Here is a 57,671-nt window from a genome sequence, read left to right as displayed (position 1 = left end):
GGCCTGCACCACCGGCGCCTGGACCCCTCCTCGGTCGTGGTCGGGGACGACGGCAGCGTCCTGGTCGTCGGCCTCGAGGTCGCCGCGGCGGCGGTGGGCCTGCCCGAGACCACCCCCGCGCGGGCGCTGCGCGAGGACGCCGTCGGGCTGGTCTCGGTGCTGTATGCGGCGCTGACGGGCCTGTGGCCGCACGGGTCCTTCTCGTTCGTGCGCAGCGGCACCGTCGACGGCGCCCCCGCGCAGGACGGCGCGCCGGTGCCGCCGGGCGACCTCGTCCCCGACGTCCCCAACGACCTCGACACCCTCGCCGTCGTCACGTTCGGCCCCTACGACGACGGCCCGCTCACGCCCGGAGAGCTCGCCGACCAGCTCGCGCCGTGGGGCTCCGCGGCCCCCGCGCCGCCGGCGGCGCCGTCCGCGCGGTCCCGGCCCCGGTTCGTGCCCCCGGTGGGGGCCCGCTGGCGCGACGAGCGCGCGACGGCGCCCGCGCCTGACCACCGCACCGACCACCGCACCGACCACCGCAGCGAGCACCGCAGCGAGCACCGCAGCGAGCACCGCACCGGCGACCTGGCGGCGCTCGTGGGCGGCGCGGCCACGGCGGCGGACCCGGAGGAGGACCTCGAGCCAGCGCGCCCGGCGGTGGGCCGCTGGGTCCTGGCGGGGGCCGCGGTGGCCCTGCTCTGCGCCCTCGGGCTCGCCGCGGCCAACCTGCCGGAGGTCGGGGGCCTGCTCGGCGTCGCGCCGTCCGCGCGCAGCACGCCCGCGGTGCCGTCCGCGACGGCGCCCTCGCAGGCCCCGGCGGCCCCCGAGCCGGAGCCGGCTCCCGAGCCCGCGCAGCCCGCGCAGCCCGTGGCGGTCGCGGGCGCCGCGGCGCTGGACCCGCTGGGGGACGGGGAGGAGAACGACGAGGACGTGCCGCTGGCCCTGGACGGCGACCCCGCGACCGCGTGGACGACGGACACGTACGAGAGCGCGACGCTCGGCAACCTCAAGCCCGGCACCGGCCTGGCGCTCGACCTGGGCCAGGAGGCCACCGTCAGCGCCGTCGAGCTCCTCGTGACCGGCACGGGCGGGACGGTGGAGGTGCGCTCGTCCCCGGACGGCACGTACGAGAGCAGCAGCGTCGTCGCCACGGCCTCGGTGGGCAGCGGGTCGGCCGAGCCGGTCGTCGTCCAGCTGCCCTCCCCGGTGCGGACGCCCTCGCTGGTGCTGTGGTTCACCGCGCTGCCGCAGGTGGCGGACGGGTTCCGCGCCGAGGTCGCCTCCGTCGCGGTGCGCTGAGCCGCAGCGCGCCGGGGCGGAATCCCCCCGCCCTAGGATCTGTTGACGCCCGTGCTCCCCCAGGTCGCCGTGCGCCCCGGGGAGCGGCAGCGGGACCGGGACGAACGAGGGAGACGACGTGGCGGAGCGAACGACGCAGCAGGTGCTCGAGGAGGCCGCGCAGCCCGTCCGCGACGTGGTCGTCGTCGGGTCCGGCCCCGCCGGCTACACCGCCGCGATCTACGCCGCCCGCGCCAACCTGCGCCCCGTGGTCGTCGCCGGCTCCGTCACCTCCGGCGGCGCGCTCATGAACACCACGGAGGTCGAGAACTTCCCCGGCTTCCCCGAGGGCCTGCAGGGCCCCGAGCTCATGGAGCGCATGCAGGCGCAGGCCGAGCGCTTCGGCGCCGAGGTGGTCTGGGACGACGCCGTCGAGGTCGACCTGGCCGGCGAGGTCAAGGTCGTGCGCACCGGGCTCGGCGACACGCACCGCGCCCGCGCCGTCATCCTCGCCACCGGGTCCGCGTACCGCGAGATCGGGCTCTACAACGAGAAGCGCCTCTCCGGCCACGGCGTCTCGTGGTGCGCCACCTGCGACGGGTTCTTCTTCCGCGACAAGGACGTCGCCGTCGTGGGCGGCGGCGACTCCGCCATGGAGGAGGCGACCTTCCTCACCCGCTTCGCGCGCTCCGTGACGGTCGTGCACCGCCGCGGCATCCTGCGCGCCTCGAAGATCATGCAGCACCGCGCGCAGGCGGACCCGAAGATCCGTTTCGCGTGGAACACCGAGGTCGTCGACGTGCTCGGGGACGACAAGCTCACCGGCCTGCGCCTGCGCGACACCACCACGGGCGAGGAGCGCGAGCAGCCCTTCGACGGGCTGTTCGTCGCCATCGGCCACGACCCGCGCGTCGACCTCTTCCGCGACCAGGTCCGCCTGGACGACAAGGGCTACGTCGCCGTCGACGGCCGCTCCTCGCGCACGGACGTGCCCGGCGTCTTCGCCTGCGGCGACGTCGTCGACCACGAGTACCGCCAGGCCATCACGGCGGCCGCCTCCGGCACCGTCGCGGCCCTGGACGCCGAGCGCTACCTCGCGGCCCTGGAGGACACCGGCCTGCCCCGCGTGGCCGCCGTCGAGGCCGCCGAGGTCGCCGAGGCCACGGCCGTCAGCTGACGCACCACCGCCACCGCCCCGCCCGACCCACCACCGATCCCGAGGAGGCCCCCGTGGGCGCCACCCGTCCCGTGACCGACGACACCTTCGAGGCCGAGGTCCTGCAGTCCGACAAGCCCGTCCTGGTGGACTTCTGGGCGCCGTGGTGCGGCCCGTGCCGCCAGGTCGCCCCGATCCTGGAGGAGCTGGCCGGCGAGCACGACGCCATCGAGGTCGTGAAGGTCAACACCGACGAGAACCCGCGCACCGCCGCGGCGTACGGGATCACCTCGATCCCCACCCTGAACGTGTACTCCGGCGGGCAGCTCGTGAAGTCGATCATCGGCGCCCGGCCCAAGCCCGCCCTCGTCAGGGAGCTCGGCGAGTACCTCGGATGACGTCGCGCGCGGGCGGGCGGGGCACGATGCTGGCCCCGTGAGGACCACCGGACGGCCGCGATGAGGGGCACCGCGCTGCGCAGGGGCGACCGCGGGCCCCGCGTCGCGGCCGTCCGCACGCAGCTGCACGCCGCGGGGGTCTCCGCCCCGGCCGCCGAGGGCGGCGAGGGCGTCTTCGACGAGGTCCTCGAGCGGGCGGTGCGCGAGTTCCAGCAGCGCCGCGGCCTGCGCGCGGACGGCGTGATCGGCCCGGAGACCGGCCGGGCCCTGGACGCCGCCCGCTGGCGCCTCGGCGACCGGATCCTGCGCTACGTGCCCGGCCACCTCGTCGTCGGGGACGACGTGATCGGGCTGCAGGAACGCCTGCTGGAGCTCGGCGTCTTCGTCGGCCGGGTGGACGGCGTGCTGGGCCCCGAGACCGAGCACGCCCTGCGGGAGCTGCAGCGCGCCTCCGGCATCGCCGTCGACGGCACCTGCGGCCCCGCGACCCTGCGCGTGCTCTCCCAGCTCTCCCGCACCGTGGGCGGGGGCGACGCAGCCGCCCTGCGCGCCGCGGAGGCCGTGCGCCGCGCGGGCAGCAGCCTCGCCGGTCGCGTGGTCGTCGTGGACCCCGGCCACGGCGGCCCCGACCCGGGGGCCGTCGCGGGTGGCCTGGTCGAGGCGGACGTCGTCCTCGACCTCGCCCAGCGCCTGGAGGGCCGCCTGGCCGCCTCCGGGGTGACCGCGGTCCTGACCCGCGGCGCCGAGCAGGGCCCCGACGCGCTGGCGCGCGTGCGCCTGGCCGAGGAGGTCGGCGCGGAGCTGTTCCTGTCCCTGCACTGCGACACCGCCGCGCCGCTGGCGGACGCCGCGAGCCCGGGAGGAGGCGGCCACGGCGTCGCGACGTCCTACTGGGGGCAGGAGGGCACCGGCGTGCGCTCCCCCGTGGGCGCGCGCCTGGCCGACCTGCTCCAGCGGGAGCTCGTGGCCCGCACCGGCATGACGGACCTGCGCACCCACCCGCGCGGGTTCGACGTGCTGCGCCTCACGCGCGTGCCGGCCGTGCGCGTGGACATCGGCTACCTCAGCGACCCCCTGGACGCCGCCCGGCTGGCCGACCCGGCGTTCCGGGACACGTGCGCGGAGGGCATGCTCGCCGCCGTCCAGCGGCTGTACCTGCCCTCCGAGGACGACCCGCCCACGGGCACGCTGCGCCTCGGCGACATCGTCGCCCGCTCCCAGCGCTGAGCGGGCGCCCGGCGTCGGCGGGAGCGCCCGGGGTCAGCGGGAGCGGGAGGTCGCGCCCGTGCCGCTGAGGGCGGGCACGCGCACGGTGGCCAGGATCCGCTCCAGGGCGGCCTCGACGTCCTCGCGCCACGACAGCGCCGTGCGCAGCTCCAGGCGCAGCCGCGGGTAGCGCGCGTGGTCGCGCACCACGGTGAACCCGACGGCCTCGAGGAAGGCCGAAGGCACCACGCAGCGGGGCCGCTCGCCGGCGCGCAGCGCCGCCTCGGTCACCCCGAACGCCTCCAGGGCCCGCACGCCGCGCTGGGTGAGGTCCTTGGCGACGCCCTGCACGAGCATGCGCGCCAGCCCGCCCCCGCGGTGGGCGGGCACCACCTGCCCGCCCATGAGGAGCACGGCGTCCGCGCTGACGGGGGAGGTCGGGAACGCCAGCGAGCGCGGCACGTGCACGGGCGGCGCGTAGGCGAGGAAGCCGGCGAGCTCGTCGTCGACGTACGCCAGCCGCCCGGCGGTGCCCCAGCCGAGCAGCACGCCCGACAGCCACGCCTCCTTCTCGAAGGCCGCACCGCCGTCCTCCTCCACGCGGCGGGCCGCCACGGGGTCCAGCTCCCACACCACGCAGCGCCGGCACGGCGCGGGCAGCTCGGGGAGGGCCTCCAGCGTCAGGGGCACCATCCGCCGGCTCATGCACACCTCCTGTCCACAGACTCGCTCACACCTGTGGACGCTCGCTCAGGACCTGTGGACGGCGGGGCGGCGCAGCCGCCGCACGCCCTCACCCGGGATCGGCGGACCCCCGCAGGGACCCCTCGGAGCGCCACGAGGCCTGCTCGGACCACGCGGCGGACGGCGGTGCGGGGACCCAGCCGTGCGGCGGCTCCCCCGCGGGCGCCCGCCGGGGAGCCCCGGCGGGCCCCGGGGCAGCGGCGGCCCGCGGCGGCAGGTGCGCGGGGTCCACGGCGTCCTCGTCGGGCGCCAGGGCCGCGAGGATGCGGTTGAGGTCCTCCACGCCGGCGAACTCGACCACGACCCTGCCCCGGCGCTGCCCCATGGCGATGCTCACCCGGGTCTCGAAGCGGTCGGAGAGGCGGGCGGCGAGGTCCTCCAGGCCCTGCGGCGAGCCCCCGCGGCGCCCGGCGCGGGCGCGCAGCGGCGCCGCGCCGTCCCCGCCGAGGGCGACGACCTCCTCGGTGGCCCGCACCGACAGGCCCTCCGCGACGATGCGCTGCGCGAGGCGCTCCATGGCGGCGGCGTCGCCGAGGCCGAGCAGGGCGCGCGCGTGCCCGGCCGAGAGCACGCCGGCGGCGACGCGCCGCTGCACCAGCGGCGGCAGGCGCAGCAGGCGGATCGTGTTGGAGATCTGCGGTCGCGAGCGGCCGATGCGCTGCGCCAGGTGGTCGTGCGTGCAGCCGAAGTCGTCGAGGAGCTGCTGGTAGGCCGCGGCCTCCTCGAGCGGGTTCAGCTGGCTGCGGTGCAGGTTCTCCAGCAGGGCGTCGCGCAGCAGGTCGTCGTCGCTGGTCTCGCGCACGATCGCGGGGATCGTCTCCAGGCCCGCGGCCTGGCTGGCGCGCCAGCGCCGCTCGCCCATGACGAGCTCGTAGCGCTGCCCGTGCTCGTCGGCGCCCACGGGCCGCACGACGACGGGCTGCAGGACGCCGATCTCGCGCACGCTGTGCACCAGCTCGGCCTGGGCGTCCTCGTCGAAGACCTGCCGGGGCTGGCGCGGGTTCGGCGCCACCTGGTCCACGGGGACCTCGGCGAAGTGCGCGCCCGGCACCGGCAGCAGCGCGAGCCGGTGCGCGGGCCGGTGCGCGGGCTGGTGCACGGGCTGGTGCGCGGGCTGGTCCCGCAGGTCGACCGTGCGCTCCCCGAGCCGCTCCACGGGCCGCTCGATGCCCGGTGCCGGTGCAGGTGCCGGTGCCGGTGCGGCGGCCGGTGCGAAGGCCTGGAGCGGCGGGTACAGCCCCGCGGGCACCGGCGGGGCGGCGCTGTGCGCCCGCGGCTGCTCCTGCATCACCGGCGCGGCGGCGTCGACGGGCGCGCCGACCGGGCCGGCGGGAGGAACCGGCTCAGGAGGGACCGGCCCGGGAGCTGCCGGCTCAGGAGGGACCGGCGCCGAGGGGATCAGGGCCCCCAGGCCCCGGCCGAGACCGCGGCGCCGATCCGTCATCGCTGCTCCCCCGTCGCCGTGGCGTGCTGGTGGGACTGCCCGGTCAGGTCGACCAGCGCCGCGGCGGCGTGCTGACCGGTCGCGGCCCCTTGCGGGGCGTGCGCCGCGGCCGCGGCGCGGCGGGCCTCCGCCTCCCGCTCGGCGATCTCGCGGGCGGCGGCCAGGTACGACAGGGCGCCGCTGGAGCCGGGGTCGTACGACATCACCGTCAGGCCGTGGCTGGGGGCCTCCGAGATCCGCACCGAGCGCGGGATCGTCGTCTTCAGCACCGTGTGCGGGAAGTGCGTGCGCACCTCCTCGGCGACCTGCGCGGCCAGGCGGGTGCGGGCGTCGTACATCGTCAGCAGGATCGTCGAGACCCGCAGGGCGGGGTTCAGGTGCTCCTGCACGAGCCCGATGTTGCGCAGCAGCTGGCTCAGGCCCTCCAGCGCGTAGTACTCGCACTGGATCGGGATGAGCACCTCCTCCGCCGCCGAGAACGCGTTCACGGTGATCAGGCCGAGGCTGGGCGGGCAGTCGATGAGGACGTAGTCCAGCCGCGGCATCCCGCGGGAGCGGCGGTCCGCGAGGTGCTGCGCGATCGCGCGGCGCAGCAGCGACTCGCGGTGCTCCATCGTCACCAGCTCGATCTCGGCGCCCGCCAGGTCGATGGTCGCCGGGCAGCACCACAGGCCCTCGACGTCCCGGCACGGCTGCACGGTGTCCACCAGCGCCGCGCCCTCGACGAGCACCTCGTAGGTGCCGGGGATGTCGCTGTGGTGGTCGATCCCGAGCGCCGTGGAGGCGTTGCCCTGCGGGTCCACGTCGAGGACGAGCACCTCGAGGCCGGACTGCGCCAGCGCGGCGGCCAGGTTCACCGCGGTCGTCGTCTTCCCGACGCCGCCCTTCTGGTTCGCCACCGTCATCACGCGCGTGCGCTCCGGGTGCGGCAGGCGCCGCCCGTGCAGCGTGATGCGCATGCGCGCGTCCACCGCCGCCTGGCGCGCGAGGGGCGTGTCGTCGTCCGCCTCGGGGATGGCCGAGGCCACCTGGGTGCGCCGGCGCAGGTCGTCCGCGTCGTCGGCGCCGCTGCGCCGCGCCCTGCGCCGGCCCGACGTCCACTCCTGCTCGCTCACGACTCCTCCTGCGTCGTCGCCGTGAGCGCCGCCCCGTGCCCGACGGCTCGCTCGCTCCGCTCGCTCACGACTCCTCCTGCGTCGTCGCCGTGAGCGCCGCCCTGTGCCCGACGGCTCGCTCACCCACGGCCGGCCCGTCCCGACCCCGTCCGCCGGCCCCGGGAACCGGCCGGCCCTCGACCGGGGCCCACAGTAGCCCGGACGATGGTGGTCGGTCCGGGCACGACACCAGCCCCCGCCGTCACGACCTCCTCCGAGACGGCGCCCAGGCGGCGCAGCACCGGGCGGGCGGCGGCCAGCTCCTCGGCGGCCGTGCGGCCCTTGAGCGCCAGCAGCGCGCCGCCGGGGCGCAGCAGCGGCAGGCACCAGCGGGCGAGCCGCTCCAGCGGCGCCACGGCGCGGGCGGTGACGACGTCCGCGGGCGGCACGCGGCCGGTGCCCGCCACCTCCTCGGCGCGCCCGCGCACCACCGCGACGGGGAGCGCGAGGTCGTCGACGACCTCGCGCAGCCAGGTCATGCGGCGCTCCAGCGGCTCGACGAGCACCACCGCCGCGTCCGGGCGCGCCAGCGCCAGGCACAGCCCCGGCAGGCCCGCGCCGCTGCCGACGTCCACGACCGCGGCGCCCTGCGGCAGCAGCTCGCCCACGACGGCGCAGTTGAGCACGTGCCGCTCCCAGATCCGCCCCACCTCGCGCGGCCCGACCAGGCCGCGCTCGACGGCGGACGTCGCCAGGTGCTCCGCGTACCGGCGCGCGAGGTCCGCGCGTTCCCCGAAGACCCGCTCCACCGCGCCGGCGAGCTCCGGCGGCACCGGGGCCGCTCCAGGACCGCCCGAAGGCGTTCCACGGGAAACCCCGGCCGGCTCCCCCGGTGCCCCGTGCGGGCCCGCGACCGACCCGGCGGTCACGCCGACGGCTGGACGACGACCCGCCGCTGCGGCTCCACGCCCTCGGAGTCGCTGACGAGGCCGGCGGCCGCCACGACGTCGTGGACGACCTTGCGCTCGAAGGGGTTCATGGGCTCCATCCGCACGGGCGCGCCGTCGCGGCGCACGCGCTCGACGACCTCCTCGGTGGCGCGCACGAGCTCCTCGCGGCGCTGCGCCCGGTAGCCGGCGACGTCGAGCATGAGGCGGCTGCGCTCGCCGATGCGGGCCTGCACCGCCAGGCGGGTCAGCTCCTGCAGGGCCTCGAGCACCTCGCCGCGCGGCCCGGTCAGGCGGCGCAGGGCGCGGGAGGAGACGGGGTCGGCCACGATCGAGACCGCGGCCCGCCCGTCCTCGACGTCGATGTCGATGTCCCCGTCGAGGTCGGTGATGTCGAGGAGCTCCTCGAGGTAGTCGGCGGCCACCTCGCCCTCCTCCTCCAGGCGCGCCAGCCGGGACGGGCGCCCGCCCTCCTCGCCGGTGCGCTCGGCGCCGGCGTCCTCCGCGCCGGGCGCCGGGGTCGGGTCGGTCGGGACGGCGGGGTCGCCGCCGCCGGTCGCGGTGGTGCTGGTCTCGCTCACGGGAGCCTCCTCGGCGTGCGGGTCGGTGCGCGGGCCGCGGGCCGCGGGTGGTCCGGCGGCCGGTCGGCGGCCGCGGCGTCAGTCGGTGGCGCGGGCCCGGCCGGGCGCCTCGACGCCGCCCGCCGTCCCGGACGCGGGAGTGGCACCGGACGCGGGAGCGGCGCCGGAGCCGGAGCGGCCGGGCCCGGACGGCGAGGGCCGCGAGGGGCGGGCGCGGTCCTTGCGCTTGGGCTGCACGCGCTGGCCCTTGACGACCGGCTGGGCCTGGACGACGGCCTCGGCGGCGGGCGCGCCCCTGCCCTTGCGCGCGCGGCGCTCCTGCAGCGCGCGCTCGGCCTGCGAGCCGGGCGCCGGCATGCGGCGGATGACGTAGAACTGCTGGCCGCCGGTCCACAGGTTCGTCGTGAGCCAGTAGATGAGCACGCCGATCGGGAAGTTCACGCCGGTGACCGCGAAGATGATCGGGAACGCGTAGAGCAGGATCTTCTGCTGCTGCGCGAAGGGGTTGTCCAGCGCGGACGCCGGCATGTTCTTCATCATCAGCTGGCGCTGGGTGATGAACATGGTGGCCGACATCAGGACGATCAGGACGATCGTGAGGATCCGGACGTTCAGGTCGTCGCTGCCGAGGAACGTGTCGACCAGGCGCGCCCCGAACAGGGTCGAGCCCGCCGCCTGCTGGGCCAGCTCGCCGGTGAGCGCGCCGATGCCGTCCGCGTCGCGGATGTGCGTGTTGAGCACCCGGAAGAGGGCGAAGAAGATCGGCGCCTGCAGGAGGATCGGCAGGCACGAGGCGAACGGGTTCGTGCCGTGGTGCCGGTACAGCTCCATCATCTCCCGCGACATCGCCTCGCGGGACGCCGGGTCGGTCTTGCCCTTGTACTTCTGCTGCAGCTTGCGCATCTCCGGCTGCACGAGCGCCATGCCGCGCGAGGCCTTGATCTGCTTGACGAAGAGCGGGATCAGCAGGATCCGGATGACGACCACGAGCCCGACGATCGACAGCGCCCACGTCCAGCCGCTCTCGGGCGCCATGCCCATCGCCGTGAGCAGGTCGTGGAAGCGGACCATGATCCAGGCCACGGCCAGCTCGATCGGGTAGAAGAGCGCGAGGAAGAAGTCTCCGATCGCGCGGAACAGGCTGGCGATGGCATCCATCACGAGGTCCTCGAGGGCTCAGGGGGCGCGGACGCGGCGTCCGCTGACGCCGGGGACGGAGGGGCCGCGGGCGGGACGGGGTCCCAGCCGCCGGCGGCCCACGGGTGGCACCGCAGGACGCGGCGCGCCGCCAGCCAGGAGCCGCGCAGGGCGCCGTGCCGCTGCAGCGCCTGGACGGCGTAGGAGGAGCAGGACGGCGCGTACCGGCACACCGGCCCCAGCAGCGGGGAGACGAGCAGCTGGTAGGCGCGCACGATCCCGACGAGCACCAGCGCCGGCACGCGCGCCAGCGCCCTCACGGCGCGGGGCGCAGCAGGCTGCGCAGGGCCGAGTCGAGGTCGGCGCCCAGCTCGGCGGACACGGCCTGCGCCGCGGCCGGGGTGGCGCGGACGACGACGCGGCTGTCCGGGGGCAGCAGGTGCAGGCGCTGCGCCACCTGGGCGCGCAGGCGCCGCTCCACGCGGTTGCGCACCACGGCACCCCCCACGGCCCTGGACACCACGAAGCCGACGAGCGCCGGCGGGGTCGGGCTCGGGACCGCGCCCGGGGCGGGGTCCCGCGCGCCCGACCCGCTCGGCCCGGGCAGCAGGTGCACGACGAGCCGTCGGCGCCCGGTGCGACGACCCCGCCGGACCGCCGTGGCGAAGTCCGGGGAGCGGCGCATGCGGTGCACCGACGGCAGCACCCGGCGTCCGGGCCTCAGGCGGACAGCGCGTCGCGACCCTTGCGGCGGCGCGCGGCGAGGATCGCGCGGCCGGCGCGGGTGCGCATGCGCAGCCGGAAGCCGTGCACCTTGGCACGACGCCGGTTGTTCGGCTGGAAGGTCCGCTTGCTCACGACATCCACTCCATCTGGTCTTCCACCGCACGGCAGGAGCGCCGCGGGGAGGCCAGCACCGCCGGCCGCAACCGCTCCACGGTACGGGCGCGCCCGCGGGAGGGTCAACCTGCCCTCCCGCGGGCGCGTCGCGGCCCGGACCCGCCCGAGCGCCTTGCCCCGACCCCCGCGGCGTTGCTAGCGTCGCCGCTGCCCGAGCGTCCACACCCGTCGTGCACAGGTGTGGACAGACTTGTGGACGGAGCAGGCCGCCGGAGTGGGACAGTGTCGTCCGTGGCGAACTCCGAGGACCTCTCGACCCTGTGGCGCACCGTCGTCAGCGCGCTCGCGGAGGACGCGCGGGTCTCGCGGCAGCACCTCGGGTTCGTCCGCCTGACCCGCCCGCTGGGCATGCTCGAGGGGACGGCCCTGCTGGCCGTGCCGAACGACCTCACCAAGGAGGTCCTCGAGCAGCGGGTGCGCGGTCCCGTCACCGAGGCGCTCACCGCGAGCCTGGGGCGGTCGGTGCGCCTGGCCGTCACCGTCGACCCCACGCTGGACGACGAGCCGCCCGCTGAGCTCGCTCCCGCGGCGGTCGGCGCCGGCGCGGCCGGTGGGCTCGGTGCGGCCGGTGGGCTCGGTGCCGGTGGGTTCGCGGACGTCGCCGGCCGGGACGCGAGGGGCGCCGCGCCCGCGGGCGCCGTCGCGGCGAGCGCCGCGGACCTCGACGACCCGGCTCAGTCCGCCGACCCGGCGGACCCGGCCGACCCGGCCGACGTGACGGACCCGGCCGACGTGACGGACCCGGCGGACCCGGATCGGGGTGGGGCGGGCCCGCACGACGAGGACGGCACCGACCTGCTGCCGGCGGACGACGGCGCCCTCTTCGCGGTGTCCGCGCCGGACGGCCGGGCGCCGACGCGGCGGGCCCGCGAGCCGCGCCGCGAGAGCGAGCCGACCCGGCTGAACCCGAAGTACACCTTCGACACGTTCGTCATCGGGTCGAGCAACCGGTTCGCGCACGCGGCGGCGGTCGCGGTGGCCGAGGCGCCGGCGAAGGCCTACAACCCGCTGTTCATCTACGGCGAGTCCGGGCTGGGCAAGACGCACCTGCTGCACGCCATCGGGCACTACGCGCAGCACCTGTACACGGGCATGCGGGTGCGCTACGTGAACTCCGAGGAGTTCACGAACGACTTCATCAACAGCATCCGCGACGACAAGGCGAGCGCCTTCCAGCGCCGGCACCGCGACGTCGACATCCTCATGATCGACGACATCCAGTTCCTGTCGAACAAGGTGCAGACGCAGGAGGAGTTCTTCCACACCTTCAACACCCTGCACAACGCGAACAAGCAGGTCGTCATCACCTCCGACCAGCCGCCCAAGCAGCTGTCGGGCTTCGAGGAGCGCATGAAGTCGCGCTTCGAGTGGGGGCTGCTCACCGACGTGCAGCCCCCGGACCTCGAGACGCGCATCGCGATCCTGCGCAAGAAGGCGATCAGCGAGCGCCTGCAGGCCCCCGACGACGTGCTCGAGTTCATCGGCTCGCGGATCTCGACGAACATCCGCGAGCTCGAGGGCGCCCTGATCCGGGTGACGGCGTTCGCCAACCTCAACCGCTCGGCGGTCGACCTCTCCCTCGCCGAGGTGGTCCTCAAGGACCTCGTGACCGGCGAGGCGGGCGAGGTCACCGTGGCGACGATCCTGGCGCAGACGGCGGACTACTTCGGCCTGTCCGTCGACGACCTGTGCGGCACCTCGCGCTCGCGCCTGCTCGTCAACGCCCGGCAGATCGCGATGTACCTGTGCCGGGAGCTGACCGAGATGTCGCTGCCCAAGATCGGGCAGGCCTTCGGCGGCCGGGACCACACGACGGTCATGCACGCGAACCGCAAGGTCCGCGAGCTGCTCGCCGAGCGCCGTTCCACGTACAACCAGGTGACGGAGCTGACGAACCGGATCAAACAGGCGAACCGGACACCCTGACGACCCGTCGTCCACAGCGTTTCCCACAGGACGCCCCGTCCGTCCACAGGTCGCCGGTTCCACGTGCACCCGCGGCGTCGTCCACACTCCGTCCACAGCTCGTCCCCAGGTTGTGCACACCCTCGCGGACCTGTCGTCCCCAGGTGTCCACAGCTGGGGACGACCACGTCCGCGCAGGTCAGAGCACTTGCGCCACGCACGGTGATGTCTGCGCACGCGCAGTACCCACAGTCGTGGACAACCCTGTGGATTGCCGTCATGCACAGGCGCGGGCGTCGCCCACAGGGGGTGTGCACAACTACCGGTTTCCTGTGAAACCAGGGCCTGGATCGGTGGACAGGCGGTGGATGACGAAGGCCCCGCCTGTGGACGCAGATCTGCGTCCACAGGGACCCCCCGCTGCGTCCCCAGCCCCGTCCACCGCTCGTCCACACCCCCGCACGGGGCGCGACCTGCGACGACGCCGGTTTTCCCCAGGATCCACAGGGCCTACGACGATGACGGAACCCTCCATCGAGAACGCGGTTCCGCGAACATCCACCGCCCGGCCCCGAGCGCCGCCCGAGCGCCGCCCCGAGCGGGCCGGCGACGAGCACCCGAGGCGCTGGACGCGTGTCCGGTGCGTCCCGGTTCGTCCCCGTCCCCGTCGTGCGGGTGGGCTGCGCGGCCCCCGGTGTCGGTACTGTCTGGGGCTGTCTGCTGCGGTGCGGTGCCGTTCCCGGCGGGACGCCGTCCTCTGCCGGAGGGCTGCTGTGCACACGTCGAACGGGGAGGGTGGTGCCCGGTGAGGTTCCGGGTCGAGCGCGACGTCCTGGCCGAGGCGGTCGGGTGGACGGCGCGCAGCCTCCCCGCCCGCCCGCCCGTGCCCGTCCTGGCCGGCGTGGTGGTGGAGGCCGAGGCCTCCGGCTCCCTGCACCTGTCGAGCTTCGACTACGAGGTCTCCGCCCGCATCGAGGTGCCGGCCGAGGTCGGCGAGCCCGGGCGCGCCCTCGTCTCGGGGCGCCTGCTGGCCGACATCGCCCGCTCCCTGCCCGGCCGGCCGGTCGACGTCGTCCGGGACGGCGCCAAGCTGTCCGTCACGTGCGGGGCGAGCCGCTTCAGCCTGCTGACGATGCCGGTGGAGGAGTACCCGGCGCTGCCGTCGATGCCGGCCCCCGTCGGGTCCGTGGCCGGTGACGTGCTCACCGAGGCGGTCGCCCAGGTGACGGTGGCCGCCAGCCGCGACGAGACGCTGCCCGTGCTGACGGGCGTGCGCGTGGAGATCGAGGGCGACTCCGTCACCCTGCTCGCCACCGACCGCTACCGCCTGGCCATGCGGGTGCTGCCGTGGCGCTCGGCCAGCCCCGGCGCCTCGGCCGTCGCGCTGGTGCGCGCCCGCACCCTCTCCGACGTGGCCAAGGCGCTCGGCGGCGGCGACGTGACGCTCGCGCTGGCCGCCGACGAGCCCGGCGCCGCGGCGGGCCCGGGGGCCTCGGGCTCGGGGCTGATCGGCTTCGAGGCCGGCGGCCGCCGCTCGACGTCCCTGCTCGTGGACGGCGACTACCCCAAGGTGCGGGCCCTGTTCCCCGCGGAGTCCCCCGTGGTGGCGGTCGTGTCCGCCCCGGCGCTGCTCGAGGCGGTGCGCCGCGTCTCCCTCGTCGCGGAGCGCAACACCCCCGTGCGGCTGTCCTTCACCGACGGCCAGGTCGTGCTCGAGGCCGGCCAGGGCGAGGACGCGCAGGCCTCCGAGGCCATCGAGGCCGTCCTGCGCGGCGAGGACATCGCGATCGCGTTCAACCCCCAGTTCCTCCTCGACGGGCTCCAGGCGCTCGGGGCCCCCTTCGTGCGCCTGTCGTTCACCCAGCCCACCAAGCCGGCCGTCCTGACGGGGCAGGCCGAGCTCGAGGGCGACGCCGACGACCGCTACCGGTACCTGCTCATGCCGGTGCGGATGGCCGGCTGACGCCCGACCCGACCACCACCCCGCGACACTTCGGAGGAGCCGTGCACATCGGTCTCGTCGGCCTGGGCAAGATGGGCGGCAACATGCGCGAGCGGCTGCGCCGCGCCGGCGTGGAGGTCACCGGGTACGCCCGCGACCCCGGCGTCAGCGACGTGCAGAGCACGGCCGCGATGGTGCAGGCGCTGCCCGCCCCGCGCACCGTCTGGGTCATGGTCCCCTCCGGCGAGGCCACCCGCGACGTCGTGCGCGAGCTCGCCGACCTGCTCTCCGAGGGCGACCTCGTCATCGAGGGCGGCAACTCCCGCTTCTCCGACGACGTCCAGCTGGCGGCGGAGCTGGGCGAGCGCGGCATCGGCTACCTCGACTGCGGCGTCTCCGGCGGCATCTGGGGCCTGGACAACGGCTACGGCCTCATGGTCGGCGGCGACGCCGAGCTCGTGGAGCGCGCGATGCCGGTCTTCGACGCCCTGCGCCCCGCCGGCCCGCGCGAGGAGGGCTTCGTGCACGCGGGCGACGTCGGCGCCGGCCACTACGCGAAGATGGTGCACAACGGCATCGAGTACGGCCTGATGCAGGCCTACGCCGAGGGCTACGAGCTGCTGGCCGCGAAAGACATCGTCAAGGACGTCACCGGCTGCTTCAAGGCGTGGTCGCGCGGCACCGTCGTCCGCTCCTGGCTGCTGGACCTGCTGGTGCGGGCCCTGGAGGCCGAGGGCGACCTGAGCTCCGTCCGCGGCTACGTGCAGGACTCCGGCGAGGGCCGCTGGACGGTGGAGGAGGCGATCGCCAACTCCGTGCCGGTGCCGGTGATCAGCGCCGCCCTCTTCGCCCGGTTCACCTCCCGCCAGGAGGACTCCCCCGCCATGAAGGCCGTCGCCGCGCTGCGCCACCAGTTCGGCGGCCACGCGGTCGAGTCCATCGAGGTGCCCGCCGACGCGCCGCAGGCCCCGCAGGAGGCCGCCGCGGCGCAGGCCGGGCCGACGTCGGGCACCGGCGCCGTCGACGGCTGACCCCGCCCGACGCCGCCGCCGGTGCACGTCACCCACCTGTCCCTGGTCGACTTCCGCTCGTACGCCCGGGCGGAGGTCGACCTCGGGCCGGGCGTGACCGCGCTGGTCGGCCGCAACGGGCAGGGCAAGACCAACCTCGTCGAGGCCGTCGGGTACGTCGCGACCCTCGCCAGCCACCGCGTGGCCACGGACGCGCCGCTGGTGCGGGCGGGCGCCGAGAGCGCCGTCGTGCGCGCGGCGGTGGACCGCGGCGGCCGCACGACGCTGGTGGAGCTCGAGATCGTGCCCGGCCGGGCCAACCGGGCGCGGCTGAACCGCTCGCCCGTGCCGCGCCCCCGGGACGTGCTGGGCGCGCTGCGCACCGTCCTGTTCGCCCCCGAGGACCTCGCGCTCGTCAAGGGCGACCCCGAGGGCCGCCGCCGCTTCCTCGACGACACCCTCGTCGCGCTCGCGCCCCGCCTGGCCGCCGTGCGCGCCGACCACGACCGCGCGCTGCGCCAGCGCGGGGCGCTGCTGCGCCAGATGGTGGTGGCGCGGCGCACCGGGCGCAGGGGCGGTCCCGGCGCGAGCACCGAGCTGGACCTGCCGACCCTGGAGGTGTGGGACTCCCACCTCGCCGCCGCCGCGGCCGAGCTGCTGGCGGCGCGGCTGCTGCTGGTGCGCCGCATCGCCCCCCACGTGGCGCGCGCGTACCAGCGCGTGTCCGGCGCTGACCCCGACCTGCCCAGCCCCGCGCGCCTGGCCTACCGCAGCACGGTGCCGGGGGTCTCCGAGGTCGACCTCGCCGGGAGCGGGCCGCTGCCCTCGCGGGCCGAGCTCGCCGACGCGCTGCTGGCCGAGCTGCTCGCCCAGCGCGGCGCCGAGCTCGAGCGCGGCGCGTGCCTGGTCGGGCCGCACCGGGACGACCTCGTCCTGGAGCTCGACGGCCTGCCCGCGCGCGGGTACGCCAGCCACGGGGAGTCGTGGTCGTTCGCGCTCGCGCTGCGCCTGGGCACCTGGGCCCTGCTGCGCGGGGACCGGTCCGCCGGCCCGGACCCGGACTCCGAGCCGGTGCTCGTGCTCGACGACGTCTTCGCCGAGCTCGACGTCGGACGCCGCGAGCGCCTCGCCGCGCTCGTGGCCGGCGCCGAGCAGGTGCTCGTCACGGCCGCGGTGGACGAGGACGTCCCGGCCGCGCTGGTGGGCCGGCGCCTGCGCGTGGCCGCGGGCGCCGTCACCCCCGACGACGCCCCGGACGACGTGCCCGACGCCGCCCCGGACGACGCCCGGGGCGGCGTGCCCGACGACGCCCGGGGCGGCGTCCTGGACGACGTGCCCGACGGTGCGGGAGCGGTGGACCGTGGCGGACCGGCCGGGCGCTGAGCGGGGGCGGCCCGCCGGCGCGCAGGGCGCGGAGCCCGGGTCGGACGCCGCCCGGGTGGCGCTGAACCGGGCCCGGGCCGCGGCCCTGGCGCGCGGCGCCCGCCCGGCCGCCCGGCCGGGCCGGGCCCAGGGCGGCGCAGGCGCGGGCGGTGGTGCGGTCGCCCGCCGCGGCGGCGCGCCGGCGGCGTCCGGCGCGGGCCCGGACGCGCGGGACCCGCAGACGGTCAGCGGCAGCATCGACCGGCTCGTCGCCGAGCGCGGCTGGCAGGCGCCGGTCGCGGTGGGCGGGGTGATCGGCCGCTGGGACCAGGTCGTCGGCGCCGACGTCGCCGCCCACTGCACGCCCGAGACCTACGCCGACGGCGTCCTGACGGTGCGCGCCGACTCCACGGCGTGGGCGACGCAGGTGCGCCTGCTGGCGCCCGCGGTGCTGCGCCGCCTCGGCGAGGAGCTCGGCGAGGGCGTCGTCGACCGCCTCGTGGTGCGCGGGCCGGCCGCCCCCACGTGGCGCTCGGGGCCGCGCTCCGCCGCCGACGGGCGGGGCCCGCGCGACACGTACGGCTGAGCCCGCCGGCCGGGCGCGGCGCGGGTCCCGCGATCCGGCCCGACAGCCGCCGGAGGGGCCCCGGGCGTACCCGGACCCGTCCCCGGCCCCGTTCGCGCCCCTCCAGCGGCTCCACGCGCCGCCAGGGGGCCGTCCCGGGGGCGTCGCGAGCCCGTCCGGGGCCCTCGGCGCGGTAGACTGGGAGCAGTGCCCGCTCGGGCGCGCCAGCCCGAGGAGGACCGTGGCCGAATCCCTTGACGCCCCCGCCCAGGACGCCCCCGCGACGCCGGTCCCGTCGCTCGCGGAGGTCGTCGCCGCCGGGGACGGCGGCGGTGCCGACGGCGGGAGGGCGGGGAGCTACGACGCCAGCGCCATCCAGGTGCTCGAGGGCCTGGAGGCCGTGCGCAAGCGGCCCGGCATGTACATCGGCTCCACCGGCGAGCGGGGCCTGCACCACCTGGTCTACGAGGTGGTGGACAACTCCGTGGACGAGGCGCTGGCGGGGCACGCCACGAGCATCGACGTCACGCTGCTCGCCGACGGCGGCGTGCGCGTCGTGGACGACGGCCGCGGCATCCCCGTGGACGTGCACCCGGTGGAGGGCCGCCCGGCGGTCGAGGTGGTGCTCACGGTGCTGCACGCGGGCGGCAAGTTCGGCGGCGGCGGGTACGCCGTCTCCGGCGGCCTGCACGGCGTCGGCGTCTCCGTCGTCAACGCCCTGAGCACCCGCCTGGAGGTCGAGGTGCGCCGGCAGGGGTCCGTGTGGCGCCAGGGCTACGCGATGGGCGTGCCGGAGGCACCGCTCGCCCAGGGCGAGCCGACCGGCGCCACCGGCACCACGGTCACGTTCTGGCCCAATCCGGACATCTTCGAGACGGTCGAGTTCGACTTCGAGACGCTGCGCGCGCGCCTGCAGCAGATGGCCTTCCTCAACCGGGGCCTGACCATCGCGCTGCACGACGAGCGCGTGTCCGGCGGGGCGGACGGCGCCCGCGCCGCCGCGGACGGCGCCGCGGACGAGCTGGCGGCCGAGCTCGCCGCCGAGGAGGTGGCCGCCGAGGCCGCCGACCGCTCCGTCGTCTACCGCTACGACGGCGGCCTGGTCGACTACGTCAAGCACCTGAACGCGTCCAAGCGCAGCGAGGCGGTGCACGAGGGCGTCATCGCCTTCGAGTCCGAGGACGTGGAGCGGATGATGTCGCTCGAGGTGGCCATGCAGTGGACCACCGCCTACTCCGAGAGCGTCCACACCTACGCCAACACCATCAACACGCACGAGGGCGGCACGCACGAGGAGGGCTTCCGCGCCTCCCTGACCGGCCTGGTCAACCGCTACGCGCGCGCGAACAACCTGCTGCGGGAGAAGGACGAGGCGCTGACCGGCGACGACGTGCGCGAGGGCCTGACGGCCGTGGTCTCCGTCAAGCTCGGCGAGCCGCAGTTCGAGGGCCAGACGAAGACCAAGCTCGGCAACACCGAGGTCAAGGGCTTCGTGCAGCGCGTGGTGACCGAGGAGCTGACCGACTGGTTCGCCCGCAACCCGGGCGAGGCGCGCGGCGTCGTGCGCAAGGCCATCAGCGCCTCCCAGGCGCGCCTGGCGGCTCGCAAGGCGCGCGAGGCGACCCGGCGCAAGGGCCTCATGGACGGCGTGGGGCTGCCCGGCAAGCTCAAGGACTGCCAGTCCAACCGGCCCGACGAGTGCGAGGTCTTCATCGTCGAGGGCGACTCCGCCGGGGGCTCGGCGGTGCGCGGGCGCGACCCGCGCACGCAGGCGATCCTGCCCATCCGCGGCAAGATCCTCAACGTCGAGCGGGCGCGGCTGGACAAGGCGCTGGGCAACCAGGAGGTCCAGGCGCTGATCACGGCGTTCGGCACGGGCATCGGCGAGGAGTTCGACCTCGCCCGGCTGCGCTACCACAAGATCGTGCTCATGGCCGACGCCGACGTCGACGGCCAGCACATCACCACGCTGCTGCTGACCCTGCTCTTCCGGTACATGCGCCCGCTGGTGGAGGCGGGTCACGTCTACCTCGCGCAGCCGCCGCTGTACCGGATCAAGTGGTCCAACCGCGAGCACGACTTCGTCTACTCCGACCGCGAGCGCGACGCCGTCGTGGCGGCCGGCCTGGCCGCGGGCGGGCGGCTGCCGAAGGAGGGCGGCGTCCAGCGCTACAAGGGCCTGGGCGAGATGAACTGGGACGAGCTGGCCCTGACGACGATGGACCGCGCCCACCGCACCCTGCGGCAGGTGACGATGGAGGACGCCGCCGCGGCCGACACCATCTTCAGCGTGCTCATGGGCGAGGACGTGGAGTCCCGCCGCTCCTTCATCCAGCGCAACGCCCGCGACGTGAGGTTCCTCGATGTCTGAGACCACCCCGCCCACCAGCCCTCCCAGCGGCGCCGCCGACGGCGCGGGGGACGGCGGGGGCGACCGCGTCGAGCAGGTCGACCTCCAGCTGGAGATGCAGCGCTCCTACCTCGACTACGCGATGAGCGTGATCGTCTCCCGGGCGCTGCCGGACGTGCGCGACGGCCTGAAGCCGGTGCACCGGCGCGTGGTGTACGCCATGTACGACGGCGGGTACCGCCCCGACCGGCCCTACTCCAAGTGCGCCCGCGTCGTCGGCGACGTCATGGGCCACTACCACCCGCACGGCGACGCGCCGATCTACGACGCGCTCGTGCGCCTGGCGCAGGACTGGTCCCTGCGCTACCCGCTCGTCGACGGGCAGGGCAACTTCGGCTCCCCCGGCAACGACCCGGCCGCGGCCCCCCGCTACACCGAGTGCCGCATGGCCCCGCTCGCCCTGGAGCTGGTGCGCGACATCGACCAGGAGACGGTCGACTCCACGCCCAACTACGACGGGCACACCACCGAGCCCACGGTGCTGCCGAGCCGGTTCCCGAACCTGCTCGTCAACGGCTCGGTGGGCATCGCGGTCGGGATGGCGACGAACATCCCGCCGCACAACCTGCGCGAGGTCGCCGCCGGCGTGCAGTGGGCGCTGGACCACCCCGACGCTCCCGACGAGGAGCTCCTCGAGGCCCTCATCGCCCGCGTGCAGGGCCCGGACTTCCCCACGTCCGGGCTGGTGATGGGCCGGCGCGGCATCGAGGACACGTACCGCACGGGCCGCGGCAGCATCACCATGCGCGCGGTCGTGGAGGTCGAGGAGATCCACAACCGGCAGTGCCTCGTCATCACCGAGCTGCCGTACCAGGTCAACCCGGACAACCTCGCGCAGAAGATCGCCGACCTCGTGCGCGACGGGCGCCTGTCGGGCGTGGCCGACGTGCGCGACGAGACCTCGGGCAAGACGGGTCAGCGCCTCGTCATCGTGCTGCGCCGCGACGCCGTGGCGAAGGTGGTGCTGAACAACCTCTACAAGCACACGCCGCTGCAGGAGAACTTCGGCGCGAACATGCTGGCCCTGGTCGACGGCGTGCCGCGCACGCTGTCCCTGGACGGCTTCGTCAAGCACTGGATCTCCCACCAGCTCGACGTCATCCAGCGCCGCACGCGCTTCCGGCTGCGCCGGGCGCAGGAGCGCGCGCACATCCTGCAGGGCTACCTGCGGGCCCTCGACGCCCTGGACGAGGTCATCGCCCTGATCCGGGCCAGCGCGACGGCGGACGTCGCCCGCAGCGGCCTGATGGAGCTCCTGGAGGTCGACGAGGCCCAGGCCTCGGCGATCCTCAACCTGCAGCTGCGCCAGCTGGCCGCCCTGGAGCGCCGGCGCATCCTCGACGAGTTCGAATCCCTGCAGGCGCAGATCGCCGACTACGAGGACGTCCTGGCCACCCCCTCGCGCCAGCGGGCGATCGTGGGCGAGGAGCTGGGCGCCATCGCCGAGAAGTACGGCGACGAGCGGCGCACGCGCATCCAGCCCTTCGAGGGCGACATGTCGATGGAGGACCTCATCCCCGAGGAGGACGTGGTCGTCACGATCACGACCGGGGGGTACGCCAAGCGCACGCGGGTGGACGCCTACCGCTCCCAGCGCCGCGGCGGCAAGGGCGTGCGGGGGGCGCAGCTGCGCGCCGACGACGTCGTGGGGCACTTCTTCACCACCACCAGCCACCACTGGCTGCTCTTCTTCACCAACCTCGGGCGCGTGTACCGCGCCAAGGCGTACGAGCTGCCCGAGGGCGGCCGCGAGGCGCGCGGGCAGCACGTCGCGAACCTGCTGGCCTTCCAGCCGGGCGAGGAGATCGCCCAGGTGCTCGACCTGCGCGACTACGCGCAGTCGCCCTTCCTGGTCCTCGCCACCCGCAGCGGGCTGGTGAAGAAGACCCGCCTGGCCGAGTACGACTCCAACCGCGCCGGCGGCGTCGTGGCGATCAACCTGCGCGAGGGCGACGAGCTGGTCTCCGCGCGCCTGGTCGGGGACGACGACGACCTGCTGCTGGTCTCCCGGCAGGGGCAGTCGGTGCGCTTCACGGCGTCCGACGACGCGCTGCGGCCCATGGGCCGGGCGACGTCGGGCGTGACGGGCATGCGCTTCCGCGACGGCGACGAGCTGCTGGCCATGGACGTCGTCCCGCCCTCCGGAGAGCTGGACGTGTTCGTCGTCTACGAGTCCGGGACGGCCAAGCGCACGGCGGTCGGGGAGTACCGCGTGCAGGGCCGCGGCGGCTACGGCATCAAGGTGGCCAAGGCCAGCGACCGCGGCGGCGACCTCGCGGGCGCCCTGCTCGTCGAGGAGGACGACGAGGTGCTCGTCGTCATGGCCAGGGGCAAGGTCGTGCGCTCGCGGGTGGCGGAGGTGCGCCGCACGGGCCGCGACACCTCCGGGGTCCGCTTCGCCGCCCCCGACCCGGGCGACGCGATCATCGCGGTGGCGCGCAACGTCGAGCGCGCCGCCGAGGCGGCGATCAGCGGCGGGACCGAGGGCGATGGTCTACCGTCGAGCGGACCCGACAGCGGAGGTGGGGCGTGAGCCCGTCCGAGAAGACGCAGGCGCGCGCCGGGGGCGGCTCCGCCCCCGGAGGTGGCGGCGGCCCGGCGCGCGCCGCGGCAGGAGCCCGGCCGGCGGGTGCCTCCGCGCCCGCCGCGGCCCCCGAGGTCGGCCACCTGGGCGGCGGCCCGCGCCCCTCGGCCGGCGGGACGGCGCCGCAGCCCCGCGTGTCGGCGCCGGCCCCGGACCGGGGGCCGGCGCGTGCTGGCGAGCGCGACGCGGACCGCCCGCAGGCGGCGTCCCCCGACCGGCCGGCCCCCGCGCCCGAGGAGCACGAGGGCGACGACGACGCGCACCGCAGGGTGCGCCTGACCGTCGCGAGGCTGCACCTGTGGTCGGTCGCCAAGCTGGCGTTCCTGCTCTCCGTGGCGCTCGGGATCGTCCTCGTCGTCGCGGTCGCGGTCGTGTGGTCGCTGCTGGAGGCGACGGGCGTCTTCGCCCAGCTGGAGGGTCTCGCCGGCGAGGTGTTCGGGGCGGAGTCCGACTTCGACCTGACGTCGGTGCTCGGCCTCAGCCGCGTCGTGTCGGTGGCGGTCTTCGTCGCCGTCCTCGACGTCGTCCTCGTCACGGCGCTCGCCGTGCTGGCCGCGTTCCTCTACAACACCGCCAGCAGCCTCGTGGGCGGCCTGCGACTCACCCTCAGCGACGACTGAGGTAGTGTCCTCCCTGCTGGCCGGCGCGCGAGCGCCGAGCCGCACGGGCCTATAGCTCAGTCGGTCAGAGCGCTTCCCTGATAAGGAAGAGGTCACAGGTTCAAGTCCTGTTAGGCCCACTCGTGCCCCCGGGGGCGTGGCGCAACTGGTAGCGCACCTGCTTTGCAAGCAGGGGGTTACGGGTTCGAGTCCCGTCGTCTCCACCCCGGACGGCCGCGGCGGCGCGCCGCGCGGGTCCCGCGCCCCTCGCACTCCCCCGACGCCGCGCGTCCTGCTGACGCGCGAGGGCCCCGCATCGCGGTGGTCGCGGTGCGGGGCCCTCGGTGCCGGTCGGTCGGGTCAGCTCGTGGATCCGCCGCTGCGGCGGCGGGTCGACGGGGCGTCCGGGTTCGCGCTCTGCTCCTCGGTGACGCCCAGGCTGCCGACGCTGTCGGCGCTCGCCTCGGGGCCCCCGGCAGCCGAGCGGGCCTGCTGGGCGGCGTCGGAGCCTTCGGGGGCGGGCGTCGAGGCGTCGCTGGACGTGCTGGCCGCGGTGCCCGCGCCCAGCCCGCTGCCCTGGCCCGGGCGGCTCAGGCGCTCACCGGCGTCCGGGCCGGCCACCACCTGCGTGGTGGACGTCGTCCCGCCGGTGCTGCCCGCGGTGCCCGTGCCGTCCGTGCTGCCCGTGCCGCCCGTCGTCGTCACTCCCGAGCCGGGCGCCGTCGCGGGCACCCACGGGTCCGCCGGCGCGGAGGAGCGCTTCCACGCCGCCCACCCCGCGGCACCGGCGGCACCGGCCGCGCCGAGGACGAGGACGGTGTTGCGCACCTTGTGGCTCTTCGGCGGCGGCGCGGTCAGCTGGCTCGCGCGGCGCTGGACGTCCCCGAGCGCCGTGACGCTGGCGCCCGCGGCCGCGTCGGTCGCCTGGGTGGCCCGCGCCGCGGCCGCCGCGGCGCCCGCCGACACCGCCTGCACGACGCGGGGGAGGATGTCCTCCACGATCGCGTCGCGGGCGTCGTTGACGCGGGGCGCGAGGGAGGCGGCGTAGGACTCCACCTTCGGCGCGGTCGTCTGCACGCTGCGCTCGCGGGCGCGCACCAGCTGCGCCGTGCTGCGCTCGCGGGCGTCCACCAGCCGCGGGCCCGCCCACTCCCGCGCGGTGCCGGCGGCCGAGACGGCGCTGGTGCGCGCGTAGGACGCCGCCGGGCTGACCCGGCCGCGCACGGCCGACACGGCACCCCTGGCGCCCTGCGAGAGCTGGTGCTTCGTGACGGCCACCACCGCCCTGCCCGCCGCGCGGTCCCTGCGGCTCGTCGTTCCGAACACGCGTCCTCCTCCCGGGCCCGGGCTGCCCGGGCCGTTCGTCGAGCCCCCATCCTGCCGCGCCCGCGCCCCGGCTGCCTCCCCGGACCGGGGTGCGAGGATGAGCGCATGGACGCGACGCTGCACACCAACCACGGCGACATCCGGGTTCGGCTCTTCCCCGACCACGCGCCGAAGACCGTGCGCAACTTCACCGGGCTGGCGACGGGCGCGCAGGAGTGGACGGACCCGAAGACGGGCCAGCAGCGCACCGACCCCCTCTTCGACGGGCTGACGTTCCACCGCGTCATCCCGGGCTTCATGATCCAGGGCGGCGACCCGGTCGGGAACGGCACGGGCGGCCCCGGCTACACCTTCGACGACGAGATCCACCCCGAGCTGACCTTCACCGAGCCCTACCTGCTGGCGATGGCGAACGCCGGCAAGCGCGGCGGCCGCGGCACCAACGGCTCCCAGTTCTTCATCACCGTGGCGCCCGCGACGTGGCTGCAGGGCAAGCACACGATCTTCGGCGAGGTGGCGGACGACGAGAGCCGCGCCGTCGTCGACGCGATCGCCGCGGTGCGCACGGGCGCGATGGACCGCCCCGTCGAGCCCGTCGTCCTCGAGCGGGTGACGATCGAGGGCGCCGACGGCGCGCGCGGGGCCGGCTCCGAGTGAGCGCACCCAGCAGGTGCCGCCGGTGAGCAGGCGCCGATGACCCAGCCGGTCCCCGCGCCGGTCCCGCCGCCGGTGCCGGTCTGCCCGCGCCACCGCGACCGCGAGTCGTACGTGCGGTGCCAGCGCTGCGAGCGCCCCGCCTGCCCGCAGTGCCAGCGCCAGGCCCCGGTGGGCGTGCAGTGCGTGGACTGCGTCGCCGAGGCGGCGCGCACGGCTCCGCGGGTGCGCACCGCCTTCGGCGGGCGGGTGCGCGGCGGCTGGCCGGTGGTGACGCTGGGCGTCGTCGGCCTGTGCGTGGCGGCCTACGTGCTGCAGCTGGCGCCGGGCTCCTCCGTCACCGCGCTGCTCGCCTTCCGCCCCGACGCGGCGCTGGCCGAGCCGTGGCGCTTCGTCACCGCGGCCTTCCTGCACTCCCCCGCGGGGATCTTCCACATCCTGTTCAACATGTACGCCCTGTGGCTGACGGGGCCGTACCTGGAGGACCTGCTCGGCCGGCTGCGCTTCGCCGCGCTCTACCTCGTCTCGGCGGTCGGCGGATCCGTCGGCTCGCTGCTGCTCGCCTCCCCCGACGCCGTCAGCTGGTACACGGCGTCGGTGGGGGCGTCCGGGGCCGTCTTCGGCCTCTTCGCGGCCCTCGTGGTGGTCCAGCGCCGGCTCGGCCGCAGCGCGGGCCAGGTGGTGGCGATCATCGCCGTCAACGGCGTGCTGGGGTTCGTGCTGCCGAACGTCGCGTGGCAGGCGCACCTCGGCGGCCTCGTCACCGGCGCGGCGCTGGCGGCCGTCCTCGTCCACGCCCCCCGGCGGCGGCGCGCGGCGGCGCAGGCGGCCGGCGTCGCGGCGGTCCTCGCCGTCCTCGTGCTGTGCGTGGTCGTGAAGTCACTCGCCGTCCACACTGTGGATGGCGCCTGGGGATGACGCGCCGGCGGCGCGCCGCGAGGCCCTCGCCCCGGACGGCGGCGCGCGCGGCCCCCACCTGCGGAAGCACGCCGGTGGAAGTCTCCACACTGTGGACGGAGCCTGTGGATAACCTTCGTCGGCGGGCGGGGCGCCCTCGGCGCAGCGGCGCCTCGGGGTCGTCTGGGAGCGCCCGCCCAGCGCCCGCTCAGCGCCAGCGCGTCGTCATGGCGAAGCCGGCGAGCACGAGCGCGAAGCCGACCGCGAGGTTCCACGCGCCGATCTGCGGGACCGGGTAGGAGGCGGGCCCGCTGAGGTAGAAGACGACGATCCACACCAGCCCGGCGAGCATGAGGCCGAGCATCACCGGCACCCACCAGCGCGGCGTCGGGCGCGGGCCGGCAGGGCGCTCCTGCGGCGCCGTCCAGGCCCGGCGGCGGATTCTCGACTCGGGCACGGAGCCTCCTCCACGTCGTGAGGTCGTCTAGCCTAGTGGGCGGCAGTGCTGGAAGGAGCCGCCCCGCCATGACCGACAGGCCGGAGCCGGGCCGCCCGCACGACGCTCCCGCCGAGGGCCCCTGGACGCCGCCGGGCGCCGTGCTGCCCGGGCAGGGCGCCCGGCGCGCTCCCCTGCGCCGCCTCGCCGTCGCCGGGGTGCTGGTGCTGGCCGGGGCGCTGTTCGCCACCAGCGCGCGCACGGCGGCGGGCGGCGACCTGCGCCAGGACGCCTCCAGCCTGACGGGCCTGGTGCAGGAGGAGCAGCGCCGGATCCTGGCCCGCGACGCCCAGCTGGCCGACCTGCGCCAGGAGGTCGACGCCCTCACCGGCGCCGTGCAGGACCCGGGCGTGCAGCAGCTGCAGGAGCGCACGGCGCTGGTGGCGACGGCGGCGGGCGTGCAGCCCCTCACCGGGCCGGGCCTGGAGATCACGCTCGACGACGCCCCGCCCAACCGGCCGCAGCCGGAGGGCACCGTCCCCGAGGACCTCATCGTCCACCAGCAGGACCTGCAGGGGGTCGTCAACGCCCTGTGGGCCGCCGGCGCCGACGCGATCGTGCTGGAGGACCAGCGGCTCATCACCACGAGCGCGGTGCGCTGCGTCGGCAACACGCTGAAGCTGCAGGGCCGCCTCTACGCGCCCCCGTACACCGTGACGGCCCTCGGGGACCCGCAGCGGCTGCAGGCCGCGCTCGACGCCGCCGAGCCGGTGCGCGTCTACCGCCAGTACGTCGAGCGCAACGGGCTCGGCTGGGAGGTCCGCACCGGCGACGCGCTGACCGCGCCGGGCTGGACGGGCGCGGTGGACCTGCAGCACGCGCGGGCGCTGCCCGCGCAGGACGCCGGCACCGACGCCGGCACCGACGCCGCCGCGGGCGCGGCCGCGTGAGCGCCGGCGCGGCCGTGCGCACCGGGGTGCGCACGGCCGGGGAGCTGTGCATCACGGCGGGCGTGCTCGTGCTGCTCTTCCTGACCTGGCAGCTGTGGTGGACCGACGTCACCGCCGGGCAGGAGGCGCGCGCGAGCGCCGGCGCGCTGCGCGAGCAGTGGCAGGCGGGCGGCGCCGGCGCGCCGCAGCCCTCCCCCGGGCCGGCGCCGGCTCCCGCGCCGTCCTCCGTCCCCTCCTCCGAGGGCTCCGCGGCGCCGGTCGACGTCCCCGCCCCGTCCGCGCCGGAGCCGCCCGTGCCGGTGGAGCCGGGCCAGGGCGAGGCGTTCGCGCTCGTGCACGTGCCGCGCTTCGGGCAGGGGTGGCAGGTGGCCGTCGAGCAGGGCGTCGTCCTCGACGGCGTCCTCGACGACGGCGTCCTCGGCCACTACCCCGGCACCGCGATGCCGGGGGCGGTGGGCAACTTCTCCCTCGCCGGGCACCGGACGACGTACGGGAAGCCGCTCAGCCGCATCGCCGAGCTGCAGGCGGGCGACCCCGTCGTCGTCGAGACCGCGCAGGACTGGTACGTGTACCGGGTGCGCGAGGCGCTGGTGGTGCTCCCGAGCCAGGTCGAGGTGATCGCCCCCGACCCCGGCTCGCCCGGCGCCGCGCCGACCGAGCGGCTGCTCACCCTGACCGCGTGCCACCCGCGCTACTCGGCCCGCGAGCGCTACGTCGTCCACGCGGTGCTCGAGTCGTGGCAGCCGCGCGGCGCCGGGGACCCGCGGGCCCTGGCGGGCGCCGAGCCGGGAGGGGTGTGACGGTGTACGGCTGGCTGTGGCGGGCCCTGCCCGGCCCGGTGGGCGTGCGCGTCGCGCTCGCCCTCCTCCTGGCGCTGGCGGCGGTCGCCGCGTGCTTCCTCTGGGTCTTCCCCGCGGTGGCCCCCCACGTCCCCTTCAACGACGGCACCGTCGGTGCCCCGAGCCCCGCAGGAGGCGCCGGATGACCCGGGTCCTCGTCGTGGACAACTACGACAGCTTCGTGTGGACGATCGTCGGCTACCTCGAGCAGCTCGGCGCGGAGTGCCGCGTGGTGCGCAACGACGCCCTGGGCGCCGAGCAGGCCGCCGAGGCGGCCGACGCGGCGGACGGCGTGCTGCTCTCGCCCGGCCCCGGGACGCCGTCCACGGCCGGCGTGAGCCCCGACCTCGTGCGCCGGTGCGGCCGGACCGGGACGCCGCTGCTCGGCGTCTGCCTGGGCCACCAGGCGCTCGGGGAGGTCCACGGCGCCACCGTCACGCACGCGCGCGAGCTGCTGCACGGCAAGACGAGCCTCGTCGAGCACGAGGGCGCGGGGGTGCTCGCGGGCCTGCCCACGCCGTTCACGGCCACGCGATACCACTCCCTGGCCGTCGTGGACGCCACCGTGCCGGAGGAGCTGGAGGTCACCGGTCGCACGGCCGGCGGCGTGGTGATGGCCCTGCAGCACCGCGAGCTGCCGCTCTTCGGCGTCCAGTTCCACCCGGAGTCGGTGCTCACCCAGGGCGGGCACCGGCTGCTGGCCAACTGGCTCGCCGTGTGCGGCGACGAGGGCGCCGTGGAGCGCTCCGAGGGCCTGGCGCCGCTCGTGCGCGGCTGAGCCCGCCTCGACCCCCCAGTCGCGCAGCCGCAACTCCTCAGTTCCGGCCGCGGCCGCGGCCGGAGGAGGACTCGCTGGGCGTCTCCTCCTCGGACTCCTCGTCGTCCCCGTCGTCGGGCTCCTCGTCCGAGGTCGGGCTCTCCTCGGCCTGGGGCGTCTCGGTCGGCTCGGGCGTCGCCGTCTCCGTCACCGTGGGGGTCGGCGGCGGGGTCTGGGCGACGACGAGGGTCACGGTGGTGCCGGGGTCGACGAGGCTCGGCTCCGGGTCCTGCCGGAGGACGCGGCCCTCCTCGACCTCGGTGGTCTGCTCGAAGACGAAGGTGGCCCGCAGGCCGAGGTCGCCGAGCACCTCCTGTGCGTCGGTGTAGACCTGGCCCGAGAGGTCGGGCAGGTCCACCTGACCGCTGGAGCGGACGAGGTCGACCGTCGCGCCCGGGGCGAGCTCCTCTCCGGCCGCCGGCTCGGTGCGGATGATCCGCCCCTCGTCGACGTCCGGGTTCGGCTCGTCGACGACGTCCCCGACCCGGAAGCCGTCACCGGTGAGGGTGGTGAACGCCTGGGTCTCCGTCTGGCCGGACACGTCCGGGACGGCGACGGCCTCAGGGCCCGAGGACACGGTCAGGATCACCCTCGCGCCGGGCTCGAGGACGGTGCCCGGGCGCGGTTCCTGGTCCAGCACGGTGCCCACCGCCGCCTCGTCCGCCGTCTGCGTCTCCTCGCACGCCAGCTCGAGGGCGGTGATGCTCGCGCACGCCGTCGCGACGGGCTGGTCGCGGTAGTCCGCGAGCTCGATGTCGTCGCTCGTGCGCAGGTAGCGGGCGGTGGCGAAGGCGGTCACCGCGAACAGCAGCAGCGCGAGCAGCACCCACAGCCACACCCCGCGGCGGCGGCGGGGCTGCTCCCGCGCGGGCTCCGGAACGGCGCCGCCGGCCCCCGGACCGCCGTCGTCGAGCGCGGGCGCGGACGTCGCCGCCCCGGTGGCCGAGGTGGCGATGCCGGCGGCCGCGAGCGCGCGCGTGGCCTCCGTGCGGGTGGGCAGGGCCTGCGTGGCGGTGGCCGTGGCGAGCGCCACGGCGGGCGCGGCGACGGGCTGGCCGTGCTCCGCCGCGAGCAGGTCGACGCGGAACTCCTCGGCGTCGGCGTAGCGGTCCTCGCGGTCCTTGGCGAGCGCCTTGAGCACCACGCGGTCCAGCGCCTCGTCGACGGCGGGGTTGTGCGCGCTGGGGGGCCGGGGCACCTCGCGCACGTGCTGGTACGCCACGGAGACGGGTGACTCCCCCACGAACGGCGGCCGGCCGGTGAGCAGCTCGTAGAGCAGGCAGCCGGTGGAGTACAGGTCGGTGCGGGCGTCGACGGTCTCCCCGCGCGCCTGCTCCGGCGAGAGGTACTGGGCGGTGCCGATGACGGCGCTGGTCTGGGTCATCGTCGCCGAGGTGTCGGCCACGGCCCGCGCGATGCCGAAGTCCATGACCTTCACGTCGCCCGTCGGCGTGATCATCACGTTGGCGGGCTTGATGTCGCGGTGGACGATGCCGCGGCGGTGGCTGTAATCGAGGGCCGTGAGCACGCCCGCGGTGATGTCGACGGCGCGCTCGGTGCCGATGCCCCCGCCGCCGGACTCCACGAGCAGGTCGCGCACGGTGCGGCCCTCGAGGTGCTCCATGACGATGTAGGGCAGCTGCACCTCGGCGCCGCCGGACTCGACGAAGACGTCCTGGCCGGTGTCGTAGACGGCGACGATCGAGGGGTGGTTCAGCCCGGCGGCGGACTGCGCCTCGCGCCGGAACCGGGCCTGGAAGACGGGGTCGCGCGCGAGGTCCGCGCGCAGCATCTTGATCGCCACGCGGCGGCCGAGGCGGGTGTCGCGCCCCAGGTGCACCTCGGCCATGCCGCCGCGGCCGAGGACGTGGCCGACCTCGTAGCGGTTCCCGAGCATGCGCGGGACGCCGTCAGCGCGTCCGTGGTCGTTCACCCGTCCCCGCCCTCCTCGTCCTGCTGCTCTTCGACGGTACTGGCAGGAGGCAGGGCCGCCCGTGCTGACGGCGCCTCCGAGGAAGAGCTGGCAGAGGGCTGCGGCGTGGTCGACGACGCCGGCGCGGACGCCGACGCCGCCGACGCCGACGGCGGCGCCGAGGACGTCGGCGCCGAGGTCGTCGACGTCGTGCTGGTGGTGGTCGGCTCGGGCTCGCTCGGCTCCTCGGTCGCCGAGGGAGCGGAGGAGGTCGGCTCCGGCTCCGGTGACGAGGTGCTCGGGGCCGGCTCCTCCTCGACCTCCTCCTGGGTCCGCTCCTCGGTCGCCTCCGGCGTGGTGGTCACCTCCGGCTCGGGAGCCGTCACCGACGCGCTCGGCGTGACGGCGGGCGCGGTCGGCGCGGTCTCGTCGTCCTGGCCGAGGACGACGGCCGCGGCGACGACCGCGAGCACCGCGAGCAGGCCCAGCAGCGGCACGGTCAGGCGCCGGTGCGGGCGGCTGTCGGCCCCCGCACCGGCGCCCGCACCGGCGCCCGCACCGGTGGCCGGCCCGGGTGCGGGGACCGGGCCGGTGCGGGGGACGGCGCCGCCGCCGGTCTCCCACGGCTCGGGGGCGCGGCGCGGGTCACCGACGAGGGAGCCCGCCGCGGCGCCCGCGACACCGGCCGCACCGGCGCCGGCCGCCGCCGCGGCGCTGGCGCGCGCCTCGCGCCGGGTGGCGGGCGCGTCGGGGGCGCCGAGGGCCACGGTCGCGTCGGGGTCGCCCAGCGCGGGCGCCACCACGGTCGCCGCACCGGTCGCACCCGCAGCCGCGGCCCCAACCGCACCCGCGCCGGCGGTGCCGGCGAGCAGGCGCAGCGCCCCGGCGTCGTCGCCGTCCGCGACCCGGGAGGCGACCGCCGCGACCACCCCGGCGTCGCGCGGCCGGGCCGTGGGGTCCTTCGCCAGGCAGGCCGCCACGAGCGCCCGCGCGCCGTCCGGCACGCCCGGGGGCAGCGGGGGCGGGGGGTCGTTGACCTGCGCCAGCGCGATGGCGACCTGGGACTCGCCCGTGAAGGGCCGCTCGCCGGCGAGCATCTCGTGCGCGACGACGCCGAGGGCGTAGACGTCGGCCGCCGGCGTCAGGTCGCGCCGGCCCGTGGCCTGCTCCGGCGAGAGGTACGCGGCCGTGCCCATCACCTGGCCCGTGGCGGTGACGGGGGCCTCCGCCACCGCGCGGGCGATGCCGAAGTCGGTGACCTTCACCTCGCCGTCCGGGGTGACGAGCAGGTTGCCCGGCTTGACGTCGCGGTGCACCAGCCCGGCCGCGTGCGCGGCCGCCAGCCCCGAGGCCGCCTTCGCCAGCAGCCGCGCGGCGCGGCGCGGCTCCAGGGCCCCCTCGCGGGCCAGCAGGTCCGACAGCGGCTCCCCGGGCACGAGCTCCATGACGAGGTAGGCGCTGCCGTCGGACTCGCCGTAGTCGTACGTCATGGCGATGGCCGGGTGCGTCAGCAGCGCGCTGTTGCGCGCCTCGGTGCGGAAGCGGCCGAGGAAGCCGGGGTCGCCGGCCAGCTCCGCGCGCAGCACCTTCACGGCCACGGTGCGGCCCAGGACGTCGTCGTGGGCCTGCCAGACCTCCCCCATGCCGCCCGCGGCGATCGGCGCGGTCAGCCGGTAGCGCTGGCCCAGCACGGTGCCCACCTCGGTCCTCACGACTCCGTCCTCACTGCGCGAGCACCGCCTCGACGACCTCGCGCGCGATGGGCGCGGCGGTGCGGCCGCCGGAGGCCTGGTCGCCCGCGGAGCCGCCCTCCTCGACGACGACGGCGACGGCGACCCGCGGGTCGCCGGCCGGGGCGAAGCCGGTGAACCACGCGTGGGGGGCCCGGCCCTCGGCGTGCTGGGCCGTGCCGGTCTTGCCCGCCACCTGCACGCCGTCCACCTGCGCCGCCGTGCCGGTCCCGGACTCCACCACGCCCACCATCATCGCCGTCAGCGCCTGCGCGGTCTGCTCGGAGGTGGCCCGGCCCAGCTCGGTCGGCTCCGGCGCCTGCAGGACCTCCAGGTCGTCGCCGCGCACGGCGCTGACGAGGTTCGGGCGCATCACGACGCCGCCGTTCGCGACGGCCGCGGAGAGCACCGCCACCTGCAGCGGGGTGACCCGCACCTCGTACTGGCCGATGCTGGCCTGGGCCAGCTGCGGCGGCGCCATCGAGGCGGGCACGCTGCTCGGGGTCACCCGCAGCGGGATGCTCAGCTCCTCGCCGAAGCCGAAGGCCCGCGCCCGCTCCACGAGCGCGTCGGTGCCCAGCTCCATGCCCAGCGCCGCGAAGGCGGTGTTGCACGAGACGCGCAGCGCGTCCGCGAGGCTGACCTGGCCGCCGGAGCCGCAGCCCCCGCCGCCGCTGTTGCCGATCGTCGCGGTCGTCTGCGGCAGGTCCAGCTCGGCGACGCCGGTCAGGGCGCTCTCGGGCGTGGAGCCGGCCTCGAGCGCGGCGGCGGCGGTGACGAGCTTGAACACCGAGCCCGGCGGGTACAGGTCGCCGCCGATCGCGCGGTTGACCAGGGGGTCGCCCGGGTCCTCCAGCAGCTCCTGGCGGGCGGCCCGCACGGCCTCGGCGTCGTGGCTGGCCAGCGCGTTCGGGTCGTAGCTGGGGGAGGAGACCATCGCGAGCACCTCGCCGGTGCGCGGGTCGAGCGCGACGACGGCGCCCTCCTGGTCGCCCAGGGCCTGCGCGGCCGCCTCCTGGACGGCGGCGTCGAGCGTGGTCTCCACGACGGCGCCGCCGGGCTCGCGGCCGGTCAGCAGGTCCGACAGGCGCCGGTAGAACAGGTCGTCGGAGGTCCCCGAGAGCAGGTCGTTCGCGGCCTCCTCCAGGCCCGTGGCGCCGAAGACCACCGAGTACACGCCGGTCGCGTGCGCCCACAGCGGGCCCGCCGGGTACAGCCGCTGGTAGCGGAAGCGGTCGTCGACCTCCTCCGAGAGCGCGACCGCCTCGCCCTCGACGAGGATCGGCCCGCGCTCGCGGCCGAGCTCGGCGAACAGGGCGCGGGAGTTGCGGGGGTCGTCCTGCAGGCGGCCGGCGGTGACGAACTGCACCCACGTGCCGGCGCCCATGAGGACGACGAACAGGGACACCACGATCACGGACAGGCGCCGCAGGGGGCCGTTCACAGGCGCACCACCTGCGTCGCCGCGGCGTCCTGCTCCGAGGCCACCACGGGCGTGCCCGCCTCGGGGGCGGGAGCGGCGCGGCGGGCGGCGCCGGAGACCCGCAGGAGCAGGCCGACGATCATCCAGTTCGCGACCAGGGAGGACCCTCCGTAGGCGAGCAGGGGCATGGTCAGCCCCGTCAGGGGGATCACGCGCAGCACGCCGCCGGCGACGACGAAGCACTGCAGCGCGACGGCGAAGGACAGGCCGGCGGCCAGGAGCTTGCCGAACCCGTCGCGCGCGCCGATGGCCGTGCGCAGGCCCCGCTCGACGAGCACCAGGTACAGGAGCAGGACGGCGAACAGGCCCACGAGGCCCATCTCCTCGCCGAGGGTGGCGAGGATGAAGTCGCTCTCCGCGTAGGGCACCGTCTGCGGGCGGCCCTCGCCGATGCCCTCGCCGACCAGCCCGCCGCTGGCGAGGCCGAACAGGCCCTGCACCAGCTGGTAGCTGCCGCCGACCGGCGCGTCGTAGACCTCCGGGTCGAACGGGTGCAGCCACCCGTTCACGCGCGCCTGCACGTGGCTGAACAGGCTCCACGCCAGCACCGCGCCCCCGACGAACAGGGTCAGGCCGAGGACGATCCAGCTGACCCGGTGCGTGGCGACGTAGAGCATCGCGACGAAGAGGCCGAAGAACAGCAGCGAGGTGCCGAGGTCGCGCTCGAGCACGAGCACCCCGAGGCTGGCCAGCCAGGCCACGAGGATCGGGCCGAGGTCGCGCGCCCGCGGCAGCTGCAGGCCCAGCACCCGGCGTCCCACGAGGGAGAGGGTGTCGCGGGCCGTGACGAGGTAGCCGGCGAAGAACACCGTCAGCACGATCTTGGCCAGCTCCCCGGGCTGGAAGCCGAGCGGGCCCAGCCGGATCCAGATCCGCGCCCCGTTGATCGTCCTGCCCAGGCCCGGCACCAGCGGGAGGAGCAGCAGCACCAGGCCGACGACCATCGCCGTGAACGTGTAGCGGGCGAGCACCCGGTGGTCGCGCAGCACGGCGACGACGACGGCGGCCAGGACGACGCCGACGGCCGTCCACACCAGCTGGCGCGGGGCGAAGGCGTCGTCGCGGGCGACGTCCAGGCGGTGGATGAGGGCCAGGCCCAGGCCGTTGAGCACCGTCGCGATCGGCAGCAGCAGCGGGTCCGCGGAGGGGGCGCGCCAGCGCACCACCAGGTGCAGGCCGACGGTCAGGGCCGCCAGCCCGCCGCCGTAGCCGAGCAGCCCCGGGGGCCAGGCGCCCTCCGTCGCGACGCCGACCATGCCGTAGGCGCCCATCGCCAGCAGCAGGGCGGGCACCAGCAGCAGCAGCTCGACCCAGCGCTGGCGGCGCGGCGAGGAGGTGGGGGCGGTCGTCATGACGCCGCGTCGCCCGGTGCGCGGGCCTGGTCGCGCAGCTCCTCGACGATGCGCTGGGCGTGCGCCAGGTCGTCGGCCGGGATGGTCCCCTCCACGCGCTCGCGGTAGACCGGCGGCAGGTCCGCGACGGCGAGGTCCTCCTGCTCCACGACGCTCGACAGCGGCACGGGGCCGACGTCCTGCGAGAGCCCGCGGAAGACCGCCACCCGCTCGTCCTCGACGCCGACGTAGTACTGGCGCCCCAGCCAGGACCAGCCGGCCAGCACCCCGCCGCCGAGCAGGAGCAGCACCGCGCCCAGGGCGAGCAGCGGCCCGACGCGGCGGCGCCGGCGACCTGCGGGCGAGGCGCCCGGCCGCCCGGCCGCGGCGTCGTCCTCGGAGGCGGCGCCCGCGGCGCCGGCGCGGCGCGCGAGCTCCTGGCGGTCCCAGTCCCAGGCACGCTCGTCGCCCTCGGCGGGAGAGGGCAGGGTGCCTACGGCGCCGCCCGCGCGCAGCGGCGCGCCGGCCGGCGCGGCGTCGGCGCGCCCCGCCTCCCCGCGCGCCTCCTGGCGCAGCGGCGCGGCGGAGCGGGACAGGACGGCGGCGCGCGCCGCAGGGCTGGACGCGGCGGCCGAGGGGCGGGCGCGGTCGGCGGCGGCGGCCCCCACGACCTGCACGGCCGCCACCCCCGCGCCCGCGGCGCCGCTCGCGCCGGGGCGGCCCCCCGCGTCGCCTCCCGCGCCGTCCACCACGTCGGCCACGACGCAGGTGATGTTGTCGGGGCCCCCGGCGCGCAGGGCCAGCTGCACCAGGCGCTCGGCGCACGCGGCGCGGTCGGCCACGGAGGCCAGTGTCTCGGCGATGGTCTCGTCGCTGACGACGCCCGACAGGCCGTCGGAGCACAGCAGCCACCGGTCCCCCGGCAGCGCGGCGTGCACGGAGACGTCGGGCTCGGCGGCGGACTCGACGTCGCCGAGCACGCGCAGGATGACGTTGCGCTGCGGGTGCCGCTCGGCCTCCTCGGGCGTGATCCGCCCCTCCTCGACCAGGCGCTGGACGAAGGTGTGGTCGGTGGTCACCCGGGTCAGGACGCCGTCGTGCAGCAGGTAGCCGCGCGAGTCGCCGACGTGCGCCAGGACCAGCTCCTCGCCCGCGCGCAGCAGGGCCGTCACCGTCGTGCCCATGCCGCCCAGCGACGGGTCCTGCGCGACGCGGCGCAGCAGGGCCTGCTGCGCGCGGGCGACGGCGGCCTCCAGCTCCTCGGCGGCCCGGCGCGGGTCCTCCCCGCCCGCGGCGGCAGCGGCGCCGTCGCGGCCGGTGCCCGCGCCGTCGAGGGCGGCCAGCTCGCCGACCGCGACGGAGGAGGCGACGTCGCCGCCCGCGTGGCCGCCCATGCCGTCGGCGACGACGAGCAGGCGCACCCCGGCGTAGGCGGAGTCCTGGTTGTCGGAGCGCACCAGGCCGACGTCGGAGCGGGCGGCGGCGCGCAGGTGGACGGTCATCCGGCGGGCTGCCGGCGCAGCTCGAAGCTCGTGCGGCCGATCCTCACCGCGCTGCCGGGCGCGACCTCCACGGGCCCGGTCACGGGGACGCCGTCGAGCGTCGTCCCGTTGGTGGAGCCGAGGTCCTCCAGCACCCAGGCGCCTGCGCGCGGGCTGAGCCGGGCGTGGCGGGAGGACGCGTAGTCGTCGGGCAGCACGAGCGTGCACTCCGGCGCCCGACCGACGAGCACGGGAGCCGCGCCCAGCGGCAGCACCGTGCCGGCCAGGGGGCCGGCGGTGACCGCGAGCGAGCGCACCGGCGCCGGCGCGACGGGCGCAGCAGCGGGAACGGGCGCGGGGACCGGGGCGGGAACGGCGGCGGGTGCGGGGACCGGCACGGGGACCGGAGCCGGCGCGGGGACCGGGGCGCGGGCCTGCGCGGGCGCCGCGGCGCGACCGCCGCGCGCCCCCGCGCCCGACAGGTCGCGCCGCAGCACGCCGACGACGCCGATGACGAAGACCCACAGCAGGGCGAGCAGGCCCAGCTGCAGGACCGTGACGGTCAGCTGGCTCACGAGCGGTCCACCCCGCGCTCACCACTCCCCGTCGTCGCGGGCGGCCGCGCGGTCCGCCCCGGACAGGAAGGTCACGCGCGTGCGGCCGAGCAGCACCGTGCTCCCGTCGCGCAGGGGCGCCGTGCGCGTGCTCGGCCCGTCGAGGCGGACGCCGTCCACGACCGTGCCGTTGGTCGAGCCGAGGTCGTGGATGGCGGCCCGCGCGCCGTCGAGGACGACCTCCGCGTGCCGGCGCGAGACGCCCGGGTCGTCGAGGACGACGTCGCAGTCGCTGCCGCGGCCGAGCACCGTGCGGTCGCCCGTGACCTGGTAGCGGTGGCCGTCGACGTCGAGCACCGGGCGCGCCGGGGTGGCGACGGCCGCCGTGGCCGGGGCGATGGCGCCGCGCACGCGCGCGCTGCGGACGCGGAAGACGCCCGTGGCGAGCTCCTCGTCGCGCACGAAGCGCACGCTGACCGGGCCGGGGAAGGAGTAGCGCTGGGAGCGGGCGTGGTCGGTCACGGAGGCCGCCAGCTCCTCGGCGAGGTCGTCCTGCCAGGTGCAGATGCGGTCGTGGTCGCTGGGTCCGAGCTCGACGGTGAAGGCGTTGGGCACCAGCGTGCGGTCCGGGCCGACGACCGCGGCGGTCGTGTCGGTCTCGCGGCGCAGCGCGCTGGCCAGCTCCACGGGCTGCACCTCGCTCTTGAAGGCCCGCGCGAAGGCGCCGTTGACGACGCGCTCGACGCTGCGCTCGAAGCGGTCGAGCACTCCCACGGGTCCTCCTCGCGTCGCCGGTCCAGGCGCGTGCCCTGCCGGGGGATCGTAGCCGTGCGGGGGGCCGCAGAGCCCGCGACGGGCCGGGGGCCGCGCGCCCGCCGGCCCGGCGCGGGGGACGTCGCGGACGTGCCGGGCGCCCGCGCGGCCGCGGTCGGCCCCCGGGGCGGGCACCCCCGCCGTGCTAGTCTCGGCGCTGCTTCGCGCGAGTGGCGGAACAGGCAGACGCGCACGGTTCAGGTCCGTGTGCCCGAAAGGGCGTGGGGGTTCAACTCCCCCCTCGCGCACCGGGGCGAGCACGACGGAGGCCGCACCCCTTTCAGGGTGCGGCCTCCGTCGTGCTCGCCCCGGTCGGGCGGGCGCTGCCGCTCGGGACGAGCGCGACCGCTGCCGCGCCCGCGCGCCGACAGATCGCGCTGACCGGTCGCGCTGACCGGTCGCGCGCGACCCTCCTGTTGCCGGGCGGTGGTGGGCGGGTTAGGAAGGCGGCGCCCCGCCCCACCCCTGGAGGTCGCATGGTCTGGTCACGACGGCAGTTCCTCGGCGCGGTGGGCGCGGGGGCCGGCACGGCCCTGGGCGCGGGCGCGCTGGCGGGGTGCGGCGGAGGCGGCGGCTCGTCGTCCGGCGAGGACGGCCTGACCGTGGTCATCTGGGCGAGCGACGCGGAGCTCCCGGTCTTCCAGCAGCTCGCCGACGCCTACCGCGAGGAGACCGGGACGACGGTCACCCTCGAGAACCTGCCCTACGACCAGATCCTCTCCACCGTGGACTCGCGCCTGCAGTCCGGCAACGCGCCGGACCTCTTCCGCGTCTCCTACACCGACATCGGCGCCTACACCTCCGTCGGCGCGCTGGCCGACATCTCCTCCTCCCTGCCGGACGGGTTCGCCGACGCGTTCGTGCCCGGCCTGTGGCAGGCGGTGCTCAGCGACGGCGCGCCCGTCGGCGTCCCGCACCACACCGACGTCAGCGCCGTCGTCTACGACGTCCCCGCCTTCCAGGCCGCCGGGGTGCGGATCCCGACCTCCCTGGACGACGCCTGGACGTGGGAGGAGTGGACGGGCGTCCTGCAGCAGGTGAGGGCCGCGAACCCGGACGGCTACCCGCTGGCCGTCAACTGGCAGGCCGCCGGCGCCTTCCGCTGGCTGTCCTTCCTCGCGCAGGCGGGCGGCTCCGTGTACGGCGAGGACGGGCGGAGCGTCACCATCGCCTCGGACGCCGGGGCGCGGGCCCTGCAGTACGCGCAGGGCCTGTACACCTCCGGGCTGCACGACCCCAGCTTCCTCGTGCAGGCCGCGAACTACCCCGACGAGACGTTCCCCTCCGGGCGGCTGAAGTCCATCTGCGCCGGCGACTTCCTCCTGCCGCAGCTGGAGGAGACGGTCACCGGCTTCGAGTTCAGCGCCACGTACCTGCCCCGCGACGCCCAAGCCGCCACGGACCTCGGCGGCAACGCCGTCGTCGTGCCCGCGGACGCCCCGAACGTCGAGGAGGCGGGGCGCTTCGCCGCCTTCCTGGCCAGCTCGGAGAACATGCGGCTGTTCTGCGAGCAGACCACGGTGCTGCCCACCCGCACCGACCTGGCGGCCGCCGACCTGCAGTACGCGGTGCGCCCGGACCTGATGCCGGTCTTCGTGGAGCAGGCGACGACGATCCCCGAGTCGCTGGTGCGCACGTGCACCTCGCCGCGCTTCTCGGGGATCAACACCGCCCTGCAGCAGGAGCTGGAGGCGTGCTTCGGGGCCGGGCAGGGCGTCGACGAGACCCTGGCGAACCTGCAGGCGGCGATCGAGGAGCTCGGGGCGTAGGGGGTGGCCCTCCTCGGCTCCGCGGCCGCCCTCGAGCGCGTCCCCGCCGCCCGCCGCGGACGCCGGCGCCGCCGGGGCGAGGCCCTCACCGGCCTCGCCTTCACGGCCCCGGCGCTCGCGGTGTTCGCCGTGTTCATGTTCGTGCCGCTCGGGATGACGGGCTACTACGCCCTGACCGAGTACTCCGGGTTCGGCGAGCCGCGGTTCGTCGGGCTGGACAACTTCGCCGCGATGGCGCGCGACGACGTCTTCTGGCGCGCGCTGCTCAACACCGGCGTCTTCGCCCTGCTCGCGGTGCCGCTGAGCATGCTCGGCGGCCTGGCGCTGGCCCTGCTGCTGGACCGGGCGATGCCCGGCCGGGGGCTGCTGCGGGCGCTGTTCTACGTGCCCGTCGTGATCTCGGCCGTGGCCAGCGGGATCATCGCGCGCTGGATGTTCAACGAGGGCTTCGGCGTCGTGAACCGGGTGCTGCAGGCGGTCGGGCTGCCGGCGGTCAGCTGGCAGACCTCCGGCGCGGCGGCCATGGCCTCCGTCGTGCTCGTGGCGGTGTGGACCAACCTCGGGTTCGTCATGGTCGTCTACCTCGCGGGGCTGCAGGGCGTGCCGCGGGAGGTCTACGAGGCCTCCGCCCTGGACGGCGCGGGGCGCTGGCGCACGGTGCGCTCGATCACGTGGCCGATCCTGGCGCCGACGACCTTCTTCCTCCTCGTCTACATGGTGATCTCCACGTTCCAGGTCTTCGACCTCGTCATCGCCATGACGGGCGGGGGGCCGGCGAACGCCACGACCCTGCTCGTCAACCACGCCTACACCGAGGGCTTCCAGCAGCGGCGCCAGGGCTACGCGGCGGCGATCGGCGTCGTGCTGTACGCGATCGTGCTGGTGCTCACGCTCGTGCAGTGGCGCGCCGGACGCCGCCGGGACCTCGCGTGAGCGCGCCCGCGGCGTCCCCGCGCACCCGCCGCGCCGCCGCGCCCGCCCGCCCGGCCGTGCGCCGTCCCGGCCCTCGCCGCCCGCGGCAGGCGGCGGAGCGGCGGGTCACGGGCTGGCGGCTGACGGCCGCCGTCCTCGCGGCCGCGATCGTCGTCTTCCCGCTGTACTGGATGGCGGTCACGGCGCTGTCGAGCCCGGCGGAGCTGTACGCGCAGGACGCGGCGCTGCACCCGAGGGCGCTGCACTGGGAGAACTTCGTCGAGCCGCTGCAGCGCTGGCCCTTCCTGCGCTGGGCCGCCAACTCCCTCGTCATCGCGGTGGTCTCCGTCGTCCTGACCGTGGTGGTCAACCTCGCGGCCGGCTTCGCGTTCGCCAAGCTCGACTTCCCGCTGAAGAACGCGATCTTCCTCGCGATCATCAGCACGCTCATGGTGCCCGTGCAGGTGATCATGGTCGCGCAGTTCCAGCTGGTCGTGGACCTGGGGCTGGTCAACACCAGCGCGGGGGTGGTGCTGCCGCGCCTGGCGGAGGCGTTCGGGCTGTTCCTGTCGCGGCAGTTCTTCGCGTCCCTGCCGGACGAGCTGCTCGAGGCCGCCCGCGTGGACGGCGCGGGGGCCTGGCGCACCTTCGCCGCCATCGCGCTGCCGCTGTCGAAGCCGCTGGTCGCCGTGCTCGTGATCTTCACGTTCATGTGGCGGTGGAACGAGTTCGCGTGGCCGCTGGTGGCGCTGCAGGACACCGAGCGGTTCACGCTGCCGATCGGCCTGCTGTACCTGCAGGACCAGTACGGGCGCGACTACGGGGACCTCATGGCCATGACGCTGCTGTCGATCCTGCCGATGCTCCTCGTCTTCGCGGTCTTCCAGCGCTACTTCGTGGAGGGGATGGCGCGCACGGGCCTGAAGTGAGCAGCGGGCGTAGGGTCGGGGCAGTCCCGCCCGCCCCGTCCGCGCGGCGACGCGCCCCGCGGACGACGAGCCGAGACGGAGAGCCCGTGGTCCGCTCCCGCCCGCGCACCGCCCGCGCCGCCGGCGCCCTCGCGGCCCTGCTCGCCCTCGCCGCCTGCACGGGCGACGGCTCCGACGCGGCCGGCTCCCCCTCCGGCGGGGACGCCGCCGCGCAGCAGGCCGACGACGCGCCGCGCGCGCAGCTGCTGGCCCCGGCGGAGGGCTCGCAGGTGCTGGCCGCCGACGGGCCGCCGGAGTCGGCGCTCGCGGTCAGCCGGGCCCTGTTCGAGCGGGCCCCGGCCGCCGTCCTCGCCGGCGCCGACGACCTGGCGGCGCAGGCGCGCGCCGCCCCGGTCGCCGTCGCGCTCGGGGTGCCGCTCCTGCTCGTCCCCTCCGGCGAGGCGGCGTCCGCGGACGCCGCCGGCGGGCTCGGCGAGGAGCTGGAGCGGCTCGGGGCGAGCACGCTCGTCACCGCCGGGGAGCCGGCGGCGCAGTGGGCGCGGGGCCGGGACGGCGCGGAGGTCGTGGCGCTGCCGCAGGACGACGCCGCGCTGGCGGAGCTGCTGGGGGACGCCGCGGGCGAGCCCGCGGCCGTGGACGCCGCCGGCGCGACGGCGGCCGTCGCCGCGCTGGAGCGCGAGGCCCCGGCGCTGCTGCGCCTGGAGCCCGCGGCCGGCACGGGCGAGGCAGGTGCTGCGGGCGGGGCGGGCGGCACGGAGGAGGACGCCGCCGCACAGCTGCCGCCCGTGGCTCGGGCCGAGCCGCTGGACGGCGTCACGGTGCTCGCCCAGCCCGAGCAGGAGGACCTGGCCGCCGCCGCCACGGCGCGCGCCGCCGGCGCGCGCGTGCTCCTGGCCCCCGGGGCGGACCCCCGTGCCGACCCCGGGGTGGTGCAGGCGCTGGCGGGCTCGCCGGCGGCCACCGCGCTCGGCGTGGGCTCGGCCTTCGGGCCGCCCGAGCTGCTGGCGCAGCGCCTCGCGGTGGCCGCCGGCGGGCTCGAGCTGCCCGGGGGCGGGCAGGTCCTCTTCCCCGGACGCCGCCTGGTGGCGCTGTACGGGCACCCGGGCGCACCCGCCCTCGGCGTGCTCGGCGAGCAGGGCCTGGAGGCGACGCTGGCCCGGGCCGCGGACGTGGCCGACGACTACGACCCGCACAGCGCCGAGCCCGTCGTCCCGGCCCTGGAGGTGATCACCACCGTGGCCTCCTCGTCGCCGGGCGCCGACGGGGACTACTCGGCCGAGGCCACCGTGGAGGACCTGCGCCCCTGGGTGGAGGCGGCCGGGGAGGCCGGGACCTACGTGGTGCTCGACCTGCAGCCGGGCACGACCGACTTCCTCACCCAGGCCCGCCGCTACGAGGAGCTGCTGGCCCTGCCGCACGTGGGCCTGGCCCTCGACCCGGAGTGGCGCCTGGAGCCGGGCCAGCGCCACATGGCGCAGATCGGGTCGGTCGGCGCCGACGAGGTCAACAGCGTCGTCACCTGGCTGGCCGACCTGACGGCCCAGCGCGCGCTGCCGCAGAAGCTGCTCCTGCTGCACCAGTTCCGGATGTCGATGCTCGGCGAGCGGGAGCGCATCGACACCTCCCGCGACGAGCTGTCGGTGCTGGTGCAGATGGACGGCCACGGCAGCCCGGACCTGAAGATGGGCACCTGGCGGACGATGACGGCCGAGCCGCCGCCGGGGATGCGCTTCGGGTGGAAGAACTTCTACGACGAGGACACCCCGACCTTCACCCCCGAGGAGACCCTGCAGGTCGAGCCCGCTCCGTGGTTCGTCTCCTACCAGTGAGACCAGCCGCCGTCCGGTGACCGTGCGTGAGTGCGGCGCAGCGCACCGTGGGCAGATGGCGGTGCGGGGCCTCGCCGCGGGCGATCACGGCCGCCTCCGGTTAGCCTGCGGTGCTCTGGCGTCGAGGAAGAGGGCTACGTGAACGGCAACACCAGCTACCGGGCCGCCAACACCGCGCTGCTGTCCATCCACGGGATCGAGGCTCCCGTGGTGGTCACCTCCGCGGAGATCGACGAGCGGATGGCGGAGACGATCAAGCGCCTCAAGCTGCGTCCGGGCCTGCTCCAGCGCGTCGCGGGCATCGACGAGCGGCGCTGGTACCCCGAGGACGCCTCCCTGGCCGAGGCCGCGGCGACGGCCGGGTCCAAGGCGCTGTCCGAGGCCGGTGTCGACCCCGACGACGTGGGCGTGCTCATCAACACCTCGATCACCCGGCCCCACCTGGAGCCTGCGGTGTCGGTGCAGGTGCACGACGCCATGGCCCTGCCGTCCTCGGCGATGAACTTCGACATCACCAACGCGTGCCTGGGCTTCGTCAACGGCCTGCAGACCGCCACGGCCATGATCGACGCGGGCCAGGTGCGCCACGCCGTCGTCGTCAGCGCCGAGGACTCGCGCAGCACCATCGAGGACACCATCGCGCGGCTGAACTCCTCCGCGACCACGAAGCAGGACTACCTCGAGCAGTTCGCGAGCCTGACCCTGGGCTCCGGCGCCGTGGCCGCGGTGCTGGGCCGCGCCGAGGACCACCCCGAGGGCCACCGCGTGGTCGGGGGCGTGGTGCGCTCGGCCACCCAGCACCACGGGCTGTGCGTGGGCAAGCTCGGCCGCATGGTGGCCGACTCCCGCGGTCTGCTCGAGGAGGGCGTGGAGCTGCTCGGCGCCGCCTTCGACGAGGCCAAGGAGGAGTGGGGCTGGGCCACCGGCGTGGCCCGCTACATCCTCCACCAGGTCTCCTCGGTGCACACCAAGGCGATGATCCAGCGCATGGGCCTGGACCGCGCCAAGACGCCCTTGACCTTCCCCTTCCTCGGCAACACCGGGTCCGCGGCGCTGCCGATGACCCTCGCCCGCGAGGTCGGCAGCCTCGTGCCGGGCGACCGCGTGCTGTGCATGGGTGTCGGCTCCGGCCTGAACACCGCCTTCTGCGAGATCCGCTGGTGACCCGCGCCCCCGCGGCGCTCCCCCCCGAAGGCCTGACCGGCCTGGACCCCTCGTGGTCCCGGCTGGTGCAGGTGGTCGACGCCGACGGCGCGCGCCGCACCTGGCACCTGCTCGACGGCGCGCAGGCGGTGCGCGCCGCGACGGGCGCCGACCCGGTCGGCACCGTGCTGGCGGTGCACGGCAACCCGACCTGGTCCTACCTGTGGCGCGGCGCGCTCGCGCAGGCCGCGCAGGTCGGCTGGCGCGTCGTCGCCGTCGACCAGCTCGACATGGGCTTCTCCGAGCGCACCGGCACCCGGCGGCGCCTGGCCCGCCGCGTCGACGACCTCGGCCGCCTCACCGACGCGCTCGGCCTGACGGGCCCGGACGCCGACGGCGCGCCGCTGGTCTCCCTGGGCCACGACTGGGGCGGGGTGATCAGCGCCGGCTGGGCGGTGGCCCACCGCAGCGCGCTGAGCGGCCTGGTGCTGCTCAACACCGCGGTCGACCACCCGAGCGGGGAGGTGATCCCGCTCACCCTGCGCCTGTTCACCGCCCCGCCCGTGCTGCGCACCGCCACCGTCACCACGCCGGCGTTCCTGCTCTCCACCCTCGCGACGGCGCAGCGCCCGCTGCCGGACGACGTGCGGGCGGCGTACCTGGCGCCCTACCGCGGCGCCGGGCGGCGCGGCGGGATCGGGGCGTTCGTCGCGGACGTCCCCGCCGGCGCCGACCACCCCAGCCGCCCCGCGCTGGAGGAGGTGTCCGCCGGGCTGGCCGGCCTGGGCGCCTCGGGCGACGTGCCCTCGCTGCTGCTGTGGGGCGCGGCCGACCCGGTGTTCCAGGAGCGGTACCTGCGCGACCTGCGCGCCCGCCTGCCGCACGGCGACGTGCACCGCTTCGAGGGGGCCGGGCACCTGGTCTCCGAGGACGCCGACGTCGCCGGCGTGCTGACCCGCTGGCTCGCGGCCCTGCCGGTGGGTGCGGGGCGCGCGGGCGGCACGGGCGCGCCCCGGCACCGCCGTCCCGCGCCCGTGGACGCCCCGCCGCGCACGGCGGGCGCCGCCGCCCCCGAGCCGGCCTCGCGCCGGCCCATGGGCGCCGCCGTCGCCGAGCGGGCGCACGAGGACGCGCCGGCCGTCGTCCAGCTGCACCCCGGGCGCCCGCCGTCGACGACGACGTGGCGCGGGCTGGCCGCGCGCGTCGACGAGGTCGCCGCCGGGCTGCTCGAGGGCGGGGTGCGGCCCGGGCAGCGGGTCTCCCTGCTCGTGCCGCCGGGGCCGGACCTGACGGCCCTGTTCTACGCCTGCCTGCGCATCGGGGCGGTCGTCGTCGTCGCCGACGCCGGCCTGGGCCTGCGCGGGCTCTCGCGCGCGGTGCGCGGCGCGGCGCCCGACCACGTCATGGCCGAGCGGCGCGGGCTGCTGGCCGCGCGGGCCCTGCGCTGGCCCGGCCGGCGCACCGCGGTCGGCGCGGTCGCGGGTGGGCGCCGCACCGTCGAGGCGCTCGGCGCGGCCGAGCACCTGGACGACGTCGCCGACCGCGGCCGCCGCGCGCTGGCCGCCGGGCGGCAGCTGCCGCCCGCTCCGGCGCAGGACGCCGAGGCCGCGGTGCTCTTCACCTCCGGGTCCACCGGCCCCGCCAAGGGCGTGGTGTACCTGCACCGCCAGCTGGAGGGGGTGCGCGACGTCCTCGCCGCCACCTACGGCGTCGGCCCGTCGGCGCCGTTCGTGGCGGCGTTCGCGCCCTTCGCGCTGTTCGCGCCGTCCCTGGGCGCCACCTCCGCGGTGCCCGAGACGGACGTGACGAAGCCGTCGACGCTGACGGCGGCGGCGCTGGCCGACGCCGTCGCGGCGATCGGCGCCGAGATCGTCTTCGCCTCCCCCGCCGCCCTGGCCAACGTCGTCGCCACGGCGGCGGCGCTCTCGCCCGCGCAGCGGCAGGAGCTCGCGCGGGTGCGCACGCTGCTGTCCGCCGGGGCCCCGGTGGGCGTGGACCTGCTGCTGCGCGTGCGCGAGGTGCTGCCCGCCGCGACCGCGCGCACGCCGTACGGCATGACGGAGGCCCTGCCGGTCACCGACGTCACCCTCGACGAGCTGCTGGCCGCCGGGCCCGGGGACGGCGTCCTCGTCGGGCGCCCGGTGCCCGGCGCCGAGGTCGCGATCGCCCCGCTGGACGAGGAGGCCGTGCCCAGCGGCGCCCTGACCGACGTCCCCGAGGTCACCGGGGAGGTCGCGGTGCGCGCCCCGCACGTGAAGGAGCGCTACGACCAGCTGTGGGACGTCCAGCGCGCCAGCGCGCGCGACCCGGGCTGGCACCGCACCGGCGACGTCGGCCACCTCGACGTCGAGGGGCGCCTGTGGGTCGAGGGGCGCCTGGCGCACGTGCTGACCACAGCCGGCGGCGCGCTCACGCCCGTGGGGCCGGAGCAGCGCGTGCAGCAGCTGGACGCCGTCGCGCGCGCCGCCGTCGTCGGCGTCGGGCCGGTGGGCGCGCAGCAGGCCGTCGTCGTGCTCGAGGCCGCCGGCGGTGCCGGAGGTGGCGCGGCCGCGCCGCCCGGCCTGGCGCCGCTGGACCTGCTGGACGCCGTGCGCGCGGTCGCGGGGGTGCCGGTCGCGGCGGTGCTCGTCGTCGACCGGCTGCCCACGGACGTGCGCCACCGCTCGAAGGTGGACCGCACGCGGGTGGCCGCCTGGGCCGCGCGGGTGCTCGCGGGCGAGGCGCCCGCGAGCACCCGGCCCTGACCACCGGCCGGCCCGACCAGCGGACCCGACGAGAACGACCCGACCGCAACGACCCGACCGTGAGGAGCCGCGCGTGAAGGTGCTCGTGACCGGGGCCAGCGGGCTCCTCGGCGGGGCCGTGGCCGCCGCCCTGGTGGCCCGCGGCGACGACGTGACCACCCTGCAGCGGCGCCCCAGCGGCGTCGCGGAGGCGCGGGACGTGCGCGGCTCCCTCGCCGACGCCGACGTCGTCGCCCGGGCGGCGGACGGCGCGGACGCCGTCGTGCACCTCGCGGCGAAGGTGGCCCTCTCGGGCCCCGAGGCGGAGTACGTCGCGGTCAACGTCGAGGGCACCCGGGCGGTGCTCGAGGCGGCCCGCCGGGCGGGCGCGCGCCGCTTCGTGCAGGTCTCCTCGCCCTCGGTGGCGCACACCGGCACGGCGCTGGTGGGGGCGGGCGCCGACCCGGCCGACCCGCAGCACGCCCGCGGGCCCTACGCGCGCACGAAGGCGGCCGCGGAGCTGGTGGCGCTCGCGGCGGACGCGCCGGGCTTCGCCGTGGTGGCCGTGCGCCCGCACGTGGTGTGGGGGCCCGGGGACACCCAGCTCGTCGAGCGCGTGGTCACCCAGGCGCGGCGCGGGCGCATGGTCGTCGTCGGCGACGGCGCCGCGCTCATCGACACCACCTGGATCGAGGACGCCGCCGCCGCGATCGTCGCGGCCCTCGACCGCGCCGCCGACGACGGCGTGCACGGGCGGGCCTTCGTCGTCTCCAGCGGCCAGCCGCGCACGGTGGCCGAGCTCCTCTCCCGGATGGCCCTGGCCGGAGGCGCCCCGCCGCCGTCGCGGCAGGTGCCGCTGCCCGTGGCGCGCGCGGCGGGCGGGCTCGTGGAGGCGCTGTGGACGCTGCTGCGCGCGGCGGGCACCCGGCTGGGCCAGGAGGACCCGCCGCTGACGCGCTTCCTCGCCGAGCAGCTCGGCACGGCCCACTGGTTCGACCAGCGCCGCACGCGCGAGGCGCTGCGGTGGGCGCCGCGCACCGACCTCGACGAGGGCTTCGCCCGCCTGGCGGCGCACCACCGCCGCCACGGGGACCCCGGCGCCTGAGCGCGCCGACCCGGGGCGCGCGGGCGCGGTGTCGCGCCCCGCCGGACCCCGTGAGACGCTGCGACCCCAGCAACCTCCTCACCGGGCCGCCCCGGCGGTCCGTCGTGGCTGCGCCGGTGCAGCCGAGGACCAGCCGAAGGACAGTGCGTGAGCCTCTCCCCCTCCGTGCGCGCCACCGCGCGCGCCAGCACCCCCCGCCAGCAGACCGCGTTCGCGGAGCTCTCCGGGGAGGTGCAGAGGCTGGGGCTCATGCGCCGCCGGTACGGCCTGTACTGGTCGAAGATGATCGGCGCCGTGGTCGTCCTGACGGCCCTGGTCACCACGCACGTCCTGCTCGGCGACTCCTGGTGGCAGCTGGTCGTGGCCGCGCTGCTCGCCGTCGCGCTCACCCAGGTGGCGTTCCTGGGCCACGACGCCGCCCACCGGCAGATCTTCGTCTCCGGCAAGTGGAACGAGTGGACGTCCCTGATCATCGCCAACGGCCTCGCCGGCATGAGCGTGGACTGGTGGACGAACAAGCACACCAAGCACCACGGCAACCCCAACAAGGTCGGCAAGGACCCGGACATCGAGTCCGGCGTCCTGTCGTTCACCCCCGAGGCCGCCACCGGGCGCCGCACCGGCCTGCGCGGCTGGTTCACCGCCCGCCAGGGGTGGCTCTTCTTCCCCCTGCTGCTCCTCGAAGGCCTGAACCTGCACGCCCAGGGCCTGAAGCGGATCTTCGGCCGCCGTCCCGTCAAGCGCCGCTGGACCGAGATGACGCTGGTGCTCACCCGCCTCGGCGGCTACCTGGCGATGGTCTTCCTCGTCCTCAGCCCCGGCAAGGCCCTCGCCTTCCTCGGCGTGCAGCTGGGCCTGTTCGGCCTCTACATGGGGGCCTCCTTCGCCCCGAACCACAAGGGCATGGCGATCATCGGTCGCGAGACGACCGTGGACTTCCTGCGCCGCCAGGTGCTGACGTCCCGCAACATCCGCGGCGGCCGCTTCGTGGACGTGGCGATGGGCGGGCTGAACTACCAGGTCGAGCACCACCTCTTCCCGAGCATGCCGCGGCCGAACCTGCGCCGGGCGGCGCCCGTGGTGCAGGAGTACTGCCGCCGCAACGGCATCCCCTACACCCAGACCGGGCTGTTCGACTCCTACCGGATCGTGGTGCGCTACCTCAACCGCGTCGGCCTCGGCGCGCGCGACCCCTTCGAGTGCCCCCTGGTCGCCCAGGCCCGCGTGCACCGCTGAACCCGGGCCGGGTGAGCGCGGGCCGGCCGGCGACTCCCCCGGGCGCCTAGGGCACGGGCGCCACGGCGTCGGGGTCGACGGCGCGAGGCTCGGCACCCTCCTCGGCACCCTCCTCGGCGAGGACGTCGAGCCCGGCCGGCAGCTGCGCCGCCGAGACGACGACCAGCCGCTGCGTCGGCCGGGTCAGCGCCACGTACAGGTCGTTGGCGCCGCGCGCGGACTGCGCCAGCACCCCCGCGGGCTCGGCGAGGACGACGGCGTCGAACTCCAGGCCCTTCACCTCGGCCACCGCGGCCACGGTCACGGGCGCGTCCCCGGCGTCGTCCCCGCGCCGCACCGCCCCGTCCGGCAGGTCCGCGACCAGCGCCCGGTGCACGGGCCCGACGAGGTCGTCCGGGGCCACGACCGCCATCCGGCCGCTGCCGAGCAGGTCCAGCTCCGAGCGCACCACCGCGGCCACGGCACCCAGCCAGCCCGCCGCACCGGCCGCCTCCGGCGCCCGCACGGCGCGCGGGGGCACGTCGGCGTCGCGGATCGAGCGCGGCACCGGCGCGCTCACGCCCGCCGCCGCCAGCACCGCGCCGGCCAGCTCCATCACCTGCCGCGGCGTGCGGTAGTTGACGGTCAGCTGCGCCAGGCGCCAGGGACGGCGCAGGTCCACCCCCGGCCGCGGCCGGCCCTCGGCCGGCCCCAGCACCGGCGCCAGCGCGCGCTCCCAGTCCGAGGCGCCGGCCGCGCTGGAGGTCTGCGCGACGTCCCCCACCACGGTCATGGACCGCGACGGGCAGCGGCGCGCCAGCAGCCGCCACGCCATCGCCGACAGCTCCTGCGCCTCGTCGACCACCACGTGCCCGTACGTCCACGTGCGGTCCGCCGCCGCCCGCTCGGCCACCGTCAGGTCCGGGCCCCCGGCGTTCCACCGGTCCGCCAGCGCCTCGGCGCTCAGCAGCCCCCCGGCACCGGAGGAGCCGGCCATCTCCAGCACCCCGCGCGCGTACGCGACCTGCTCGGCGCGGGCGGCCGCCTCCCGCGCCGACTGCGCCCGCGCGGCGTCCGCGTCGTCGCCGAGCAGCTCGGCAAGCTCGTCGAGCAGCGGGACGTCGGCGGGCGTGAACGGCGCGGAGCGCTCGCGGGCGCACAGCGCGGCCTCCGCGGGCGACAGCACGCCCTCGGCCGCCCGCGCCAGCCGCTCGGGGCGCGCGTACAGGTCCGCGAGCAGCCCGGTCGGGGTCAGCGGCATCCACAGCAGGTTCACCTCGCGGCGCACGTCGGGCGAGGCCCGCAGCTCCGCCTCCAGCTCCCGCCGCGACTCGGCGTCCACCTCGTCGCGCCGCAGCCCCTGCGCGGAGGCGAGCTGGCGCACCAGGTCCCCCAGCACCCGGCGCACGAAGGCCGTGCGGGCGGTGTTGTGCGGCGCCCGCCCGTCGCGGGCGGCGGAGCGCGCCGCGGCGACCACCGAGGGCCGCAGCACCACGGTGCGGCCCTCGACGTCCAGGCGCACCGGTGCCGCCAGGGTGCGCTGGCGCTGGCGCACCGAGGCGGCGAGCACCCGCACCATGCGCAGGTCGCCCTTGACGGCGGCGGCCTCGTCGCGCTCGACGCCGACCGCCCGCACGCCGGGGTGCAGCTCCCCCACCGTCGACATCACCACGCCCGTCTCGCCGAGGGAGGGCAGCACCTGGTCGATGTAGCGCAGGAACGCGCGGTTGGGCCCGACGACGAGCACGCCGGCGCGGGCGATGCGCTCGCGGTGGGCGTAGAGCAGGTACGCCGCCCGGTGCAGCGCGACGGCGGTCTTGCCGGTGCCGGGGCCGCCCTGGACGACGAGCACGCCCGGCAGCGGCGCGCGCACCACCTCGTCCTGCTCGGCCTGCAGCGTGGCGACGATGTCGCGCATGCGTCCGGTGCGGTGCGCCGTGACGGCCGCCAGCAGGGCGCCCCCGCCCGCGACGACCATCCCCTCGGGCACGGCGTCGGCGTCGAGGACGTCGTCCTCCAGGGCCGTCACCCGCCGACCGGTCAGGGTCAGGTGGCGGCGGCGGACGACGTCGCCCGGGTCGGCCGCCGTCGCCCGGTAGAACGGCTCGGCGGCGGGCGCGCGCCAGTCGGTGAGCATCGGCTCCTGGCGCTCGTCGGACAGGCCGATGCGCCCCACGTAGCGGTCAGCGCCGCCGCGCAGGTCCAGGCGCCCGAACGCGAGCCGGTCCTCGACCGCCCGCAGCTGCACGAGCCGGTCCTCGTAGAGGGTGGCGAAGGCGTCGCGCTCGGTGCGCGCCGCGTGGGTGCCCCCTCCCCCGGCCCGGCGCACGTCGCGCAGCCGCTGCTCGGTCAGCTCCCGCAGCTCGTCCAGGCGCGCGTAGAGCGCGTCGACGCGCTCCTGCTCGTGGGCGACCTCCTCCGCGAACCGCTCGCCGACCTGCTCGCTGCCCGTGCTCATCGCGCCTCCCCCGCTGCCCGGCGGCCGTCCAGCCTGCCAGGGCGGCCTGGTGCCGGTGCCAGCGGGTGCGCAGCGGAACCCGTTCGTCGAGCTCTGTCGACCAGGATCCCGAACTACCAGAGTCTGGAACCCTGTTGATCTGGCGTTCTGGAACTCTGGAGCGGGTGTCGACCCGGGCTGGTCCGTCGCAGGTTTTCTTCGTACCGTGCTGCCTGGAGCACAGACGTCCGGTCTTCCAGAGGGCCGCACTCCCGAACTCTGGACTACCAGACGCTGGAACTCTGGAAGTTCGTGCCTGGCAGGGGGCTTGACGGGCCCGATCGACGAGCGGAGGAACCATGGCCGATGGCGGTCGGATCATCGCCGTGGTCAACGGCAAGGGCGGCGTGGGCAAGACCACGATCACCGCGAACGTGGGCGGGATGCTCGCCGCCGGTTCCCAGCGGGTGCTCCTGGTCGACCTGGACCCGCAGGGCAACCTCGCCGAGGAGCTGGGCTACGGCGGCACCGAGGTCGACGACGCCGGCCGCGCCCTGGCCCAGGCGCTGACCTTCGACGCCCCGGTCAGCCCCCAGCGCGGCATCCGCCCCGGCCTGGACGTCCTGGTCGGGGGAGCAGCCCTGGACATGGCGGCCGCCGGCCTGACCACGCGGGCCCACAAGGACCCCCGGGGGGCCAAGACCGCGCTGGCGAACGCCCTGGCGCCCCACGTCGAGGACTACGACCTCGTCCTCATCGACTGCCCTCCCGGCCAGGAGACGCTGCAGCAGGCGGCCCTGGCGGCAGCCCGCTGGGCCCTGATCCCGGTCAAGACCGACGCCAGCTCCCGCAAGGGCCTGCGGGACGTCGCCCGGCGCCTGGACGCCGTCCTGGACGTCAACCCCGACCTGGACCTGCTGGGGGTGGTGCTCTTCGGCGTCAACCGCGTCGCGCGCCGGGTCACCGACGGCGCCCGCCAGGCCGTCGCCGAGGACCTGGGAGGGGAGGCGGACGTCGTGCTGGGCTCGGCGATCCGCCACGCCGAGGCCGCGGCGCAGGAGACCCGCGACCGCGGGCTGCTCGTCCACGAGCTCGAGGAGGCGGTGCTCTCCGGCCCGCGCTGGTGGGAGCTGCGCCGGCGCGCCGAGGAGGGGGACGGGCCCCGCTCGCGCAGCGCGATCGGCCTGGCCGAGGACTTCCACGCCCTCGGTCAGGAGATCGTCGAGCGCATCACCGCGGCCGAGCAGCTCGCGGTCCCCTCGCCCCGTCGCCTCCAGGAGCAGCGATGAAGGACCAGCCCAGCCCGCGCCGCGCCCTGTCCGGCCTCCCCTCGCGCACCCAGCCGCCGACGGCGCTCGGCGCGTCCTCCCCCGCGCGCCTGCTGCGCTCCAACCGCCTCGGCGCGTCCGGTCCCGACGAGCAGCCGCAGGCCGCGGCACCGGCCGCCGCCGTCGAGGTGGGGACACCCGGGCCGGACGACTCCGATGCTGCCAGAGATCCAGACTTCCAGAGTTCCGGACGACCGAAGTACCTGCGGCTGGTGCGCCGGGAGACCCGGATGCACCCGCACCAGGTCGACCAGCTCACCCAGCTCAGCCGCGCCCTGAACGAGGCCCGCCGGGGCGGGCGCCGCAGCGGCACGGGGGAGCGGATCACCGACAACACCCTGGTGCGGGTCGCCGTCGACCTCCTGCTCACCCACCCGGAGCGCCTGTCCGGCACCACGGAGGACGAGCTGCGCGCCAGCGTCGGGCTGGCGCCGCTCGACCTCCGCGCGGACCGCGCCGACTCCGGTCGCTGACGACGCCCGGGCGGGCCCGGTGGGAGGCGGGCGCCGCCTGGCCCTCAGCGGGGGAGCGGACCGTCGTGGCCCGACCCGGTCAGGCCGCGGAGTCCCTCCACGATCCTGCCGCGCGCGGTGAGCGCCCTTGACGGGCCGTCGAGCTGAGCGTCGTCGCCGGCCACGACGGCGAGCACGTGCACCCGTCCCCGGCGCCGCGCGAGGCCATCGACCCCGCTGTGCACCCGAAGGCTGCGACTCGACCTACGGCGTGCGCCAGCGAGATGGGTCGGGAGCGCCGTACCGGCGACCCGGCATGCGCCGAGCCTCGTCACGTCGTCAGGAGCGCCGACACCTGCTGCGGCGGCTGGTCAACCCCCTGTGGTGGTCGGTCCTGGGAGCAGAGCGCGCAGGGCCGCATCGACGGCCGCTGTGCGGATCGTCTCGACCGGCAGGTCCCTCAACCCTCCGACGCAGTCCTGCAGACCACCGAGCGCAGCGACGACGCGGATGCGCTCCTCCGGCGCTGATCCGCGGATCAGCAGCTGCTCGAGCTGGTCGCGCCAGTGCACCAGGGGTTCCACGGCGTCCGGCTGGCTGCGCCGGAGCGCCCGGACGTCGAACAGCAACCACTGGTAGAGGAGCCGGTGACGGGCGCAGACGTCGAAGAAGGCCTCGAGGATCTGCCGAGGCTGTTCGGGCCCGAGCGCCGCAGCGGCGGTGAGGAAGTCGGCCAGGTCCGAGACCAAGGGATCGAGGAGCTCGTTCAGCAGCTCGGTCTTGGAGGGGAAGTGGTAGTACAGCGCCGCCTTGGTGATGCCCAGGCGCTCTGCGATCTCCCGCAAGCTGGTCTGTTCGAAGCCGTTGGTCGAGAACAGCTTCAGGGCGACCGCCTTGGCCTCGGAGCGGGTGTCGATGCTCGGGCGGGGCATGCGGACATCCTAAGGCTTACCTGTCGGCTAGTTGCCTACCTGTCAACCGGCAGGTACGGTCAGGCCCATGAGAACCGCGTGTGCCGTCCCGTACCCGAACGGTCGCGCCGGGGTCCCGCTGTGGCGCTCCTGATCACCGCCCGCTCGCGGTAGGACCTCCGCCCGGCGCGCCGGTCCCCCCAGTCACCGGTACCAGGCCCGGTCCGTCCGCGTCCCCTGTTCCCCACGCCTGCGCCCATCCCGTGCCCGAGGAGCTCTGCCATGTCCGGGATCCACCGATCGACCAGCCGACGGCGCGACCGAGCGCAGGTGCATCAGCAGCGCCTGGCCGACGCCATCGCCGAGGGCATCACCCCGGTGGTGTTCGCCCGGCGGTGGCTGACCGCGACCGCGATGTTCATCAGCCTGCTCTCCGTGATGCTGGCCAACTCCAGCCTGAACCTGGCCCTGCCTCAGATGACCACCGACCTGGAGATCACGAGCACCCAGCAGACCTGGGTCGTGGATCTGTACTCCCTGGTCTTCGCAGCCCTGCTGTTCACCTCCGGCGCCGTCAGCGACCGGTACGGGCGCAAGCTGCTCCTGCAGGCCGGGGTGGTGCTCTTCACCGCGGCGGCCGCTTACGCCGGCTTCGTCGCCACCAGCGGCATCGAGGTCATGGTCGCCCGAGGCGTGATGGGCCTCGGCGCCGCGTTCGTCATGCCCGCGACCCTCTCGGTGATCAACGCAGTCTTCCCCCGCGGCCAGCGCGCCAGTGCCATCGCCGCCTGGACCGCCGTCGCGGGTGTCGGGTCGGGGATCGGCGCGATCGCTGGCGGGTTCCTGCTCGAGCACTTCGCATGGCAGTCCGTCTTCGTCCTCAGCGTCGGCTTCGGTGGTGCCGCCCTGCTGGCCAACCAGGTCCTCACCCCCGAATCTCGGGACGAGGAGCGAACCGCCGTCGACTGGGTCGGTGGACTGCTCTCCACCACCGGGGTCCTCGGACTCGTCTACGCGATCGTCGAAGGACCGAACCGGGGCTGGACCGCGCCGGACATCCTCGTCGGCATGGCCGCGGCGGTGGTCGGGATCGGCGCCTTCGTCGCTTGGGAGCGGTGGGTGCCGAACCCGATGCTCGACCTCGCCCTGTTCGCTAACCCCCTGTTCACCGTGTCCTCCGTCGCTGCGCTCGTCGCCTTCTTGGCCCTCAGCGGCGCGTTCTTCCTCCTCGCTCAGGTGTTCCAGCTCGTGCTGGGCATGGGCTCCCTCGAGTCCGCGTTGCGCATGCTCCCCATCCTGGTCCCGGTCCTGGTCCTCTCACCGGTGGCCACGAGTGCTTGGTCGCGCCTGGGAGCCAAGGTGACGATCGGGTCCGGCCTGGCCGTCATCGCCGGCGGCTTCCTCATCGCCTCGGCCTGGACCGCGGACAGCACCTACGCGCAGATCATCTGGCCGCTGGCCGTCGTGACCGCCGGCATGACGTTCGTCATGGTCCCGGCCACGAACCTCGTCCTCGCCGCGGTGCCCAGGAGCCGCTCCGGGATGGGAGCCGCGATGAACGACACCATCCGCGAGCTGGGCGCCGCCCTGGGCATCGCGGTGCTCGGCACGATGATCGCCGCTGGCTATCGGGACGGCATCGCCACTGCGCTGACCGCGCTGCCAGCACCCCTGGCAGAGGCGGCCGAGAAGAGCTTCGCCGTCGCCGTGGACGGTGTCGCCCCCGTCCTCGTGAGCACCGCCGGCGCACCAGCAGCACACGCCCTGGTCGACGCCGCGACCCAGGCGTGGGTGGACGGACTGACCGCGGCGATGCTCACCAGCGCTGTCCTCGCCGTCCTCGCCGCGGCCTGGACCTTCCTGGCCATGCCGCGCAAGCGCGAGGAGGACCACCACGCGGCTCGCGAGGGCGTGGATCTCACCGCCACCCCCGTCAGCTGAGCACGCCGAGCAGCGCCCTCCGACGCGTGGTGCAGGTCCGAGGCGACCACCAGCTCCTCCTCGGGTGGGTGAGCGGGCGGGGTGTGACGCTCCTGCCGAGGAGCACGTCGCGCACGGCGTCCAGCGCCTCGTGGACGGCGTCCGCGCCCAGCTCGTCCGCTGAGCCGCGGCCGGTGGTCGGCACGTGGGGGCTCGTTCCGTCCGTGGGACGATCGGAGTCGGGTCCGCGAGCGACGACATCGGAGGCGAGCACGGGACACCTGGTCTGACGACGACCCCACCCCGGGGCGTTCCGGAGCCGGGAGGCGACCGCATGAGCAGGACCGACAAGACCCGACCCGTGTGGGTGCGGCTGGCCGACACCCCGATGGGGACCTGCCGGCCGGTGCACGACCACAAGGACGGGCCGTGCACGCTGCCGGAGGAGATCACCGCCGCGAGCGCCTCCGCGAGCTCCCGCACGAGCGGCTGCTACTGGGGCGTCAGCGACTCCTACGGCCAGGACAG

At 76.3% G+C, this 57,671-nt stretch carries 50 protein-coding genes and 3 tRNA genes (2 of these 53 cut by a window edge); 33 read left to right on the top strand and 20 right to left on the bottom strand.

From position 1 onward, the window contains the following. The 4 genes from BLS82_RS06020 to BLS82_RS06005 form a co-directional block, all read left to right on the top strand. Window positions 1–1,284 carry the 3' portion of a protein kinase family protein gene (locus BLS82_RS06020; protein WP_092862337.1) on the top strand. It extends 447 nt beyond the left edge of the window, so the window shows 1,284 of its 1,731 coding nt (coding positions 448–1,731); its start codon lies beyond the left edge, outside the window; the stop codon is at window positions 1,282–1,284. Window positions 1,285–1,402: 118 nt separating this feature from the next. Beyond that, window positions 1,403–2,440 (top strand): thioredoxin-disulfide reductase, encoded by a 1,038-nt coding sequence (trxB, locus tag BLS82_RS06015; RefSeq protein ID WP_255378142.1) that lies wholly within the window; start codon window positions 1,403–1,405, stop codon window positions 2,438–2,440. Between the two features lie 53 nt (window positions 2,441–2,493). Beyond that, window positions 2,494–2,817: a thioredoxin gene (gene trxA / locus BLS82_RS06010; protein ID WP_092862335.1), complete on the top strand. Its 324-nt coding sequence runs from the start codon at window positions 2,494–2,496 to the stop codon at window positions 2,815–2,817. Between the two features lie 60 nt (window positions 2,818–2,877). Continuing rightward, complete coding sequence (locus BLS82_RS06005) at window positions 2,878–4,044, top strand: N-acetylmuramoyl-L-alanine amidase (protein ID WP_092862333.1); 1,167 nt, start codon at window positions 2,878–2,880, stop codon at window positions 4,042–4,044. A 33-nt stretch (window positions 4,045–4,077) separates the two neighbouring features. Here BLS82_RS06005 and BLS82_RS06000 read toward each other — a convergent pair whose 3' ends face one another. The 9 genes from BLS82_RS06000 to rpmH all read right to left on the bottom strand — a co-directional run bounded on the left by BLS82_RS06000 (window position 4,078) and on the right by rpmH (window position 10,828). Then, entirely contained in the window at window positions 4,078–4,728 is a 651-nt protein-coding gene (locus tag BLS82_RS06000) for a GNAT family N-acetyltransferase (protein WP_092862331.1), read from the bottom strand. An 88-nt stretch (window positions 4,729–4,816) separates the two neighbouring features. Then, a complete protein-coding gene (locus tag BLS82_RS05995; RefSeq protein WP_255378141.1) occupies window positions 4,817–6,055 on the bottom strand; it encodes a ParB/RepB/Spo0J family partition protein in 1,239 nt (412 codons plus the stop codon). Between the two features lie 152 nt (window positions 6,056–6,207). Beyond that, on the bottom strand, window positions 6,208–7,326 hold the full coding sequence (locus BLS82_RS05990; protein WP_369811026.1) for a ParA family protein: 1,119 nt from the start codon (window positions 7,324–7,326) through the stop codon (window positions 6,208–6,210). Window positions 7,327–7,445: 119 nt separating this feature from the next. Further along, a complete protein-coding gene (gene rsmG, locus BLS82_RS05985; protein WP_218123597.1) occupies window positions 7,446–8,138 on the bottom strand; it encodes a 16S rRNA (guanine(527)-N(7))-methyltransferase RsmG in 693 nt (230 codons plus the stop codon). A gap of 92 nt (window positions 8,139–8,230) precedes the next feature. Next, window positions 8,231–8,833: a Jag family protein gene (locus tag BLS82_RS05980; protein WP_092862327.1), complete on the bottom strand. Its 603-nt coding sequence runs from the start codon at window positions 8,831–8,833 to the stop codon at window positions 8,231–8,233. Window positions 8,834–8,911: 78 nt separating this feature from the next. After that, complete coding sequence (gene yidC / locus BLS82_RS05975; RefSeq protein WP_092862325.1) at window positions 8,912–9,991, bottom strand: membrane protein insertase YidC; 1,080 nt, start codon at window positions 9,989–9,991, stop codon at window positions 8,912–8,914. Further along, a complete protein-coding gene (yidD, locus tag BLS82_RS05970; RefSeq protein WP_092862884.1) occupies window positions 9,991–10,281 on the bottom strand; it encodes a membrane protein insertion efficiency factor YidD in 291 nt (96 codons plus the stop codon). The genes yidC and yidD overlap by 1 nt, the downstream gene beginning before the upstream one ends. 5 nt (window positions 10,282–10,286) lie before the next feature. Beyond that, entirely contained in the window at window positions 10,287–10,676 is a 390-nt protein-coding gene (rnpA, locus tag BLS82_RS05965) for a ribonuclease P protein component (RefSeq protein ID WP_092862323.1), read from the bottom strand. A 14-nt stretch (window positions 10,677–10,690) separates the two neighbouring features. Then, window positions 10,691–10,828, bottom strand: coding sequence for a 50S ribosomal protein L34 (rpmH, locus tag BLS82_RS05960; RefSeq protein ID WP_092862321.1), 138 nt, complete (start codon window positions 10,826–10,828; stop codon window positions 10,691–10,693). A gap of 273 nt (window positions 10,829–11,101) precedes the next feature. Between rpmH and dnaA the strand changes: the two genes are divergently transcribed. The 10 genes from dnaA to BLS82_RS05910 all read left to right on the top strand — a co-directional run bounded on the left by dnaA (window position 11,102) and on the right by BLS82_RS05910 (window position 23,471). Then, window positions 11,102–12,796: a chromosomal replication initiator protein DnaA gene (gene dnaA / locus BLS82_RS05955; RefSeq protein WP_092862881.1), complete on the top strand. Its 1,695-nt coding sequence runs from the start codon at window positions 11,102–11,104 to the stop codon at window positions 12,794–12,796. 784 nt (window positions 12,797–13,580) lie between these two features. Further along, entirely contained in the window at window positions 13,581–14,738 is a 1,158-nt protein-coding gene (gene dnaN, locus BLS82_RS05950) for a DNA polymerase III subunit beta (protein WP_092862319.1), read from the top strand. 41 nt (window positions 14,739–14,779) lie between these two features. Next, complete coding sequence (gene gnd, locus BLS82_RS05945) at window positions 14,780–15,748, top strand: phosphogluconate dehydrogenase (NAD(+)-dependent, decarboxylating) (RefSeq protein WP_092862317.1); 969 nt, start codon at window positions 14,780–14,782, stop codon at window positions 15,746–15,748. A 21-nt stretch (window positions 15,749–15,769) separates the two neighbouring features. After that, the gene (gene recF / locus BLS82_RS05940) at window positions 15,770–17,110 is read left to right on the top strand and encodes a DNA replication/repair protein RecF (protein WP_092862315.1); all 1,341 of its coding nucleotides are present in this window, start codon (window positions 15,770–15,772) and stop codon (window positions 17,108–17,110) included. Continuing rightward, window positions 17,088–17,675 (top strand): DciA family protein, encoded by a 588-nt coding sequence (locus tag BLS82_RS05935; RefSeq protein ID WP_176818935.1) that lies wholly within the window; start codon window positions 17,088–17,090, stop codon window positions 17,673–17,675. Before recF ends, BLS82_RS05935 begins: the two co-directional genes overlap by 23 nt. Window positions 17,676–17,895: 220 nt before the next feature. Continuing rightward, the gene (gene gyrB / locus BLS82_RS05930; RefSeq protein ID WP_092862311.1) at window positions 17,896–20,025 is read left to right on the top strand and encodes a DNA topoisomerase (ATP-hydrolyzing) subunit B; all 2,130 of its coding nucleotides are present in this window, start codon (window positions 17,896–17,898) and stop codon (window positions 20,023–20,025) included. After that, window positions 20,018–22,597 (top strand): DNA gyrase subunit A, encoded by a 2,580-nt coding sequence (gene gyrA, locus BLS82_RS05925; protein ID WP_092862309.1) that lies wholly within the window; start codon window positions 20,018–20,020, stop codon window positions 22,595–22,597. Before gyrB ends, gyrA begins: the two co-directional genes overlap by 8 nt. Continuing rightward, window positions 22,594–23,268: a DUF3566 domain-containing protein gene (locus BLS82_RS05920; RefSeq protein WP_255378139.1), complete on the top strand. Its 675-nt coding sequence runs from the start codon at window positions 22,594–22,596 to the stop codon at window positions 23,266–23,268. The genes gyrA and BLS82_RS05920 overlap by 4 nt, the downstream gene beginning before the upstream one ends. A gap of 45 nt (window positions 23,269–23,313) precedes the next feature. After that, a tRNA-Ile gene (locus BLS82_RS05915) sits at window positions 23,314–23,387 on the top strand. 11 nt (window positions 23,388–23,398) lie between these two features. Further along, window positions 23,399–23,471 (top strand) — tRNA-Ala (locus BLS82_RS05910). A gap of 136 nt (window positions 23,472–23,607) precedes the next feature. On the opposite strand, the gene BLS82_RS05905 is transcribed toward BLS82_RS05910, so the two are convergent. Next, on the bottom strand, window positions 23,608–24,573 hold the full coding sequence (locus tag BLS82_RS05905) for a hypothetical protein (RefSeq protein WP_092862307.1): 966 nt from the start codon (window positions 24,571–24,573) through the stop codon (window positions 23,608–23,610). Between the two features lie 105 nt (window positions 24,574–24,678). Between BLS82_RS05905 and BLS82_RS05900 the strand changes: the two genes are divergently transcribed. Beyond that, entirely contained in the window at window positions 24,679–25,230 is a 552-nt protein-coding gene (locus BLS82_RS05900) for a peptidylprolyl isomerase (protein WP_092862305.1), read from the top strand. 36 nt (window positions 25,231–25,266) lie between these two features. After that, window positions 25,267–26,145 (top strand): rhomboid family intramembrane serine protease, encoded by an 879-nt coding sequence (locus BLS82_RS05895; protein ID WP_092862303.1) that lies wholly within the window; start codon window positions 25,267–25,269, stop codon window positions 26,143–26,145. A 187-nt stretch (window positions 26,146–26,332) separates the two neighbouring features. Here BLS82_RS05895 and BLS82_RS05890 read toward each other — a convergent pair whose 3' ends face one another. After that, window positions 26,333–26,581, bottom strand: coding sequence for a cell division protein CrgA (locus BLS82_RS05890; protein WP_092862301.1), 249 nt, complete (start codon window positions 26,579–26,581; stop codon window positions 26,333–26,335). Between the two features lie 68 nt (window positions 26,582–26,649). Between BLS82_RS05890 and BLS82_RS05885 the strand changes: the two genes are divergently transcribed. The 4 genes from BLS82_RS05885 to BLS82_RS05870 are packed head-to-tail and all read left to right on the top strand — an operon-like array spanning window position 26,650 to window position 29,127. Continuing rightward, on the top strand, window positions 26,650–27,510 hold the full coding sequence (locus BLS82_RS05885; protein ID WP_092862299.1) for a DUF881 domain-containing protein: 861 nt from the start codon (window positions 26,650–26,652) through the stop codon (window positions 27,508–27,510). Beyond that, window positions 27,507–28,310 carry a class E sortase gene (locus BLS82_RS05880; RefSeq protein ID WP_255378138.1) on the top strand — a complete coding sequence of 268 codons (804 nt, stop codon included), beginning with the start codon at window positions 27,507–27,509 and terminating at the stop codon, window positions 28,308–28,310. Before BLS82_RS05885 ends, BLS82_RS05880 begins: the two co-directional genes overlap by 4 nt. Continuing rightward, window positions 28,307–28,495, top strand: a complete 189-nt coding sequence (locus tag BLS82_RS05875) for a hypothetical protein (RefSeq protein ID WP_255378137.1) — start codon at window positions 28,307–28,309, stop codon at window positions 28,493–28,495. Before BLS82_RS05880 ends, BLS82_RS05875 begins: the two co-directional genes overlap by 4 nt. Continuing rightward, window positions 28,492–29,127: an aminodeoxychorismate/anthranilate synthase component II gene (locus tag BLS82_RS05870; RefSeq protein ID WP_092862297.1), complete on the top strand. Its 636-nt coding sequence runs from the start codon at window positions 28,492–28,494 to the stop codon at window positions 29,125–29,127. The genes BLS82_RS05875 and BLS82_RS05870 overlap by 4 nt, the downstream gene beginning before the upstream one ends. A 37-nt stretch (window positions 29,128–29,164) precedes the next feature. Here BLS82_RS05870 and pknB read toward each other — a convergent pair whose 3' ends face one another. The 7 genes from pknB to BLS82_RS05835 are packed head-to-tail and all read right to left on the bottom strand — an operon-like array spanning window position 29,165 to window position 38,431. Further along, complete coding sequence (gene pknB, locus BLS82_RS05865) at window positions 29,165–31,099, bottom strand: Stk1 family PASTA domain-containing Ser/Thr kinase (protein WP_218123596.1); 1,935 nt, start codon at window positions 31,097–31,099, stop codon at window positions 29,165–29,167. Then, on the bottom strand, window positions 31,096–32,790 hold the full coding sequence (locus tag BLS82_RS15615; RefSeq protein WP_176818934.1) for a serine/threonine-protein kinase: 1,695 nt from the start codon (window positions 32,788–32,790) through the stop codon (window positions 31,096–31,098). Before BLS82_RS15615 ends, pknB begins: the two co-directional genes overlap by 4 nt. Window positions 32,791–32,800: 10 nt before the next feature. Next, window positions 32,801–34,252 carry a peptidoglycan D,D-transpeptidase FtsI family protein gene (locus tag BLS82_RS05855; RefSeq protein ID WP_092862295.1) on the bottom strand — a complete coding sequence of 484 codons (1,452 nt, stop codon included), beginning with the start codon at window positions 34,250–34,252 and terminating at the stop codon, window positions 32,801–32,803. Beyond that, window positions 34,249–35,643, bottom strand: coding sequence for an FtsW/RodA/SpoVE family cell cycle protein (locus BLS82_RS05850; RefSeq protein ID WP_092862293.1), 1,395 nt, complete (start codon window positions 35,641–35,643; stop codon window positions 34,249–34,251). Before BLS82_RS05850 ends, BLS82_RS05855 begins: the two co-directional genes overlap by 4 nt. Next, complete coding sequence (locus BLS82_RS05845; protein WP_092862291.1) at window positions 35,640–37,124, bottom strand: PP2C family protein-serine/threonine phosphatase; 1,485 nt, start codon at window positions 37,122–37,124, stop codon at window positions 35,640–35,642. The genes BLS82_RS05850 and BLS82_RS05845 overlap by 4 nt, the downstream gene beginning before the upstream one ends. Further along, complete coding sequence (locus BLS82_RS16730) at window positions 37,121–37,678, bottom strand: FHA domain-containing protein FhaB/FipA (protein WP_092862289.1); 558 nt, start codon at window positions 37,676–37,678, stop codon at window positions 37,121–37,123. Before BLS82_RS16730 ends, BLS82_RS05845 begins: the two co-directional genes overlap by 4 nt. An 18-nt stretch (window positions 37,679–37,696) precedes the next feature. Next, entirely contained in the window at window positions 37,697–38,431 is a 735-nt protein-coding gene (locus tag BLS82_RS05835) for an FhaA domain-containing protein (RefSeq protein WP_092862288.1), read from the bottom strand. A 203-nt stretch (window positions 38,432–38,634) separates the two neighbouring features. Here BLS82_RS05835 and BLS82_RS05830 point away from each other — a divergent pair. The 9 genes from BLS82_RS05830 (at window position 38,635) to BLS82_RS05790 (ending at window position 50,116) form a co-directional block, all read left to right on the top strand. Next, window positions 38,635–38,718, top strand: a tRNA-Leu gene (locus BLS82_RS05830). A 228-nt stretch (window positions 38,719–38,946) separates the two neighbouring features. Further along, window positions 38,947–40,239, top strand: coding sequence for an ABC transporter substrate-binding protein (locus BLS82_RS05825; protein ID WP_092862287.1), 1,293 nt, complete (start codon window positions 38,947–38,949; stop codon window positions 40,237–40,239). A gap of 3 nt (window positions 40,240–40,242) precedes the next feature. Beyond that, window positions 40,243–41,172 (top strand): carbohydrate ABC transporter permease, encoded by a 930-nt coding sequence (locus BLS82_RS05820; protein ID WP_218123595.1) that lies wholly within the window; start codon window positions 40,243–40,245, stop codon window positions 41,170–41,172. Then, window positions 41,169–42,080, top strand: coding sequence for a carbohydrate ABC transporter permease (locus BLS82_RS05815; protein ID WP_218123594.1), 912 nt, complete (start codon window positions 41,169–41,171; stop codon window positions 42,078–42,080). The genes BLS82_RS05820 and BLS82_RS05815 overlap by 4 nt, the downstream gene beginning before the upstream one ends. Before the next feature lie 86 nt (window positions 42,081–42,166). After that, complete coding sequence (locus BLS82_RS05810) at window positions 42,167–43,909, top strand: hypothetical protein (protein ID WP_092862286.1); 1,743 nt, start codon at window positions 42,167–42,169, stop codon at window positions 43,907–43,909. Between the two features lie 138 nt (window positions 43,910–44,047). Then, on the top strand, window positions 44,048–45,073 hold the full coding sequence (locus BLS82_RS05805; RefSeq protein ID WP_092862284.1) for a 3-oxoacyl-ACP synthase III: 1,026 nt from the start codon (window positions 44,048–44,050) through the stop codon (window positions 45,071–45,073). Then, entirely contained in the window at window positions 45,070–47,796 is a 2,727-nt protein-coding gene (locus BLS82_RS05800) for an alpha/beta fold hydrolase (protein ID WP_092862282.1), read from the top strand. Before BLS82_RS05805 ends, BLS82_RS05800 begins: the two co-directional genes overlap by 4 nt. Before the next feature lie 73 nt (window positions 47,797–47,869). Next, the gene (locus tag BLS82_RS05795; RefSeq protein ID WP_092862280.1) at window positions 47,870–48,880 is read left to right on the top strand and encodes an NAD-dependent epimerase/dehydratase family protein; all 1,011 of its coding nucleotides are present in this window, start codon (window positions 47,870–47,872) and stop codon (window positions 48,878–48,880) included. Between the two features lie 147 nt (window positions 48,881–49,027). Continuing rightward, window positions 49,028–50,116, top strand: coding sequence for a fatty acid desaturase family protein (locus BLS82_RS05790; RefSeq protein ID WP_255378135.1), 1,089 nt, complete (start codon window positions 49,028–49,030; stop codon window positions 50,114–50,116). A 46-nt stretch (window positions 50,117–50,162) separates the two neighbouring features. Here BLS82_RS05790 and BLS82_RS05785 read toward each other — a convergent pair whose 3' ends face one another. Continuing rightward, the gene (locus BLS82_RS05785; protein ID WP_092862278.1) at window positions 50,163–52,553 is read right to left on the bottom strand and encodes a HelD family protein; all 2,391 of its coding nucleotides are present in this window, start codon (window positions 52,551–52,553) and stop codon (window positions 50,163–50,165) included. 338 nt (window positions 52,554–52,891) lie between these two features. Here BLS82_RS05785 and BLS82_RS05780 point away from each other — a divergent pair, with 338 nt between their 5' ends. After that, window positions 52,892–53,821, top strand: a complete 930-nt coding sequence (locus BLS82_RS05780; RefSeq protein ID WP_092862276.1) for a ParA family protein — start codon at window positions 52,892–52,894, stop codon at window positions 53,819–53,821. Continuing rightward, complete coding sequence (locus BLS82_RS05775; RefSeq protein ID WP_092862274.1) at window positions 53,818–54,333, top strand: hypothetical protein; 516 nt, start codon at window positions 53,818–53,820, stop codon at window positions 54,331–54,333. Before BLS82_RS05780 ends, BLS82_RS05775 begins: the two co-directional genes overlap by 4 nt. A gap of 350 nt (window positions 54,334–54,683) precedes the next feature. Here BLS82_RS05775 and BLS82_RS05770 read toward each other — a convergent pair whose 3' ends face one another. Next, window positions 54,684–55,244, bottom strand: coding sequence for a TetR/AcrR family transcriptional regulator (locus BLS82_RS05770; RefSeq protein ID WP_092862272.1), 561 nt, complete (start codon window positions 55,242–55,244; stop codon window positions 54,684–54,686). 309 nt (window positions 55,245–55,553) lie between these two features. On the opposite strand from BLS82_RS05770, the gene BLS82_RS05765 reads away from it, so the two are divergent. Next, window positions 55,554–57,164: an MFS transporter gene (locus BLS82_RS05765; RefSeq protein ID WP_218123593.1), complete on the top strand. Its 1,611-nt coding sequence runs from the start codon at window positions 55,554–55,556 to the stop codon at window positions 57,162–57,164. A 313-nt stretch (window positions 57,165–57,477) separates the two neighbouring features. Further along, window positions 57,478–57,671: the 5' portion of a hypothetical protein gene (locus tag BLS82_RS05755; RefSeq protein ID WP_143028750.1), read on the top strand. It continues 148 nt past the right edge of the window; 194 of the gene's 342 nt are visible here — the first part of the coding sequence; its start codon is at window positions 57,478–57,480; the stop codon falls past the right edge of the window.

Origin of the sequence: Quadrisphaera sp. DSM 44207, from assembly GCF_900101335.1 — a bacterium.
Taxonomy (GTDB): Bacteria; Actinomycetota; Actinomycetes; order Actinomycetales; family Quadrisphaeraceae; genus DSM-44207.
This window is presented reverse-complemented; position numbering and strand designations above follow the sequence as displayed.

Coding starts and splice junctions, on each gene's coding strand:
- BLS82_RS06005 (WP_092862333.1), top strand. CDS start 2,878: ATGAGGGGCACCGCGCTGCGCAGGGGCGACCGCGGGCCCCGCGTCGCG.
- BLS82_RS05845 (WP_092862291.1), bottom strand. CDS start 37,124: ATGACCGTCCACCTGCGCGCCGCCGCCCGCTCCGACGTCGGCCTGGTG.
- BLS82_RS05850 (WP_092862293.1), bottom strand. CDS start 35,643: ATGACGACCGCCCCCACCTCCTCGCCGCGCCGCCAGCGCTGGGTCGAG.
- BLS82_RS05785 (WP_092862278.1), bottom strand. CDS start 52,553: ATGAGCACGGGCAGCGAGCAGGTCGGCGAGCGGTTCGCGGAGGAGGTC.
- BLS82_RS06000 (WP_092862331.1), bottom strand. CDS start 4,728: ATGAGCCGGCGGATGGTGCCCCTGACGCTGGAGGCCCTCCCCGAGCTG.
- gyrA (WP_092862309.1), top strand. CDS start 20,018: ATGTCTGAGACCACCCCGCCCACCAGCCCTCCCAGCGGCGCCGCCGAC.
- BLS82_RS05770 (WP_092862272.1), bottom strand. CDS start 55,244: ATGCCCCGCCCGAGCATCGACACCCGCTCCGAGGCCAAGGCGGTCGCC.
- BLS82_RS05780 (WP_092862276.1), top strand. CDS start 52,892: ATGGCCGATGGCGGTCGGATCATCGCCGTGGTCAACGGCAAGGGCGGC.
- BLS82_RS05870 (WP_092862297.1), top strand. CDS start 28,492: ATGACCCGGGTCCTCGTCGTGGACAACTACGACAGCTTCGTGTGGACG.
- BLS82_RS05995 (WP_255378141.1), bottom strand. CDS start 6,055: ATGCAGGAGCAGCCGCGGGCGCACAGCGCCGCCCCGCCGGTGCCCGCG.
- yidC (WP_092862325.1), bottom strand. CDS start 9,991: ATGGATGCCATCGCCAGCCTGTTCCGCGCGATCGGAGACTTCTTCCTC.
- BLS82_RS05900 (WP_092862305.1), top strand. CDS start 24,679: ATGGACGCGACGCTGCACACCAACCACGGCGACATCCGGGTTCGGCTC.
- BLS82_RS05885 (WP_092862299.1), top strand. CDS start 26,650: ATGACCGACAGGCCGGAGCCGGGCCGCCCGCACGACGCTCCCGCCGAG.
- BLS82_RS05775 (WP_092862274.1), top strand. CDS start 53,818: ATGAAGGACCAGCCCAGCCCGCGCCGCGCCCTGTCCGGCCTCCCCTCG.
- BLS82_RS05895 (WP_092862303.1), top strand. CDS start 25,267: ATGACCCAGCCGGTCCCCGCGCCGGTCCCGCCGCCGGTGCCGGTCTGC.
- BLS82_RS05825 (WP_092862287.1), top strand. CDS start 38,947: ATGGTCTGGTCACGACGGCAGTTCCTCGGCGCGGTGGGCGCGGGGGCC.